This window comes from Priestia sp. KCTC 13724 (assembly GCF_056820425.1).
Genome location: NZ_JBXDLD010000167.1, coordinates 1 through 56,214 on the forward strand (window position 1 = coordinate 1; position 56,214 = coordinate 56,214).

A 56,214-nucleotide genomic window follows, 5' to 3' on the forward strand; every position below is an offset into this window, starting at 1 on the left:
CAGGATCAAACTCTCCGAAGAAATGTTTGACTTGCTCATAAAAGTTTAAAAAAATTAACGTTGACGTTTTTCGCTTTGTTCAGTTTTCAAAGTTCAACCGTCGCTTAGAAGCGACTTTTTTATATTAACAAGTTAAAAGTAACTTGTCAATACTTTTTTACTTTTTATTATCGCTCACTTGCGACATTTAATAATTTAACAGATATAAATAAAAAGGTCAATACTTTTTCAAAACTTTTTTATCAACTTTGTTTATAGATAATGATTAGTTAACTTGTACGCATTAATAATCGTCTTAGTAATACCTGTCTTTCTTTAATAACACGAGCAATAAACGGGTTAGATTCATATGTATGAGTCTGTATAGATAAATCTTTTAATTCTTTTAATAAAATAGTTTGCAGCTCTACTATTTCTTGTTCATTCAAAGATAACCTTCTCACGTATAGCACCTTTTCTTGTTTATTCTAACCATCGCTGGCAACTTTATATCATCTTTTATAAGAACCGATGATTATTTGTTATTTATCTTTCACACTTTGCATAGAAATTAGACAAGTACTACTTAATTAAATGAGGTGAAAACGTGAATGGATTTTATACAATAAAAGCTAAGCGCTTAAAACAAACCATGATTATTGTTTTATCAGCTTTGTTTACAAGCTTCTTCCTTTATGCTCAACATATGTTTGACTATCCCGTTTTCTCAACGGACGATGGACCACGGGCTGTTTATAAGGTTGAAGAAAAAGATTTAGAGGTAGCCTTAACTTTTAATATCAGCTGGGGAGACGAACGTGCTGTTCCTATTTTGGATGAACTTAAAAAACAAAAGATCAATCAAGCCACGTTCTTTTTATCTGCTTCCTGGGCAGAACGTCATCCAGATGTTGTTGAAAGAATTAAAAAGGAAGGCCATGAAATTGGAACCATGGGATATGATTATAACTCCTATACTTCTATGGAGCCAAACGAAATTAGGCAAGATTTAGCGAAATCACAGAAAGTTTTTACCTCTTTAGGTATTAAGGAAGTAAAACTTTTGCGTCCACCTAACGGACATTTTAATAAAGATATTCTAAAACTTGCAAATAAGATGGGGTATACAATTATTCACTGGAGCATTGACTCAAAAGATTGGACAAATCCAGGTGTTAAAGAAATTGTATCAAATACAACTAAACCATTACATGGTGGAGACATTGTATTACTGCATGCGTCCGATTCAGCTCAGCAAACTGCAGAAGCACTCCCTTATATCCAGCACTCTTTACAGTCTAAAAAAATATCAAACGTGACAGTCTCTACTCTTATTTCTAATACAAAAAGTGATATTCAAGATGTTAAATAAAAAACAACCGGGGGCTATTTAGCCGCTGGTTGTTTTCACTACTTTTGTGTTTGCTGTTAATTTAGGTAAGATCAAAAGCTGATATGTATTACAAATTAACAAAGGAAATAGCATTAAATACAGCCAGCTTTCTTCATTGGTACGAAGTGCAGGAAACCATTCCACTGTCGTAATTACAACAATAAAGAATAGAGCCGGCACAAAAGCCTCTTTTTTCGTGCTTTTAGCCTTTAGGTATGCTACCACTAAGCCGTACACCAAAACAAAAATACTAATTAAAAGGTAACTCAGCATAGATTCTCCCTCTTCAGCAAAAAAGCGATAGCGAAAATAAACTAAATCAAATAGTACAAAAATAATTAACACCAATTGTACGCTTGACCATAAGGATAATGAACGAAAAATCCCAATCCCAAATCGATGAATCGTTAAATATGCAAAAAAACCCATCTGACTAATAAGGCTAAAGATAAAGCCTACACCGATTAGCCACGTTAAAATTGATAAGATCTCTGCTACTTCTCCACCAGCAAATAACTCTTTGTACTCATTCCATCTCACCGCAAAACCAACGATAGATGTACTAAGCCCACCTACTATTAAGGTTGATAAAAAAAGTCGAACCCAATTGCGACTATTCAAGCTCATCCCCCCATAAAACCGTTAAGTAATCCCTTTCATAAATTGTACCAATCGTTTTTTAAAAAATCTAGAGGTGAGCAATGAATAAAAAATGCTCATTATCTCATATTAAGCGTAAGCGTATGTTGAAAGGAGCCCATCATCCATGAAAAAGCTACTCTTGCTCCTCTCTTATGTAGGGATATGCATGTTTTCATTAACTGCCTGTGCCCCTCAAGACGAGGAAAGTAACGGGATGGATTACGATCAAACAAAGAAAATGGTTGTTGATATTTTAAAGACTGATGAAGGAAAGAAAGCCATTGAAGATATTATGGATGATCCTAAACTTCGAGAGAACCTCGTGATGGATCAAGCAATGGTTAAAGAAACAATTTCTGAAACGTTGACTTCAGATACTGGCATTGAATTTTGGAAAAAAGCCATGAAAGATCCAAAATTCGCTGAGAGCTTTGCTAAAAGTATGGAAGCAGAGCATGAACGAGTATTAAAGCAGCTTATGAAGGATCCTGATTACCAAGCCATGCTACAGGACATTTTAAAAGACCCAGCAATGGAAAAAGAACTGTTAACCGTACTTAAGAGTAAAGAATATCGCACTCATTTACAGAAAGTAATGAATGAAACATTCGAAAGTCCTCTTTACCAATCAAAAATTCAGGATATCTTATTAAAAGCTGCTGAAGAAAATTCTGAACAACAAGGTCAAAAAGGTGAAAATAGTGACGAAGGCTCTTCTGAAGAAGAATCCGTTGACGCTGAAGAACAAGAACAAGATTAAAAAAGAGTTTGAGACATAACAAAATGATTGCTTCTAAAAGACGAACACTCGCTGTTCTCATCTCTTTGGTTTGTCAGAACACGTTCGTTCCATTGCGCTGCGGGATCTCCGTTTTCCCTCTCTTTCCCGCAGGAGTCGAGTATCCTACGATCCATTCCACCCTGTTTCCAACATTGTTTGCACAATCAACAAAAAACCTGAACGATTGAAAGTGAGGAGCTCTCAACCGTTCAGGTTTAACATTGGCTGAATTACTGATGTCCCAGCCTCTTTTTAATTATAGACGTTTTGTTCGCAAATATCCGCGACTTTTTGAGCGATTTCTTTATACACTTTCCCTAAACGATGAGACTTGTCATACACAGATGGAGCAAAGTCTTCTTCATTCCAATCTGGTTGACTTAAAGGAAGCTGGCCTAATAGCTTGGTTTGAAGTTCTTCAGCTAATTTTTGACCGCCACCTTTTCCAAATACATATTCCTTCTCACCAGTCAACTTACTCTCAAAAAAGGACATGTTTTCAACCACTCCAATTACTTCATGATCCGTCTTCAATGCCATTGCGCCGGCTCTTGCTGCAACGAATGCTGCAGTTGGATGTGGAGTCGTAATAATAACCTCTTTACAAGATGGAAGCATTGAATGAATATCTAATGCAATGTCACCTGTCCCTGGAGGTAAATCTAATAATAAATAATCTAATTCTCCCCATTCAACTTCTGTAAAGAAGCTTGTCAACATTTTACCAAGCATGGGGCCACGCCAGATAACTGGTGAATTATCCTCAACAAAGAATCCCATTGAGATTACTTTAACCCCTAATCTTTCTACAGGAATAATACGTTCTCCTTGTACCGTAGGACGCTGTGTAATCCCCATCATATCCGGAACGCTAAATCCGTAAATATCAGCGTCAATTAAACCTACTTTTTTTCCTAAACGTGCTAGAGATATCGCTAAATTTACAGAAACCGTTGATTTCCCCACGCCACCCTTACCACTCGCAACTGCGATAAATTGCGGAGGGTTAAGACTCGTAAGTAAGTTACCACCGTTCTTTTGCTCAGCGCGAAATGGTGCTAATTCTTCAGGAGTAAATTCAATAAAGCGAATTCCTACTGTTGCAGCACCAATTTCTTTTAGTTTTTCAACGATAGTTGATTGTAATGAAAGTTGTTCGCTCGTACCTGTTTTAGCTACAGCAACTTTTACACTAATATGCTTTTTCTCTTCTTTGATTGAAATTTCTTTAATTGCATCTGTTTCGTTTAATGATCTGTTTAAAAATGGATCTACAATTTCCCCTACTGCATCTTTTACCTGTTGTTCCGTAAGCATATTCCCACCACCATGTTAAAAGTCATTTTCCACTTTTAGTATACCATACTCTAATACATACAAGGTTACATGTTACCCTATTTTGCTTTTTCACCTGCAAAATAGCGACTTACTCCTTCATAGATAGATTCTGATACCTTTTGCTGATACTTTTTAGTTTCTAACAGCTCACGTTCAGAAGGATTGGATAAAAACCCGACTTCAACTAAGGCACCCGGTGGATCTGCATGCTTTAATAAGTAGAGAGTTTGCATGACTTTAGCTTCTCTTGTTGTGTTCTCTAGGTTTGCTTTTAGTTCATTTTGAATTAACTTCGCTACTTGTTCATTCTCTTTTAAAGAACCATGGTAAAACGTTTGAGCACCTTTCCAAGCTGGAGATGGAATAGCATTAAGATGTATGGTTAAATACAAATCTGCATTTGATTCATTAATGATATCAAGTCGCTTTTTTAAATCTTCAACCTTACGCCTGCTATATCCTTTTGTTTCTTTTTTAGCTAAATCCTTGTCTGTTTCTCGCGTCAATATCACTAAAGCACCTTGTTCTTGAAGGTAATCTCTGAGTTCAAGTGACATTTTTAACGTAATATCTTTTTCCAACGTTTCTTTTCCACCAACAGCTCCACCGTCAGGACCTCCATGACCAGGGTCAATTACAATGATTTTCCCGCTTAGAGGCAAAGAGAAAGAGCCTGACGATACCTTGGTACCAAATTGATATTGAATGATAAATGCAATAACAACAAACGCTAATAGCCCGCTTATAATTTTTACTTTAGACAAAAAATCCCCTCCCATTCCCACATACCTATTTACTTCTATATGGGACAAGGGGGCAATTTATGATTATTTTTCAACTAAGGCGAAGACGATGTCTACGAATACCCGTTTCGTATCCTTCATTCCACCACTCTTCTACATAAGACTGGCACAGATAATAAAGGCTGTCCTTAGAAACTTCATTTGAAGCGGAACATAGTACTTCAAATAGCGTGTCTGCTAACAGCTTCTCTTCATTTACACTGCGCAGCTTTGATTGTTCTGCTGTTTCTCCCCAAGTGAAAAACTTACTTGTTCTTGCTCCTAGCAAAAACGATTCGATAGCAATATCCATACAGTACTCTTCAACGTGGTATTCGCTCATCACATGCCACTGAAAAATAGGTCGGAATGTTTTATCAGCTTTTCTGTGTAGTTCCTCAATGGACAAATCTCGTAAGATTTTGCGCTCATACTTCATTTCTTTTTCGTATCGCTTCTCTTTAAACGTGTTCGCTTCATACATAAATATGCAAGACTCCTTTTTCTCATATTGTCTACACAACCTGTAATCTCATTCATTAAAAGCTAAGACAATATAAAAAAACCCTCGGTCTTTGAGACCAAGGGTTGAAACGATAATAGAAATTAACGTTTTGAGAACTGAGGTGCACGACGAGCGCCTTTAAGACCGTATTTTTTACGTTCTTTCATACGAGCGTCACGAGTTAATAGGCCAGCGCGTTTTAATGTTACGCGGTATTCTGGATCAGCTTCTAATAAAGCACGAGAAATACCGTGACGGATAGCACCAGCTTGACCTGCGTAACCTCCACCATCAACGTTTACAAATACGTCATAGTTACCTACAGTTTCAGTTAAAGCAAGTGGTTGCTTTACTACTTCACGTAGTGCAGCGAATGGGATGTACTCTTCGATTTCACGACCGTTAATTACAACGCGACCGTTACCTGGTACTAAACGTACACGAGCAACAGAGCTTTTACGACGACCAGTTCCATAATATTGTACCTGTGCCAAGATAATAACCTCCTTATTAATTATCCGCGAAGTTCGTAAACTTCTGGTTTTTGAGCTTCATGTGGATGTGTGTTACCAGCATATACATGAAGTTTTTTGAACATTTGACGACCTAAGCTACCTTTTGGAAGCATGCCTTTGATTGCTAATTCAAGCATTTTTTCAGAGTAGTTAGTACGCATTTCTAATGCTGTACGTTGCTTTAAACCACCTGGGTGCATGCTGTGACGGTAGTAAATCTTGTCAGTTAATTTCTTACCTGTTAATTCGATTTTCTCAGCATTGATAAGGATAACGTTATCACCAGTATCAACGTGTGGTGTAAAAGTTGGTTTATGTTTACCGCGTAAGATAGATGCTACTTCACTAGCAAGACGACCTAAAGTTTTACCTTCAGCATCAACAACATACCATTTACGCTCTACTTCGTTTGCTTTCGCCATGAAAGTTGTACGCATGAGTTTCCCTCCTAATTTTCATCAATAATAAAATTATTTCAACCTTATATTTCAACACGATTAATTTCCGGGGCTAACCGTGGGGTTAAAATACATACCATATGATATATTATATGTTTACACTACTAATGTCAAGAAAATGTTACACCAGGTTTAGTTGTCATAGAAAACTTGCCACAAATAGAGCCCTTCCGCCGGAGCTGTTTTCCCCGCTAAAGGCCGTGATTTGCTCTCTAATACTGCTTTTATATCAACAGGATCTATTTTACCTTGTCCTACATCTAACAATGTACCAACAAGAATACGTACCATATTGTATAAGAAGCCATTTCCCTTAAACGTAAGTACAAGTTGGTTACCCTCTTCGACCAAATCTATATTATAGATTGTCCGCACCTTATCTTCCACTTCTGTTTTTGCAGAACAAAAACTCGTAAAATCATGAGTGCCGATGAGATAATGACTTGCTTCTTTCATCTTCATGTAATCAAGCTTATAAGGATAGTGGTATGCATAATAACGAGTGAAAGGATTGCGATTTTCCTGCCTATCAATATAATAACGATACTCTTTCGCCTTCACATTGAAACGAGCGTGAAACTCAGAATCGACTTCACTTACATACTTAATTACAATATCATCTGGGAGCATTGAATTCAATGCTTTTTTCCACTTATTGAGTGGAATATTTAGGTCTGTATCAAAGTGAATAACTTGACCTTCAGCATGAACCTGTGCATCCGTTCGACCAGATGCATAAATGGTTATTTTCCTTTTATGCATCTGTGTTAAAACCTTCTCTATTTCACTTTGAACTGTTCGTTTCTCCGGCTGTACCTGATACCCAGCAAAAAGAGAACCATCATACGCCACGATACATTTTAAGCGTTTCATTTTTTTCACCAAACCAGTTTAATTTCGAATAAATAATAGACCCACGGCTAAACAAACGAGCGTAATCAGCATAATGGTATCAGCTGCTCCCCAGGTTAGCTGTCGATACTTTGTACGCCCTTCTCCCCCTCTATATCCTCTAGCCTCCATTGCAATCGCTAGCTCTTCAGCTCGCTTAAACGAGCCAATAAAAAGTGGGACAAGCAACGGAACTACTGCTTTTAGTCGATCCATAATAGGTCCGCTACTAAAGTCGACACCACGAGCTGTTTGAGCCTTAATAATTTTATCTGTTTCATCCATTAAAGTAGGAATAAAGCGTAATGATATAGACATCATTAATGCTAGTTCATGAACAGGGAATTTTAGCTTCTTTAAAGGGCCTAGTAAACTCTCAATACCATCTGTTACTTGAATTGGCGTTGTTGTTAACGTCAGCAAAGTGGTAATTAAGATTAAAAATAAAAAGCGCAGAGATATTAATAAACCTTGAATAACTCCACCTTGATGGACAGATAAGAAGCCTAATTCAAGCAAGACAGGTCCTTCTTTAGTCATAATGATATGCAAGATAAACGTAATAATAATAATCCATATAACCGGCTTTAAGCCTCGTAGGATAAATGAAAATGGAACCTTGCTCATAAAGACCAACAGGGCTGTATAGGCTCCTAGTAACACATAACCACCTGCATTATTAGCGAGGAAAACGATTAGGATATAAGCAAATACGAGTAAAAGCTTAGCTCGAGGGTCCATTCTATGAACAATTGAATCCCCCGGGACATACTTCCCTATAATCATGGAATTCATCATGGCTTCTCACCCTTTAACATTAATCCTTGTACCTGCTGAATAACCTCTTGAAAAGTGAGGGGAACCTGATTATCTCTACGCTTGAATTTTTCTTGTAGCTTTAAGGAGAAACGAAGCGTCTCGGGAACCTGTAGTCCGTATTCATTTAATTTCTCATATTGACTGAATACTTCTTTAGGCGTACCTTTAATAGCAATAGTTCCTTTATTCATAACCAAGACTTCATCTGCATACATTGCAGCATCTTCCATGCTATGAGTAACCAGAATTGTTGTAAGGCCCTTTTCTTTATGAAGCGTATACAGCATATCCATAATCTCTTTTCGACCTCTTGGATCTAAACCTGCTGTTGGTTCATCTAAAACAAGAACTTCAGGTTCCATTGCTAAAATTCCAGCAATAGCTACCCTTCTCATTTGCCCTCCACTCAAATCAAATGGAGAACGCTGCAACATATCTTGTGATAAGCCTACTAATTCAATTAGCTCTCTTGCTTTTTTCTGTGAATCTTCCAAGCTTGCTCCATAATTCATTGGCCCAAAGCATATATCCTTCTCAATTGTTTCTTCAAACAGCTGATGCTCTGGAAACTGAAAAACGACTCCTACCTTTTGACGAATCGGCTTTAATTGCTTTTCCTTACGGTTAGATTCTATGGTACGAGCTCCGATTGTAATGGAGCCAGACGTAGGCTTTAAGAGAGCGTTTAGATGCTGAATAACCGTTGATTTACCAGAACCCGTATGCCCGATTACTGCTAGAAACGTCCCAGATTTAATAGTGAGGTTTAAATCATGGAGCGCCATGCGTTCAAAAGGAGTATTTAGTTGATAACGATGCTCTACGTTTTTGAATATAATGTCCATAGTTCGTTCACCAAGTCCTCATCCGTTAAATGAATTTTTGATAGCGGAATGCCTAAAGATGCAATCTTTTCACTTAGCTTCACTGAAAATGGTAAGTCCAAGCCAATTCTCGTTAACTCAGAGCCTAAAGCAAAAATTTCCCTAGGTTCTCCACTCGCAAAAACTTTTCCTTTGTTTAAAACAATTACACGATCAGCCATAGCTACCTCATCTAAATCATGAGTAATGGAAATAACCGTGAGTTTTTTTTCTTCTTTTAATTTTCGAACAGTTTCAAGTACTTCGGTTCTACCTATCGGATCTAACATTGAAGTAGCTTCATCTAAAACAATAATATCTGGCTGGACTGCTATAATACCTGCAATTGCCACACGCTGCTTTTGGCCTCCAGATAAGGAATGTGGCTCTTGATTAACATAATCGCTCATATTGACGAGCTGAAGAGCTTCAGGAATACGCTGAGCCATTACCTCGTATGGAATACCGTTATTCTCTAAGCCAAATGCAATATCGTCTTGTACAGTAGAGCCTACAAATTGGTTATCAGGGTTTTGAAACACCATTCCAATCTGTTTACGAATTTCCCAGATAGTATCAGCATCAAGAAACGTATCCATCACTTTAACACATCCAGATTCCGGAAGAATCAAACCATTTAAAATTTTTGCCAGCGTTGATTTACCCGAGCCATTATGCCCCGCAATTGCCAACCATTCACCTTTATAAGCAGAGAAACTAATTTGATCGAGTGTTAGATCATCATTTGACTCATAGCGAAAACATAAATTCTTTACTTCAAGTGATGTCTCTTTCAACGTAACGATCCCTCTAATCTTTACTCTTCATATAAAAAGGTTGAAGAGTTAATGGTATAAAAAAAGGGCAACGACTAGTTTCAAACTGTCTCGCCCTTTTCCACATGTATAAATTATTAAACTAATTCAATGATAACGACTGGAGCACCGTCACCACGGCGTGGTCCAACTTTTAAGATACGAGTGTAACCGCCTTGGCGATCTTCATATCGAGTAGCGATATCGCTGAATAGTTTTTGTAATGCGCTTTGGTTAGCTTCTTCGTTAGCTACTTCATTACGGATGTAAGCTGCAGCTTGACGACGAGCATGTAAATCTCCACGTTTACCTAAAGTAATCATTTTTTCAACAGTTGAACGTAACTCTTTAGCGCGAGCTTCAGTAGTTTGGATACGCTCGTTGATGATTAAATCAGTTGTTAAATCACGAAGAAGCGCCTTACGTTGTGCGCTTGTACGACCTAATTTACGGTAAGACATGTGAGGTCCCCTCCTTTGTTAAGTAGTTAAACAGATTAATAAGATATCAATCGTCTTTACGTAAGCCTAAGCCCAGCTCTTCAAGTTTAGCTTTCACTTCTTCTAAAGATTTGCGGCCTAAGTTACGAACTTTCATCATATCTTCTTCTGTTTTGTTAGCAAGCTCTTGTACAGTGTTAATGCCTGCACGTTTTAAGCAGTTATAAGATCGAACAGATAAATCTAGTTCCTCGATAGTCATCTCAAGAACTTTTTCTTTCTGATCTTCTTCTTTTTCTACCATAATCTCTGCTTTTTGGGCTTCATCAGTTAAGTTAACAAAGATGTTTAAGTGCTCAGTTAAGATCTTTGCACCTAAAGCTACTGCTTTTTCTGGCTCGATGCTTCCATCTGTCCATACATCAAGTGTTAACTTATCATAATTCGTCATTTGCCCCACACGAGTATTTTCTACATAATACGAAACACGCGTAACAGGAGTATAAATAGAATCAATTGGAAGAACTCCAATTGGTTGGTCTTCACGCTTGTTTGCATCGGCAGGATTATAACCTCGACCAGTGCGAGCAGTTAGTCTCATACGGAAATGAGCATCTGATTCAAGTGTAGCAATATGAAGATCTGGATTTAGAACTTCAATATCACTATCTGCTTGAATATCAGCAGCCGTGACAGTACCAGGACCTTTAACATCAATCTCAAGAGTTTTCTCTTCATCAGAGTAAATCTTTAACGCCAATTTCTTAACGTTTAAAATGATGTTTGTTACATCTTCAACAACCCCAGGGACTGTTGAGAATTCATGTAATACACCTTCAATTTGAATAGATGTTACAGCTGCACCAGGGAGTGAGGATAATAGGATACGACGTAAGGAGTTACCCAAAGTAGTACCATATCCACGCTCAAGTGGTTCGACGACGAATTTACCGTACTTTCTATCATCGCTGATTTCTACCGTTTCGATTTTTGGCTTTTCAATCTCTATCATAATAAACCCTCCTTCAAAACGTCGAAACCTCGGCTAGACTGAGTCTTCTCAAGGCCTAACCGAAATTCCCTATTAGACAGTTCCCGAATGTGCACAACAAATGAAAAAACATTTCGTTGCATGAATAAATTCTATACCATCATCATTATCGACAATTGTACAGAATCTATACATATTAATTATACACGACGACGTTTTGGCGGACGGCATCCGTTATGAGGAACAGGAGTAACATCTTTAATAGCTGTTACTTCTAAACCTGCAGCTTGAAGAGCACGGATAGCAGCTTCACGACCTGCACCAGGTCCTTTTACTGTTACTTCTAAAGTTTTCATACCATTGTCCATTGATACTTTAGCAGCTGTTTCAGCAGCCATTTGAGCAGCAAATGGAGTAGATTTACGAGAACCTCTGAAGCCAAGTGCACCTGCACTAGACCAAGCGATCGCATTACCGTGAACATCTGTAATAGTTACGATAGTGTTGTTGAACGTAGAACGAATGTGAGCAACACCAGATTCAATATTCTTTTTCACGCGACGTTTACGTGTATTAGTTTTACGTGCCATCTGTTAATGACCTCCCTTACTAATTATTTCTTCTTGTTCGCTACAGTACGGCGTGGGCCTTTACGTGTACGAGCATTGTTTTTACTGTTTTGACCACGAACTGGTAAACTACGACGGTGGCGGATACCACGGTATGAACCAATCTCAATTAAACGTTTGATGTTTAAAGAAACTTCACGACGAAGATCGCCTTCTACTTTATAGCTATCTAAAATATCACGAATTTTACCTAATTCTTCTTCTGTTAAGTCACGAACGCGAGTATCTTCAGAAACTCCAGCTTCAGCTAGAACTTTTTCAGCAGTTGGACGACCAATACCGAAAATGTATGTTAAAGAAACGACTACGCGTTTGTCACGAGGAATATCAACACCAGCAATACGTGCCATGTGAACAGTGCACCTCCTTATGATTAACCTTGTTTTTGTTTATGCTTAGGGTTTTCACAAATTACCATTACTTTCCCTTTTCTGCGGATTACTTTACATTTTTCGCAGATCGGCTTTACCGATGGTCTGACTTTCATGTTTCATACCTCCTTGATAGTACGGAGTGCATAGGTTTTATTTGAAACGGTACGTAATTCTACCGCGAGTTAAATCGTATGGTGATAATTCTACAGTTACTTTGTCACCAGGTAAAATGCGAATGAAGTGCATACGAATCTTACCAGATACATGAGCAAGTACTGTATGACCATTTTCTAATTCTACCTTGAACATTGCATTAGGTAAAGTCTCTAGGACTGTACCTTCTACTTCAATTACATCGTCTTTTGCCATTAAAGTGCTCTCCTTTCTTTGCAACAGTAACAAGCTATCATTAATTGACTTAAAAAGAACCTGTTCTGAACATCCGGAGATCGTAATCATTAAATTCAAGATGGATCACGTTTGTAATATACATCTTTACCATTTTAACAGCAATTCAGACGAAAAACGAGCATCGTGAATTTAGATAATTACTGTTTAACTGTCCAGTGCATCTAGCGAGGAATGGATAGAGATAACCTTAACTACCAACTACAGCGTTGTTAGAATTTCATATCCCGTCTCAGTGATTGCAATTGTATGTTCGAAATGCGCACACATCTTTCCGTCGACTGTTACAACAGTCCAGTTATCAGATAATGTTTTGACATATCGAGTTCCAGCGTTCACCATTGGCTCTACTGCCAACACCATGCCTGGACGTAGACGCGGTCCTTTATTTGGTGGACCATAATGTGGAATCTGCGGATCCTCATGTAAATCTTGGCCAACACCATGACCAACATATTCTCTTACAATTGAAAAGTTTTGAGATTCTGCATACGTTTGAATAGCATGTGAAATATTCGATAATCGATCGCCGGGCTTAGCTTGCTCTAAGCCTTTATAAAGAGATTGCTCTGTGACATCTAGAAGCCGTTGATTTTCTTCTGAAATCTTTCCAACTCCGTACGTCCAAGCAGAATCACCGTGATAGCCATTGTATTTAGCACCAATATCAATGCTTATGATATCTCCTTCTTGCAGCTTTCTGTTTCCTGGAATACCATGAACTAATTCTTCGTTTACAGAAGCACAAATACTACCGCGAAAACCATTATACCCTTTAAAAGACGGAATTGCATCATGTTGACGAATAAATTTTTCAGCAATTGCATCCAATTCTTCCGTCGTAATACCAGGTTGAATATGTTTTTTTAACTCTTGATGAGTTAAAGCTACAATTTTCCCTGCTTCACGCATGATTGCAATTTCACGCGGCGTCTTGCAAATGATCATTGCTTGACTCCCCCGAGTAAATTACGGATGTCGTCAAATACAACGTTAATGTCTTGATTACCATTAATATTGCGTAAATAACCTTTTTCTTCATAGAAATGAAGTAATGGTTTTGATTGTTCAACGTTAACTGAGAGTCTAGTTGAAACAGTTTCCTCATTATCATCTGCACGCTGGTACAGCTCTCCCTCACACTTGTCACAAACGCCTTCTTTAGCAGGAGGGTTGAATACAAGGTGGTAAGTAGCTCCACAGTCTTTACAAATGCGACGCCCTGTAAGGCGTTCCATAAGGATACTTTCATCTACATCAATATTAATAACATAATCAATCTTTTTGTTTAATTCTTCTAAGATTGTTTCAAGAGCGTCTGCCTGTGCTACTGTTCTTGGGAATCCATCAAGTAAAAAGCCATTTTCACAATCTTGTTTGTTTAAACGTTCACGAACAATACCGATTGTTACTTCATCTGGTACAAGATTACCTTGATCCATAAATGATTTAGCTTTTAAGCCTAGAGGCGTTCCTTCTTTAATTGCAGCTCGGAACATATCTCCTGTTGAGATATGAGGGATATCGTAATGCTCAACGATCTGTTCTGCTTGAGTACCTTTCCCAGCACCAGGAAGGCCCATTAACACTAAATTCATTTTTTGCTTCCCCCTCAGTATCTATCTGTTTAATGGGAAAGCAAGCTGCTTCCCACTAAACCCTTTATTTAATAAACCCTTTATAATGTCGTTTCACTAATTGACTCTCAAGCTGTTTCATTGTCTCAAGAGCTACACCGACAACGATTAACAAACTAGTACCACCAATCTGTGCAGACTGAGGTAAATTTGCAACCTGGATAAAAATCACTGGTAGTACAGCAATTAACGCAAGGAAAATTGAACCGATTAATGTTAAGCGGTACAACACTTTTGTTAAATATTCTTGTGTGCTTTTACCAGGGCGAATACCTGGAATGTATCCACCTTGCTTCTTCAAGTTTTCTGCTACTTGCTCTGGGTTAACCTGAACAAATGTGTAGAAATATGAGAAAGCAATGATTAACGCAACATATACTATCATACCAATTGGCTGAGTATAGTCAAACGTCTTTTGAATCCAATCTGTCACATCATTCGGACCGAAGAATGATGCAATCGTTGGTGGAGTAATAATGAATGAAACTGCAAAGATAACAGGAATAACCCCAGCAGCATTTACTTTTAACGGTAAATGTGTGGACTGACCACCCGTAGGATTACGACCGGCTGAACCCTTTGCATATTGAATAGGTATTTTTCGTAAAGCTTGTTGGAAATAAATAACACCAACTACAATAGCTAATACAGCAAGTGCAATTAAAACAACTGTCACAATACGAATAAATAACTGATCCCCAACATCTTCGAATTGCTGAGCGTAGATCTGGTTGAGTGTTGTAGGGATCCCAGCAGCGATACCAGCAAAGATAATGATGGAAATACCATTACCGACGCCTTTCGCTGTAATCTGTTCGCCTAACCACATTAAGAACGCTGTTCCTGCCGTTAGTACGACAGCAATTAAAAGATAAGTAGCGACTCCGGGATTAGCAATTAATTGCCCACCCGACATATTGTTAAATCCTATAGACATACCTAATGCCTGGATAAATCCAAGCACAATTGTTCCGTAACGAGTTACTTGGGCAAGTTTACGACGCCCAACCTCTCCTTGCTTTGACCATTCTGTAAACTTAGGTACAACATCCATCTGCAATAATTGAACGATGATGGATGCTGTAATATAAGGCATAATGCCCATTGCAAGTATAGAGAAGTTTTGAAGAGCCCCACCACCAAATGTATTTAGAACTCCAAATACATTTAACTCGTCTTGCAACTTCAGTACATCCGTATTAACACTAGGTACAGGAATAAAAGTACCAATTCGGAAAATAACTAACATTAACAATGTGAAAAAGATTTTTTGTCTAATTTCACGTACGCGCATTAAATTGGAGATTGTTTGAAACATTATTAGATCACCTCTGCAGTTCCGCCAGCAGCTTCAATAGCTTCTTTAGCAGATGAGGAGAACTTAGCAGCTTTAACAGTTAGCTTAGTAGATAATGTACCGTTACCAAGCACTTTAATACCAGCCTTCTCTTTGCTTACTAAACCAGTTTCAATTAATAGTTCTGGTGTTACTTCAGTTCCATCTTCAAAACGATTTAAAGCTTCAAGGTTAACGATCGCATACTCTTTGCGATTGATGTTAGTGAAGCCACGTTTTGGAAGACGACGAAATAAAGGTGTTTGACCACCTTCGAATCCAGGTCTTACGCCACCGCCAGAACGAGCGTTTTGCCCTTTGTGACCTTTACCTGAAGTCTTTCCGTTACCTGAACCAGTACCACGACCTACACGGTTACGCACTTTACGTGAACCTGCAGCTGGTTGTAATTCATGAAGTTTCATTCCGGAGCACCTCCTTAGAGTGACAATTTATAATTATTGCTCTTTTACTGTAACAAGGTGAGCTACTTTGTTAATCATACCGCGAATTGCAGGATTATCGTCTTGAACGACAGTTTGGTTTACTTTACGTAAGCCAAGTGTACGAACAGTTACACGTTGATCTTCTGGACGACCAATTACGCTACGAGTGAGGGTAATTGCTAATTTGTTTGCCATTCTGTGTCCCTCCTTATCCTAACAGTTCTTCTACAGACTTACCACGTAGTTTTGCAACTTCTTCTGCACGTTTTAGGTTAGCTAAACCGTTAAGAGTTGCACGTACCATGTTAATTGGAGTATTTGAACCTAAAGATTTAGATAGAATATCACTTACGCCAGCTAATTCTAATACCGCACGAACTGGACCACCAGCGATAACTCCCGTACCTTCAGAAGCAGGTTTCAAGAAAATTTGACCTGCACCAAATTGTCCAAGGATTTCGTGTGGAATTGTAGTACCAACCATAGGTACAGTGATTAAGTTTTTCTTCGCATCTTCAATTGCTTTACGGATTGCATCTGGTACCTCTTGTGCTTTACCAGTACCAAATCCAACATGACCGTTTTTGTCACCAACTACTACTAAAGCAGCAAAGCGGAAACGACGTCCACCTTTAACAACTTTAGCTACGCGGTTAACGGTAACAACACGTTCTTCAAGCTCTAATTTATTTGGATCAATACGACGCATGATTTTCCCTCCTTTTACAATTAGAATTGTAATCCAGCTTCACGAGCAGCGTCAGCTAAAGCTTTTACGCGACCATGATATAAATAACCGCCACGATCGAATACTACTTCTTTCACGCCATTTTCTACTGCGCGTTTAGCAACTAATTCGCCAACTTTTGTAGCAGCTTCAACGTTACTAGTACTTTCTAAAGAAAGATCTTTATCTAAAGTAGACGCACTAGCAATTGTTACTGAATTTAAATCGTCAATGACTTGTGCATAAATATGTTGGTTAGAACGGTACACGTTTAAACGTGGACGAGTTGCAGTACCAGACAATTTAGCACGAACACGAGCATGTCTTTTCTTACGAACTTTGTTCTTATCTTGCTTCGTGATCATTTCGGTCACTCCTTTCTTTTACCTAACTGGCATTACTTCTTAGCAGTTTTACCTTCTTTACGACGAACATATTCACCTTCATAACGAATACCTTTACCTTTGTAAGGCTCTGGTGGGCGAACGTCACGGATATTTGCAGCTAATGCACCTACACGCTCTTTATCGATACCTTTAATAACAATTTTAGTTTGAGAAGGAACCTCAACTTCGATACCTTGCTCTGGAGTGATTTCAACTGGATGAGAGTATCCAACACTCAATACTAATTTGCTACCAGATTTTTGCGCACGGTAACCAACACCGATTAATTCTAAACTACGTTCGAAACCATTTGTAACACCTTCAACCATGTTACCTAATAGGCTACGAGTAGTTCCGTGAAGAGCACGGTGCTCCTTGTTGTCGCTAGGACGAGTTACAACTAATACGTTATCTTCAACTTTGATTTCAATCTCAGGGTGGAATGTACGAGTCAATTCACCCTTTGGCCCTTTTACAGTTACAGTGTTGTTTTCATTTGTAACTGTAACACTTGCAGGAAGTTCTAAAGGCTTTTTACCAACACGTGACATAACTTACACCTCCATTCACTTTAAAAACTTATTACCAAACGTATGCTAATACTTCTCCACCTGTTTGTTTTTGACGAGCTTCTTTGTCAGTTAAAACACCTTGAGAAGTAGAAACGATTGCAATTCCTAAACCGTTAAGTACACGAGGTACTTCGTTTGTTTTTGCATAAACACGTAGACCAGGTTTACTGATACGTTTTAAGCCTGTAATTACACGTTCATTGTTTGCACCGTATTTTAAGAAGATACGGATGATACCTTGTTTGTTATCTTCGATGTATTCTACATCACGCACAAAACCCTCACGCTTAAGGATTTCTGCAATTTGCTTCTTAATGTTTGAAGCAGGAACTTCGATTTTTTCATGACGAACCATGTTCGCATTGCGGATACGAGTTAGTAAATCTGCAATAGGATCAGTCATTACCATATTAATTTACCTCCTTCCCAAACTTGGGTTTTACCAACTAGCTTTTTTAACACCAGGAATTTGACCTTTATAAGCAAGCTCACGGAAACAAATACGGCAAAGCTTGAATTTACGTAGTACTGAGTGTGGACGTCCACAACGTTCGCAACGTGTGTACTCTTGTACTTTGAACTTCTGCTGGCGTTTTTGCTTCGCAATCATTGATTTTTTAGCCACATTTTCGCCTCCTCTGCTTAACGTTGGCAGTTATTACTTCTGGAATGGCATACCGAACTGAGTTAAAAGCTCACGAGCTTCTTCATCAGTGTTTGCTGTTGTAACAATAACGATATCCATACCACGAACTTTGCTCACTTTATCATAATCGATCTCTGGGAAGATCAATTGCTCTTTAACACCTAATGTGTAGTTTCCACGACCATCAAATGCTTTTTTAGATACTCCACGGAAATCACGTACACGTGGAAGTGAAACTGAAACTAATTTATCGAAGAACTCATACATGCGCTCGCCGCGTAAAGTTACTTTAGCACCGATTGGCATACCTTCACGTAGACGGAAACCTGCAATAGATTTCTTAGCACGAGTTACGATAGGTTTTTGACCAGTGATTTCTGCTAATTCTTCAACAGCGTTATCTAAAGCTTTTGAGTTAGAAACAGCCTCACCGATACCCATGTTAATAACGATCTTTTCGATCTTTGGCACTTGCATTACAGATTCATAATTAAACTTGCTCACTAGAGCAGGTGTAATTTCTTTTATAAATTTCTCTTTAAGACGGTTCATGTGAACTATACCTCCCTTCACATTTCAATAATTATTTATCTAAAGTTTCACCAGATTTTTTTGCTACACGTACCTTTTTGCCGTCGATTACTTTGTAACCAACACGTGTTGGCTCACCAGATTTCGGATCTAATGGCATTACGTTAGATACGTGGATAGGTGCCTCTTGGCTAACGATTCCACCTTGTGGATTTACTTGAGAAGGTTTAGAGTGTTTTTTCACTACGTTTACGCCTTCTACAAGTACACGGTTTTTCTTTGGAAAAGCAGCAAGTACTTCGCCTTGTTTGCCTTTATCTTTACCAGAGATAACCACTACTTTGTCGCCCTTTTTTACATGCATCCTATTCGCACCTCCTTAAAAGGCATTTTGTTTTTATTCATTAATATATAATTAGATAACTTCTGGAGCTAAAGATACGATCTTCATGAAGTTGTTGTCACGTAATTCACGAGCAACTGGTCCAAAGATACGAGTACCACGTGGACTCTTATCGTCACGGATGATTACGCAAGCATTTTCGTCAAAACGGATATATGAACCGTCGTTACGACGAACACCGCGTTTTGTACGTACTACTACTGCTCTAACAACGTCACCTTTTTTAACAACGCCTCCTGGTGTTGCTTGTTTCACCGTACAAACGATAACATCACCAATATTAGCTGTCTTACGACCAGAACCACCTAATACTTTGATAGTAAGTACTTCACGCGCACCAGAGTTGTCTGCAACTTTTAAACGAGATTCTTGTTGAATCATGTACGAAACCTCCCTTCGGATGAATCATTCTTATCCGATCTGTCTTTCACTATTAGATAATAACAGCTTCTTCTACAACTTCTACTAGACGGAAACGTTTAGTAGCTGATAACGGACGAGTTTCCATGATTTTCACGATATCGCCCACTTTAGCTGTGTTATTCTCATCGTGAGCTTTGAACTTTTTCGAGTACTTTACACGTTTACCGTAAAGCGAATGCTTTTTATATGTTTCTACAAGAACAGTAACAGTCTTATCCATTTTGTCAGAAACTACGCGGCCAGTGTAAACTTTACGTTGATTGCGTTCACTCATTCTGAAAGCCTCCTCTCAGACTTATTATTTATTAGCAGCGATCTCTCTTTCACGAACTACAGTCTTCATGCGAGCAATCGCTTTGCGTACTTCGCGAATACGAGTAGTATTCTCTAATTGTCCAGTCGCTAATTGGAAACGAAGGTTGAATAACTCTTCTTTTAAAGCTTTAACTTTTTGTTCAATTTCGGCAGTGGTAAGGTCACGAATTTCATTAGCTTTCATTAGATTCACCACCAATTTCTTCACGTTTTACAAACTTACACTTTACTGGTAGCTTGTGAGCTGCTAAACGTAATGCTTCACGAGCAACTTCTTCAGATACACCTGAGATTTCAAACATTACTTTACCAGGCTTAACAACAGCTACCCAACCTTCCGGTGCACCTTTACCAGAACCCATGCGCACTTCTAGTGGTTTAGCAGTATAAGGTTTAGAAGGGAAAATTTTAATCCATACTTTACCGCCACGTTTCATGTAACGAGTCATAGCGATACGAGCAGATTCGATTTGACGGTTTGTAATCCAAGAAGCTTCTAAAGCTTGTAAACCGAACTCACCGAAGTGTACTTCAGTACCACCTTTTGCACGTCCTCGCATTTTTCCGCGGTGTTCGCGACGATATTTAACGCGTTTTGGCAATAACATTATTATTTTCCTCCTTCCTCAGATTTCTTTTTAGTAGGAAGGACTTCTCCACGATAGATCCATACTTTCACGCCAAGCTTACCGTAAGTTGTATCTGCTTCAGCATGAGCATAATCGATATCAGCGCGAAGTGTATGAAGTGGAACTGTACCTTCACTATAGTATTCAGAGCGAGCAATGTCAGCTCCGCCTAGACGACCAGATACCATTGTTTTGATACCTTGTGCACCAGCACGCATTGTGCGTTGAATTGATTGCTTTTGCGCACGACGGAATGATACACGATTTTCAAGTTGACGAGCGATGTTTTCAGCAACAAGCTTAGCATCTAAGTCAGCTCTTTTAATTTCTAAAATGTTGATGTGTACACGCTTGCCTGTTAATTGGTTAAGAGCTTTACGAAGTGCTTCAACTTCAGTACCACCTTTACCAATTACCATACCAGGTTTTGCAGTGTGGATCGTTACGTTTAAACGGTTAGCAGCACGTTCGATTTCTACTTTAGAAACAGCTGCATCGTTAAGACGTTTAGCGATATATTCACGTACTTTTAAGTCTTCATGTAATAAGTCAGCATAGTCTTTACCAGCGAACCATCTTGATTCCCAATCACGGATGATGCCGACGCGTAGACCAACTGGATTTACCTTTTGACCCATGAATTATCCCTCCTTCTTTTCTGATACCACGATTGTAATGTGGCTTGTGCGTTTGTTAATTTGGCTTGCACGACCTTGAGCACGTGGACGGAAACGTTTTAAAGTTGGACCTTCGTCAACAAAAACTTCAGAAACAACTAAGTTGTTAGCGTCCATTTCATAATTGTGTTCTGCATTGGCAATAGCAGATTTTAATAGTTTCTCAACAACCGGAGAAGCAGCCTTAGGCGTGTGAAGTAGCACTGCTAATGCTTCACCCACTTGCTTACCTCGAATTAAATCTACAACTAAACGAACTTTACGAGGAGCAATACGTACTGTTCTCGCAACAGCTTTAGCTTGCATTTAAAAGCCTCCTCTCATATTAGCGTCTTGTTTTCTTATCGTCACTTGCGTGACCTTTATAAGTACGAGTTGGTGCGAATTCACCAAGTTTATGACCTACCATATCTTCAGTTACATAAACAGGTACATGTTTACGACCGTCATATACAGCAATAGTGTGACCGATGAATTGAGGGAAAATAGTTGAACGACGAGACCAAGTCTTAACAACTTGTTTGCTGTCTGTTTCATTTAACTTCTCAATTTTATTAATTAAGTGTCCATCAACAAAAGGTCCTTTTTTTAAGCTGCGACCCATAAGTGAACCTCCCTTCGTGATTGTTCTACGGTTCGCTTGAACCGTAGCTCAATCCCGTTATTTTTTACGACGACGAACGATAAATTTATCGGATTTATTTTTCTTCTTACGAGTTTTAAATCCAAGTGTTGGTTTGCCCCACGGACTCATTGGAGACTTACGTCCGATAGGTGAACGTCCTTCACCACCACCGTGTGGGTGATCATTAGGGTTCATTACAGAACCACGAACAGTTGGACGGATACCTAACCAACGAGAACGACCAGCTTTACCAATGTTGATTAGTTCGTGTTGTTCATTACCTACTTGACCTACAGTAGCGCGGCAAGTAGCTAGGATCATGCGAACTTCACCAGAAGTTAAACGTACTAATACGTATTTACCTTCTTTACCAAGTACTTGTGCAGAAGCACCCGCTGAACGTACTAATTGTCCACCTTTACCTGGTTTTAATTCGATGTTGTGTACTACTGTACCAACAGGAATGTTTGCTAGTGGAAGAGCGTTACCTACTTTAATGTCAGCTTCAGTACCTGACATAACTTCCATACCTACTTTAAGGTTTTTAGGAGCAAGAATATAACGTTTTTCACCATCAGCATAATTGATTAATGCGATGTTTGCTGAACGGTTTGGATCATACTCGACTGTAGCAACGCGTCCAGGTATTCCATCTTTATCACGTTTAAAGTCGATGATACGGTATTGACGTTTGTGCCCACCACCTTGGTGACGAACAGTGATTTTACCTTGGTTGTTACGACCACCTTTGCGTGTAACAGGTGCAAGTAACGATTTTTCTGGTTTGTCAGTAGTGATTTCAGCGAAATCTGAAACCGACATACCACGACGACCATTTGAGGTTGGTTTGTACTTTTTAATCGCCATCTCAATTTCCCTCCTTCTCTATTAATCTTAAGCTTCGAAGAATTCGATTTCGTTGCTTTCTTGAGTTAGCGTTACTACCGCTTTACGACGACGGTTTGTAAGACCGCTATAACGACCTACACGTTTGAATTTACCTTTGTAGTTCATGACATTTACTTTTTCAACTTTTACGTCAAAGATTCTTTCGATCGCATCTTTAACTTCAGTTTTATTAGCTTTTACATCAACTTCAAAAGTGTATTTCTTCTCAGTCATTAAGTCTGTTGAACGTTCTGTAATTACGGGGCGCTTAATAATATCACGAGGATCTTTCATTATGCAAGCACCTCCTCTACTTTTTCAACTGCGTCTTTAGTGATTACAAGCTTATCGTGATTAACAACGTCTAATACGCTTAATCCGTTAGCTGTAACAACTGTTACACCAGGAATGTTACGTGCTGAAAGTGCAACATTTTCGTTAAGATCAGCAGTTACTACTAATGCTTTGCGCTCTACTGTTAGGTTTTTAAGAACTGCTACCATCTCTTTTGTTTTTGGAGCATCAAAAGATAAAGCTTCAAGTACAACAATGCTGTTATCTTGAACTTTTGTAGATAAAGCAGACTTAATAGCTAAACGACGAACTTTTTTAGGTAATTTGTAGCTATAGCTTCTTGGAACTGGACCAAATACTACGCCACCACCACGCCATTGTGGAGAACGGATAGATCCTTGACGTGCACGACCAGTACCTTTTTGACGCCATGGCTTACGACCACCACCACGTACTTCAGAACGATTTTTTACTTTAGAAGTACCTTGACGCATCGCTGCACGTTGCATGATGATTGCATCAAAAAGTACTTTGTTATTAGGTTCGATACCGAATACGGCATCTTGTAATTCGATTTCACCAACGTTTTTACCGTCTTGGTTAAACAATGCTACTTTTGGCATTGGTTATTCCTCCTTTCTCGAAGAATTATTATTTAGATTTAACCGCAGATTTCACAGTTACTAGAGATTTTCTAGCTCCTGGCACGTTACCTTTTACTAATAAAAGGTTGCGTTCTACATCAACTTTTACGATTGATAAGTTTTGAACTGTAATGCGCTCTCCACCCATGCGTCCTGGTAATAATTTACCTTTGAATACGCGGTTTGGAGCAACAGGACCCATTGAACCTGGGCGACGGTGGTAACGAGAACCGTGAGACATTGGTCCACGAGATTGTCCGTGGCGTTTAATAGCACCTTGGAAACCTTTACCTTTTGAAACTCCTGTTACATCGATTACATCGCCTTCTGCGAAAATATCAACCTTGACTTCTTGACCAACTTCATATTCTGAAGCGTTCACTCCGCGTAACTCACGGATGAAGCGCTTAGGAGCAGTATTAGCTTTAGAAGCGTGTCCTTTAGCAGGTTTGTTAGATACTTTCTCACGAATATCTTCAAAACCTAATTGGATTGCTTCGTAACTGTCTGTCTCAGCGTTTTTAACTTGAAGAACTACGTTTGGAGTAGCTTCAATTACTGTTACAGGGATTAAATCACCGTTTTCAGCGAATACTTGAGTCATACCGATCTTTCTTCCTAAGATTCCTTTGGCCATTAGTCACACCTCCTAAGTATGTCTTCATTCTTTATTTTAAATTAAAGTTTAATTTCGATATCTACACCAGATGGTAAATCTAAACGCATTAATGAATCAACAGTTTGTGGTGTTGGATTCACGATATCAATTAAGCGTTTATGCGTGCGCATTTCGAATTGCTCACGAGAATCTTTATATTTGTGCACAGCACGTAGAATTGTATAAACTGATTTCTCAGTTGGTAACGGAATCGGACCAGATACTGTAGCGCCAGAGCGTTTAGCAGTTTCTACGATTTTCTCAGCTGATTGATCAAGAATTCTGTGATCGTATGCTTTTAAACGAATGCGAATTTTTTCTTTTGCCATTATTTTCCCTCCTTTTTCGCCTATCTTTCTAAATAGACATTCTCCGCGGAAATTTCCCCACACTCGCCATGGCAAAGCGGCCGGGTGTGTCGGCAACCTTCCGCATCATCGCAGTCAAAGACCAACATTCTTATTGTACTAAAAATGGGTCGGTATTGCAACAGTCTTTTATATAAAATATAAAACTTTTTTCTGTTGCGCACTTTTTTCATTATATATAAAACAAATACACAATGCAAGTGTAATCATAAATTCTCTATTTACCTTTTATGACCAAAAAAAGAAGCAGGAAATCCTGCTTCTTTTTTAAAGAGTAAAAGATTACTCAGTGATTGTAGCTACAACGCCAGCGCCTACTGTACGTCCACCTTCACGGATTGAGAATTTAGTACCTTCTTCAATCGCGATTGGAGCAATAAGTTCAACAGTCATTTCGATGTTGTCGCCAGGCATTACCATTTCTACGCCTTCTGGTAAGTTACAAATACCAGTTACATCAGTTGTACGGAAGTAGAACTGAGGACGGTAGTTGCTGAAGAATGGAGTGTGACGTCCACCTTCTTCTTTAGAAAGAACGTATACTTCAGCTTTGAATTTAGTGTGTGGAGTGATTGTACCTGGTTTAGCTAGTACTTGTCCACGTTGGATATCTTCACGAGAAACACCGCGAAGTAAAGCACCGATGTTGTCACCAGCTTCAGCATAATCAAGAAGCTTACGGAACATTTCTACACCAGTTACAGTAGTAGATTTTGATTCTTCAGCTAAACCGATGATGTCTACAACGTCACCAACTTTAACTTGTCCACGCTCAACACGACCAGTAGCAACTGTACCACGACCAGTGATTGAGAATACGTCCTCAACTGGCATCATGAATGGTTTTTCAGTGTCACGCTCTGGAGTTGGGATGTACTCATCAACAGCGTCCATAAGCTCGATGATTTTAGCTTCCCAATCAGCATCTCCTTCAAGAGCTTTAAGAGCAGAACCTTTGATTACAGGTACATCGTCACCTGGGAAGTCGTATTCAGAAAGAAGGTCACGTACTTCCATTTCTACTAATTCAAGTAACTCTTCGTCGTCTACCATGTCACATTTGTTTAAGAATACAACTAGGTATGGAACACCTACTTGACGAGAAAGAAGGATGTGCTCACGAGTTTGTGGCATTGGGCCATCAGCAGCAGATACTACTAAGATACCGCCATCCATTTGTGCAGCACCAGTGATCATGTTTTTAACGTAGTCAGCATGTCCTGGGCAGTCAACGTGTGCATAGTGACGAGTGTCAGTTTCATACTCAACGTGTGCAGTTGAGATTGTGATTCCACGCTCGCGCTCTTCTGGAGCAGCGTCGATCATGTCATAAGCCATAGCTGCACCTTTACCGCTTTTCTTAGCAAGTACAGTAGTGATAGCAGCTGTTAAAGTTGTTTTACCATGGTCAACGTGACCAATTGTACCAATATTGGCATGTGTTTTTGAACGGTCGAATTTTTCTTTACCCATTCGTAACGCCTCCTTAATTTCTTATAATGTAAATTTATGAGGCCGTGAAAAGGAATCAACTCCACTTTCACAGCGTACATAAGTAGTTATACTTTAATAAAGAGTGAAAATCAATTATTCACCTTTATTTTTTTTAATAATTTCTTCTGAAATAGACTTTGGTACTTCTTCATAATGATCAAAGTGCATAGAGTAGTTTCCACGACCTTGAGTATTAGAACGTAATGCAGTTGCATAACCAAACATTTCAGAAAGTGGTACGAATGCGCGTACTACTTGAGCGTTTCCGCGAGCTTCCATACCTTCTACACGTCCACGACGAGAAGTGATGTCACCCATGATGTCACCTAAGTACTCATCAGGAATTACAACTTCAACTTTCATCATTGGCTCAAGAATAACTGGGTTACATTTTGAAACTGCGTTTTTAAGTGCCATAGAAGCAGCAATTTTAAACGCCATCTCACTTGAGTCAACGTCATGGTAAGAACCGTCTACTAAAGCAGCTTTAACATCGATTACTGGGTAACCTGCTAATACACCGTTTTGAAGTGCATCTTCAAGACCAGCTTGAACTGCAGGGATGTATTCACGTGGAACTACACCACCAACAATTTTGTTTTCGAATTCGAAGCCTTTACCTTCTTCGTTCGGTTCAAACTCAATCCAAACGTGACCGAATTGTCCACGACCACCAGATTGACGTGCAAATTTACCTTCAACTTTCGCAGAACCGCGGAAAGTTTCACGGTATGCTACTTGAGGAGCACCAACGTTAGCTTCTACTTTGAACTCGCGACGCATACGGTCAACGATGATATCTAAGTGAAGTTCACCCATACCAGAGATGATGATTTGACCAGTCTCTGTGTTAGTTTCCGCACGGAAAGTTGGATCTTCTTCTTGTAGTTTTTGAAGAGCAGTTGTCATCTTATCTTGGTCAGCTTTTGACTTAGGCTCAACAGATAATGAAATAACTGGCTCTGGGAACTCCATAGACTCAAGAATAACAAGATTCTTTTCATCACATAAAGTGTCACCAGTAGTAGTATCTTTCAAACCTACAGCAGCAGCGATATCTCCAGCATATACAGCTGAAATCTCTTCACGAGAGTTAGCATGCATTTGTAGGATACGTCCTACACGCTCACGCTTACCTTTTGTAGAGTTCTGTACATAAGAACCAGAGTTAAGAATTCCAGAATATACGCGGAAGAATGTTAATTTCCCTACGTATGGATCTGTCATTACTTTAAACGCTAAAGCTGAGAATGGAGCGTCGTCGCTAGATGGACGTACAACTTCTTCATCAGTATCAGGAGTGATACCTTTGATTGCTGGTACATCTGTTGGAGCTGGTAAGTAATCTATTACCGAGTTCAACATTAATTGTACACCTTTGTTTTTGAACGCTGATCCACAAAGAACTGGGAAGAATTCAACGTCACAAGTACCTTTACGGATAGCAGCTTTTAGTTCTTCAACGCTAAGCTCGCCTTCTTCAAGATACTTCATCATTAATTCTTCATCAAGTTCTGCAGCAGCTTCTACAAGTTTAGCATTATATTCTTCAGCTAATTCTTTGTATTCTTCTGGGATCTCAATTTCTTGAATATCAGTTCCTAGGTCATCACCGTAGTGGTAAGCTTTCATTTCCACTAAGTCAATGATTCCCGTGAATTGATCTTCAGCACCGATTGGCAATTGGATTGGGTGAGCATTTGCACCTAAACGATCATGAATCGTTTTAACAGAGTACAAGAAGTCAGCACCGATTTTATCCATTTTGTTTACGAATACTACACGCGGTACACCGTATGTAGTAGCCTGACGCCATACAGTTTCTGTTTGAGGCTCAACACCAGATTGAGCATCAAGAACTGCCACCGCACCATCAAGTACACGAAGTGAACGTTCAACTTCTACAGTGAAGTCTACGTGTCCAGGAGTATCGATGATGTTAACACGGTGACCTTTCCAAGAAGCAGTTGTTGCAGCAGACGTGATTGTAATACCACGCTCTTGCTCCTGCTCCATCCAGTCCATTTGGGAAGCTCCTTCATGAGTTTCACCAATTTTATGGATACGACCAGTATAATAAAGAACACGCTCAGTTGTTGTTGTTTTACCAGCATCAATATGAGCCATGATACCAATATTACGAGTGTTTTCTAAGGAGAACTCTCTTGCCATGTTAGGTATTTCTCCTTCCATATTATAATTAGTTTTTTTAATTGATTCGTTAAAAGATTACCAACGGTAGTGAGCAAACGCTTTGTTCGCTTCTGCCATTTTATGAGTATCTTCACGTTTCTTAACTGCAGCACCAGTGTTGTTAGCTGCGTCAAGGATTTCGTTAGCTAAACGCTCTTCCATCGTTTTTTCTCCACGAAGACGAGCATAGTTTACTAACCAACGAAGACCTAGAGTTGTACGACGTTCTGGACGTACTTCTACAGGAACTTGGTAGTTAGAACCCCCTACACGGCGTGCTCTAACTTCTAATACAGGCATGATGTTTTTAAGAGCTTGGTCGAATACTTCCATAGCTTCTTTACCACTGCGCTCTTGTACTAGATCGAATGCTCTATAAAGAATAGCTTGTGATTTACCGCGCTTTCCATCAAGCATCATTTTGTTGATTAAGCGTGATACAAGCTTTGAATTGTAAATTGGATCTGGTAATACGTCTCTCTTTGCAACAGGACCCTTACGTGGCATTCTAATTTCCTCCTTTCACTTATGAGAATAATTCTATTTGTTGTTTATATTATTTTTTAGCTGCTTTTGGTCGCTTAGTACCATATTTAGAACGACCTTGCATACGGCCATCCACACCAGCAGTATCTAACGCACCACGTACGATATGGTAACGTACCCCTGGTAAATCTTTTACACGTCCACCGCGGATAAGTACCACGCTGTGTTCTTGTAAGTTGTGACCAATACCTGGGATATAAGCAGTAACCTCGATACCGTTAGTTAAACGTACACGAGCATATTTACGAAGAGCCGAGTTCGGTTTCTTCGGTGTCATAGTACCCACACGTGTACATACACCACGTTTTTGTGGAGAAGATTGGTTAGTTTGAGCTTTTTTAAAGCTGTTGTAACCTTTGTTTAAAGCAGGTGAGTCAGATTTTTGAACCTTGCTCACACGACCTTTACGGATTAGTTGATTAATAGTAGGCATTTAAATTTCCTCCTTTCAGCTTTTGTAAGACCACACATCCAGGTGGTTCATTTTTTAGCAAAAAACAAAGTTTTTGAACACTAGTTCAAAAACGTGTTAACTAATAATTGCAACAGCTGCCGCATTTACTTCTATTCCACAAGCTTTTCCAAGCTCTTTCATAGAGTTAACAAAACTGTAAGGGGTGTTTTCTTGCACAGCAACTTTCACTACCAAGTCGGTAATGTAGGTGTCTGCATTATCCGCAAGTATAACTTCCTTTACAATTCCTTTTTTTAAAGCTTTCACTGTCTGCTTAGTTCCTACAATAATATGATCAGCCTGTGATACTTTTTCATAAGACATTATCATATCCTCCAAAGCAACAGGTAGTTTATAGGAGCACCTTTGATATAGTATCATTCCCTAGAATGGATGTCAACTGCACGATGCAGTTTTTTTAAAAAAACATCCATTCTAGAAAAATGACTACTTATTAATCGATTGTTACTGGCTCTTCAACCTGATTTTTAACTGGTTCAGCATTACGATATCTATTCATACCAGTACCAGCAGGAACAAGTTTACCAATAATAACGTTCTCTTTAAGACCTAATAGTTCATCACGTTTTCCTTTAATAGCTGCATCTGTAAGAACACGAGTAGTTTCTTGGAATGATGCTGCTGATAAGAAGGAATCTGTTTCAAGAGATGCTTTTGTGATACCAAGTAGTACAGGTCGACCAGTAGCTGGACGATTGCCCTCTAGTAACACTTTTTCGTTAGCATCAGTGAATTGGTGAATATCTAATAGTGAACCTGGTAATACATCTGTATCTCCAGAATCCATTACTCTCACTTTACGAAGCATTTGGCGTACCATTACTTCAACGTGCTTATCACCAATTTCTACCCCTTGCATACGGTATACTTTTTGTACTTCACGTAGCAGGTATTCTTGAACAGCAGTGATATCTTTTACTTTTAATAACTCTTTCGGATCAATTGAACCTTCTGTTAACTCTTGACCACGAGCAATCTCTTGGCCTTCAGCTACCTTCAAGCGTGCACTGTAAGGAGCTGTGTAAGAGCGTGTTTCAATGTCACCTTGAACTGTAATTTCATGCTGACGGTCACGTCCTTCAGTAATTGAAGTAACGGTACCTTCGATTTCTGAAATAACAGCTTGGCCTTTAGGGTTACGAGCTTCAAAGATCTCTTGGATACGAGGTAAACCTTGAGTGATGTCATCTCCGGCAACCCCACCAGTATGGAATGTACGCATCGTTAACTGTGTACCTGGCTCACCGATTGATTGAGCAGCGATAATACCAACTGCTTCACCAACTTCAACTTCTGAACCAGTTGCCAAGTTACGTCCGTAACATTTTTTACATACTCCATGACGAGTGTTACAAGTAAACGCAGAACGAATCCATACTTCTTCAACACCAGCACTTACAATTTCTTCAGCTAGATCTTCTGTAATTAATTCATTTTCTGCTACAAGTACTTCGTTTGTTTCTGGATGAACAACAGTTTTACGTGCATAACGTCCAATTAGACGCTCATCCAGCTTTTCGATTTCCTCCGTGCCTTCTTTGATTGCAACAGCCAAGATTCCTCGGTCTGTACCGCAATCATCATCACGAACGATAACATCTTGAGCCACATCAACAAGACGGCGAGTAAGATAACCTGAGTCAGCTGTTTTAAGAGCTGTATCAGCAAGACCTTTACGCGCACCATGAGTAGAAATAAAGTATTCTAATACTGTTAAACCTTCACGGAAACTTGATTTGATTGGTAACTCGATGATACGTCCAGACGGGTTAGCCATCAGACCACGCATACCAGCAAGCTGCGTGAAGTTAGATGCGTTACCACGGGCACCAGAGTCACTCATCATAAAGATTGGATTTCGTTTATCTAAGGATTCCATCAGCTTACCTTGGATAACGTCTTTCGCACTACTCCAAATTGAGATTACGCGATCATAACGCTCATCTTCAGTAATTAAACCACGACGGAATTGTTTTAGAACATTATCTACTTTAGCTTGCGCTTCTTGTAAGATAACTTCTTTTTCACCTAATACAACGATATCTGCTACACCAACTGTAATACCAGCTTTAGTAGAATATTTGAAACCTAAGTCTTTCATGCGATCAAGCATTTTAGACGTTTCAGTAATCTTAAAGCGTTTGAATACTTCAGCAATGATATTACCTAAGATTTTTTTCTTAAATGGTGCAATTGCAGGTTGATTTTTAATGAATTCTTTTACGTCAGCACCTTTTTCAACAAAGTATTTATCCGGTGTCTTAACTTCAAGGTTTTCTCTTGTTGGTTCGTTAATATACGGGAATGATTCCGGTAAGATTTCGTTAAATACAAGCTTACCTACAGTCGTCACTAACAATTGTTGATTTTGTGCTTCAGTAAATGTTTGGTTATTTAAAGAACCAGCGTATACACCAACACGAGTATGTAAATGTACATATCCGTTTTGGTATGCCAGCAACGCCTCATTTGTATCTTTAAATACCATACCTTCACCCACTGCGTCTTCACGCTCAAGTGTTAAGTAGTAGTTACCTAATACCATATCTTGAGATGGTGTAACAACTGGTTTACCATCTTTTGGATTCAGGATGTTTTGCGCTGCTAACATTAAGATGCGCGCTTCTGCTTGTGCTTCTGCAGATAACGGTACGTGAACGGCCATTTGGTCACCATCAAAGTCCGCATTGTATGCTGTACATACAAGTGGATGTAGACGGATTGCACGACCTTCTACTAATGTAGGTTCAAACGCTTGGATACCAAGTCTGTGAAGTGTAGGTGCACGGTTTAACAGAACTGGATGCTCTTTAATAACCGATTCTAATACGTCCCATACTTCAGGTTGAACGCGCTCGATTTTACGTTTCGCACTCTTGATGTTATGAGCTAAACCACGCTCAACTAACTCTTTCATAACAAACGGCTTAAATAGTTCTAACGCCATTTCTTTTGGTAAACCACATTGGTACATCTTTAAGTTCGGTCCTACAACGATTACAGAACGCCCAGAGTAGTCAACACGTTTACCAAGTAAGTTTTGACGGAAGCGTCCTTGCTTACCTTTTAACATATGTGAAAGAGATTTTAACGGACGGTTACCAGGACCTGTTACAGGGCGCCCACGACGACCGTTATCGATTAAAGCATCTACAGCTTCTTGAAGCATACGCTTTTCGTTTTGAACGATAATGCTAGGAGCTCCAAGATCTAGTAAACGTTTTAAGCGGTTGTTACGGTTAATTACACGACGATATAAATCATTTAGGTCAGAAGTTGCAAAACGCCCACCATCTAATTGAACCATTGGACGAAGTTCCGGTGGGATAACCGGTAAAACATCTAAGATCATCCAAGAAGGCTCATTACCAGAGTGACGGAAAGCTTCCAACACTTCTAAACGCTTAATTGCACGTGTACGACGTTGACCTTGAGCAGTTTTAAGCTCTTCTTTTAGAGCATCTACTTCTTTGTCAAGATCGATGTCTTGTAATAATTTCTTAACAGCTTCCGCACCCATCGCCGCATGGAAAGTTTTTCCATACTTTTCACGATATGCACGATATTCTTTTTCAGATAATAGCTGTTTCTTTTCAAGCGGTGTATCACCAGCATCTGTTACAACATATGAAGCAAAATAGATAATTTCCTCTAGCGCACGAGGGGACATGTCTAAGACAAGTCCCATGCGGCTAGGGATACCTTTGAAGTACCAAATATGTGAAACAGGTGCAGCTAGTTCAATATGTCCCATACGTTCACGACGTACTTTTGCTCTTGTTACTTCTACTCCACAGCGGTCACATACTACGCCTTTGTAACGAACGCGTTTGTATTTACCACAGTGGCACTCCCAGTCCTTTTGTGGACCAAAGATGCGCTCACAAAACAAACCATCTTTTTCAGGTTTTAATGTACGATAGTTGATCGTTTCCGGTTTTTTTACCTCACCGTATGACCAAGAGCGAATTTTATCTGGCGAAGCTAGACCAATTTTCATATACTCAAAGTTATTTACATCTAGCAAGGAGCCTACCTCCCTTTTAATCTACAGGTTTTTTCCCTTAACGTGCGTATACTTTTATATGAAAGTAATTCCTTACTCTTTGATAACAGGGTCTTTTTGACCTTCAGAAATTCCTTCTGGTTCTATATCAGACATAATAGATTCGGATTGTTGTTCTTGATCATCCTCTGAATCTACAATGTCAATCTCTTGCTCATCAGCTGAAAGCATTTTTACATCCATACCTAAACTTTGTAATTCTTTAATTAATACTTTGAATGATTCAGGTATACCTGGCTCTGGAATATTTTCGCCTTTTACGATGGCTTCATATGTTTTCACACGACCAACAACATCATCCGACTTCACAGTTAGAATCTCTTGTAGCGTATAAGCAGCACCGTATGCTTCCAGCGCCCATACTTCCATCTCTCCAAAACGTTGTCCACCAAATTGCGCTTTACCACCTAATGGCTGTTGGGTAACAAGTGAATATGGTCCAGTAGAACGTGCGTGAAGCTTATCGTCTACCATGTGAGCAAGTTTAATCATGTACATAATACCTACTGATACACGATTATCGAAAGGTTCACCTGTACGACCATCGTATAATACAGTTTTCGCATCACGTGACATGCCTGCCTCTTCAATCGTCGCCCAAACATCTTCTTCACGAGCACCATCAAATACTGGAGATGCAACATGAATTCCAAGTTTACGAGCCGCCATACCTAAATGAAGCTCTAATACTTGCCCAATGTTCATACGAGAAGGTACCCCTAGTGGGTTTAACATGATATCGATTGGGGTTCCATCTGGTAAGTAAGGCATATCTTCCTCTGGTAAAATACGCGAGATTACACCTTTGTTACCGTGACGACCGGCCATTTTGTCACCTTCAGAAATTTTACGCTTCTGAACGATATACACGCGAACAAGTTGGTTTACACCTGGTGGTAACTCATCGCCATCTTCACGATTGAAGACTTTAACATCAAGGATAATTCCGCCTCCACCATGTGGTACACGTAATGAAGTATCGCGAACCTCACGTGCTTTTTCACCAAAGATTGCATGTAATAAGCGCTCTTCAGCTGTTAGTTCCGTAACACCTTTAGGCGTTACTTTACCAACTAAAAGATCACCATCTTTAACTTCGGCACCAATGCGAATGATACCACGCTCATCTAGGTTACGAAGAGCATCTTCACCCACGTTTGGAATATCACGTGTAATTTCTTCTGGTCCTAGTTTCGTATCACGAGACTCAGACTCATATTCTTCAATATGAACAGAAGTATATACATCGTCTTTTACAAGACGTTCACTCATGATAATAGCATCCTCATAGTTATATCCGTCCCAAGTCATGAAACCTACTAAAACGTTACGTCCTAATGCAAGCTCTCCTTTTTCCATAGAAGGGCCGTCAGCTAGGATTTCACCTTTTACAACTTCATCACCAACTGAAACAATTGGACGCTGGTTGTAGCAAGTACCTTGGTTCGAACGAACAAACTTAAGAAGCTTGTATTTATCTAAGTTACCTTTAACTTTTTGCCCGTCTACCTCTTCATAACGACGAACAAAAACTTGTTTTGCTTCCACGCGCTCAACAACACCAGGGTGCTTACAGATAACTGCAGCTCCTGAGTCTTTACCAGATACATATTCCATACCTGTTCCAACAAGTGGCGCTTCTGGGTTTAACAACGGTACTGCTTGACGTTGCATGTTGGCACCCATTAATGCACGGTTTGAGTCATCATTCTCTAAGAATGGAATACAAGCTGTTGCCGCGGATACTACTTGCTTTGGTGATACGTCCATGTAATCTAAACGATCACGACGGATAACTGTATTTTCACCACGGAAACGGGCTACAACATTTTCATCTAAGAAAGAACCATCTTCACCTAAGCGCGCATTCGCTTGAGCAACTACATAGTTATCTTCTTCATCAGCAGTTAAGTAATCAATTCTCGACGTAACTTTACCTGTTTCAGGATCAATACGACGATATGGCGTTTCAATAAAGCCGAATTTATTTACTTTTGCATAAGAAGATAATGAGTTAATTAACCCAATGTTTGGTCCCTCAGGCGTTTCGATTGGACACATACGACCATAGTGAGAGTAGTGAACGTCACGAACTTCGAATCCAGCACGCTCACGAGTCAAACCACCTGGTCCTAATGCAGACAGACGGCGCTTATGTGTCAATTCAGCTAACGGGTTTGTTTGGTCCATGAACTGAGAAAGCTGAGAGCTACCAAAGAATTCTTTAATAGCAGCAATTACAGGGCGAATATTGATTAACTGTTGAGGAGTAATTGTGTTCGTGTCTTGAATAGACATTCTCTCACGCACAACACGCTCCATACGAGATAAACCAATACGGAATTGGTTTTGCAACAATTCCCCTACAGAACGAAGACGACGATTTCCTAAATGGTCGATATCATCTGTATCCCCTACTTGGTGAAGTAAATTAAAGAAGTAGCTAATTGATGCTAGAATATCAGCCGGTGTAATATTCTTTACTTCTTCTGTCACGTAAGCATTACCGGAAACTGTAATAACTTTCTCTCCATCCGGATCGTTTGGAGCATAAATCTTGATAGATTGTAACGTGACATTGTCTTCTAAAACTCCGCCAACTGGGCTATAAGTTTTGAAGTTTACTCCACTTTCAAGCATTGGAATTAAGCGATCTAATGTACGACGATCAATCATTGCACCTTTTTCAGCAATAATTTCACCCGTTTCATGATCAACTAATGTTTCTGCTAATTTTTGATTAAACAAACGATGTTTAATATGAAGCTTTTTATTAATCTTGTAACGACCAACGTTTGCTAAATCATAGCGCTTTGGATCAAAGAATCGAGATACAAGCAATGATTTTGCATTTTCTACAGTTGGTGGCTCACCTGGACGTAAGCGCTCATAGATTTCTAGTAGCGCTTTTTCTGTACTTTCCGTGTTATCTTTTTCAAGCGTGTTACGGATGTACTCATTATCTCCAATTAGATCAATAATCTCTTGGTCTGAACCAAAACCTAACGCACGTAACAGTACTGATACTGGAAGTTTACGAGTACGATCAATACGCACATAAACGACGTCTTTTGCATCAGTTTCATATTCTAACCATGCTCCACGGTTTGGAATAACAGTAGCTGTATATCCCTTTTTACCATTTTTATCTACTTTTCCACTGTAGTAGACGCTTGGTGAACGTACCAATTGTGATACGATAACGCGCTCAGCACCGTTAATAACAAACGTACCAGTTTCCGTCATCAATGGGAAATCACCCATAAACACATCTTGGTCTTTTACTTCACCTGTTTCTTTATTAATTAAACGCACCTTAACACGAAGAGGTGCTGCATAAGTTACATCACGTTCTTTAGACTCTTCTACTGAATACTTTGGCTCACCTAAGCTGTAGTCAATAAATTCTAGTGATAAATTACCAGTAAAATCATCGATTGGAGAAATATCCTGGAACATTTCTCGTAATCCTTCATCTAAAAACCATTGGTATGAAGCCGTTTGAATCTCGATTAAGTTTGGTAATTCTAGAACCTCACTGATACGAGCATAACTTCTGCGCTGGCGGTGGCGTCCATACTGAACTAGTTGACCTGTCAACTGATTCACCCCTCAAATCAAGCGTTATTATTCAAGACATATAATAAACTATTGTTTATTATTGAACAAAAGAAAAATGGTTTCTTTAAATAGAAAACCACAATTTCATAAAACGTACTATTGATTTTATTAGTTTTCCCATACATTCTCAAATTATACGTGCAATTTTATGTATAACAGAGGCCTATATGGAATATTTATATATTGGCATTTTATAATGCTAACATACTAAAAAATATTAGTCAACATTTTTTAGCACGTATGATATAATAGCCTTTTTTCTTTTCTACTACCTCTACTTCTTCAAATAGAGACTCTAGTTTCATTAAAGCGGAAGGAGCTCCCTGTTTCTTTTGAATCACGACCCATAATTCACCTTGTTCAACGAGATGGCTATATGCCCCTTCAAGAATTTCGTGTACAATTTTTTTACCAGCACGAATTGGTGGGTTCGTAAGAATAGTAGAGAAATGATCAATTTTCACATTACTATAGCAAAAGCTCTGATAAATTTGAACATTATCAATCCCATTAGCTTTTGCATTCTTTTCTGATAAAGCTAATGCGCGCTCGTTAACATCAACCATATGCACTTGCTCATCCGGATGAAGTTTAGCCATCGCTAAACCGATAGGACCATATCCACAGCCGACGTCTAGAATAGGACCTTTTACGTTATTAACCTCAAAGCTGTCAATTAGCACTCGAGAACCAAAATCAACTTCTTTTTTAGAGAAAACACCATGATCGCTAGTGAAACGAAAAGATTGTCCTCGAAGTTCAAACGAAAATGTCTCTTCATTACTGCTAGCCGATGGTGTGTTTGAAAAATAGTGTTCTGTCAACTGAACTCCTCCTTCTAAAAGGCATCCTCTAATACTATAAACGAATAGAGAAACAGAAGCAAAAAAGCTCGCTTGAATAAGCGAGCTTTTTCATATCAAATGTTAAGTAATAATTACTTAACTTCTACAGAAGCGCCAACTTCTTCAAGTTTAGCTTTTGCTTCTTCAGCTTCTTCTTTAGAAATACCTTCTTTAAGAGCTTTTGGAGCGTTATCAACGATTTCTTTAGCTTCTTTTAAGCCAAGACCAGTGATTTCACGTACTACTTTGATAACTTTGATTTTTTGGCCGCCAGCACTTTCAAGTACTAGGTCAAATTCAGTTTTCTCAGCAGCAGCTTCACCAGCAGCACCGCCAGCTACAGCTACAGGAGCAGCAGCAGTTACGCCAAATTCTTCTTCAATTGCTTTTACTAAATCGTTAAGTTCTAAAACAGTCATATTTTTAACTGCTTCAATGATTTGTTCTTGAGTCATTGTTAATTTCCTCCTTGTGATTGTGTTATATATAACAGACTAAATTATGCACCTTGTTCTTCTTTTTGATCTGCCACAGCTTTTGTAGCAAGAGCAAGGTTGCGGATTGGAGCTTGAAGAACGCTAAGTAACATAGAAAGTAAGCCTTCGCGAGATGGAAGTTCAGCAATAGCTTTAATTTCATCAACAGTTGCTACATTACCTTCGATAACACCAGCTTTAATTTCTAACGCTTCGTGTTCTTTAGCGAAGCTGTTAAGAATTTTAGCTGGAGCAACAACGTCTTCTCCACCAAATGCAATTGCGTTTGGACCAACTAGCGCTTCGTTAAGGCTGTTTAGTTCAACCTTTTCTACAGCACGGCGAGTTAAAGTGTTTTTGTATACTTTGAACTCAATTCCCGCGTCACGTAATTGCTTACGAAGTTCAGTTACTTCAGCAACATTTAACCCACGGTAGTCAACTACGATTGCTGATCCACTTGCTTTAAGCTTATCAGCAATTTCATCAACAACTTGTTTCTTTTGTTCAATTACGTTGCTCATTTTTACACCTCCTGTAGATTTCCTTCCGTACACTCATACAAGGTGCAAATAAAACACCTCCATGACAACTAAGACATGGAGGTGTTATAAGCGAATCAGAACGTTCACTAATTTATCACACACCTCGGTAGGAAATTAAGCCTTACAGGCACCTACTGTCTACGGTACAAATGTTATTTTTTTAACAACATTATCTATTGTAATCAGTTGGACTCAGAAAGTCAACACCAATTTATTTCCAATAATTAGTTAGCTGCGCTGAAAGTTGCGATATCAACTTTGATACCAGGGCCCATAGTTGAAGATACAGCTAAGTTCTTCATGTATGTTCCTTTTGCAGCTGCAGGCTTAGCTTTTTGCATAGTTTCGAAGATTGTAGTGAAGTTTTCAATCAACTTGCTATCTTCGAATGATACCTTACCGATTGGTACGTGGATGTTACCAGCTTTATCAACGCGGTATTCTACTTTACCAGCTTTGATTTCATTAACAGCTTTCTCAACATCGAATGTTACAGTACCAGTTTTAGGGTTTGGCATTAAACCTTTTGGTCCTAATACACGACCAAGTTTACCAACTTCACCCATCATGTCTGGTGTAGCAACGATTACGTCAAATTCAAACCAACCTTGTTGGATTTTGTTGATGTAATCAGAATCGCCAACGTAGTCAGCTCCAGCAGCTTCTGCTTCTTTCGCTTTCTCACCTTTAGCAAATACTAATACACGTTGAGTTTTACCAGTACCATTTGGAAGTACTACTGCACCACGAATTTGTTGGTCAGCTTTCTTAGGGTCAACGCCTAAACGGAATGCTACTTCAACAGTTGCATCAAATTTAGTTGTGTTTGTTTTCTTTACTAATTCAATTGCTTCTTGAACTGAGTAAGCTTGTGTACGATCTACAAGCTTCGCAGCTTCAACGTACTTTTTACCTTTTTTAGCCATTTTGTTTTCCTCCTTATGTGGTATTAACGGAATAACCTCCCACTAATAAAGGTTGCGAAACGGAAGCTATCCCTATCTCGCAACCTTCTAACACCTAATCATTTGGGATTAGTCTTCAACTACGATTCCCATGCTACGTGCTGTACCTTCTACCATACGCATTGCAGACTCAACGTTAGCAGCGTTTAGGTCAGGCATTTTTGTTTCAGCAATCTCACGTACTTTGTCACGCTTGACTGTTGCAACTTTATTACGGTTTGGTTCACCAGAACCTGACTCAATACCAGCCGCTTTCTTAAGTAATACAGCAGCAGGTGGAGTTTTCGTAATAAATGTAAATGAACGGTCTTCAAATACCGTAATTTCAACAGGAATGATTAAACCAGCTTGATCAGCTGTGCGAGCGTTAAATTCTTTACAGAATCCCATGATGTTAACACCGGCTTGACCTAATGCAGGACCAACTGGTGGTGCTGGGTTTGCTTTACCAGCAGGAATTTGTAATTTTACAAGTTTAATTACTTTTTTAGCCACGAGACACACCTCCTTAAGTCCGTGATGTGGTAATAGGGCGATGCCCTCCCACTCCAAGTTCTTTATATATAAAATAAAGAACTAGTTGTTTTAGTCTCAAGATTGAGACATACTGACTTATGAAATATTAACATTAAAACAGATGAAATGCAAGGTTTTAAAAGTTATATTTTTTCAATTTGTGTAAACTCTAACTCAACCGGTGTTTGACGTCCGAACATATCAACATGAACTTTAATTTTGCGCTTGTCCGTATCAATTTCTTCGATTGTGCCTTCAAAGTTCGCAAACGGACCTTCTTTAACTAGAACCGTTTCTTTTAACTCAAAGTCAAATTCAGCATGACTTTCATCCATACCCATTTGCTTTAAAATCATTTCTACTTCTTCTGGTAATAGAGGTGTCGGTTTAGAACCTGAACCGGCTGACCCAACGAAACCTGTTACACCAGGAGTGTTACGTACCACGTACCATGAATCATCTGTCATAATAATCTCTACTAACACATAACCTGGAAATACTTTCTTCTTTGTTATCTTTTCTTTATTGTTTTTAATTTCTCTTTCTTCTTCTTCAGGTACCACCACGCGGAAGATTTTATCTTGCATGCCCATTGTTTCTACACGCTTTTCTAAATTCGTCTTTACTTTATTCTCATACCCTGAATAAGTATGAACAACATACCAATTTTTCTCCATTTTTGAGGACGTAATGTCCTTCCCTCCCAGCTTCCTATAAAGTGTTCAAGTATCTATTGCACAGAAGATGAACTAGAACCTTCACCTGTTCTAGTTCATATCATTCTCAAAACAAATTAAAAAACCCGTACCCGGGCTTTTTAAGAAGAAATCATCATTTAGTTTCATTATACCATGATTATCATTAAATTATTCAAGGGATTAAACGAATCAATGATGAGATTCCATAATCGACAACTGCGAAAAAGACGGTCATGAAAATAACTGTAGAAACAACTGTAATTGTATAGCGAACTAGTTCATTTCGTTTAGGCCAGCTGACCTTCTTCATTTCACGACCAACGTCACGCAAAAATTTCCCTACACGGTTCATGTTTGTAACCTCCATTAAAATAAAAGGGGTATTAATCTGTGCAGCTTTTTAATCTATTTTGTTTCACGATGCTGGACATGTGAGTTGCAAGATTTGCAAAACTTCTTCATCTCTAAACGAATGTTGCTTTGCTCTGTACTTTTCATCGTTGTATAGTTGCGACTACCACATTCTACACATGCCATTACAACTTTTTTACGCATTTTGTTAGCCACCTATATAAGTGATAATGTCTATAAGAAAGTATCACACACTTTCTTCCTGTGTCAATACAGGCTACGTGGTAATTTCACGGATTTCTAAGTAGCGCTCTAGCTTACGTTTAACTCGCTGCAACGCATTATCGATTGATTTTACATGGCGGTTTAGATCTTCTGAGATTTCTTGGTAAGAGCGACCGTCTAAATACAATACGAGTACTTTTCTTTCTAAATCACTCAAAAGCTCTGCCATCTTTAATTCAATATCATCGAACTTTTCTCTATTAATCAAGAGTTCTTCTGGGTTCATGACCTTGGTTCCCGAAATAACATCTAGCAATGTTCGATCAGATTCCTCATCGTAAATAGGCTTGTCCAACGACACATAAGAATTTAGCGGAATATGCTTTTGTCTTGTAGCCGTTTTAATCGCTGTGATGATTTGCCTGGTAATACATAGTTCAGCAAACGCTTTAAATGAAGTAAGTTTATCTTCTCTAAAGTCACGAATAGCTTTATATAACCCTATCATGCCTTCTTGAATAATATCTTCTCTATCTGCCCCTATTAAAAAGTACGACCGTGCTTTAGCTCGAACAAAATTCTTGTACTTGTGAATCAAATACTCTAATGCATCAATGTCACCTTTATGCACAAGCTCGACAACTTCTTCATCTTCTTGTTGTTCGAAATGAGCACGAAGTTTTCTTCCATAGTTATCGCCCATATCGATCCCCCTGACCGCACAGTAGATAGAAATATTATACAGTAGCTAATTCTCCACCGTCAACAGCCTCACTTCTCGCCGCGTCTCCATTTTTCGAAAATTTCAGCAACTCCGTCAGGCAATTTAATCCTTGCCGCTGGCTTTTGCGTTTGAATGGACTTTACTTCAATTTTGATAAATCTTTCAATCTCTTGAATTTCATTATACAATTCCCGGGCGGATTTCCGTAATGCTCCTTGACCAAATATCGCCCATTGTTCAGTAAAATCTGATGTCGCAACATGGACCTGTGTCGCTACGTTATTTAAATCTTGAGCCAATTTTTCAATATACTCATCAGCTGTTTCATTTTCACGTGTAAAAACGACTTCAATTTTATAGTTATGAGCTTTCTTTTCAATTCCTTGAACCATATGTGCGTCAAATACCACAATGACGCGGTAGCCTGTATAAGCTTGGTACTCAGCAAGCTTTTCAATAAGCAAATCTCGGGCTCCCGCTAAATCATGGTCACGTAGATTTCGTAAGTTAGGCCATGCACCAATCATGTTATAACCATCTACTAATAAAATATCCATTTTATCTTCCTAATGGGTGACGTTTACGATACACTTCATACATCAATAAACTTGCTGCTACTGATGCATTTAAGGATGTTACGTGACCAACCATCGGAAGCCTTACTAAAAAGTCACACTTTTCTCGAACAAGGCGACTCATTCCTTTACCTTCACTTCCAATAACTAAAGCTAGTGGCATTGTACCATCTAAGTTTCGATAGTCATCGCTTTCTTTTGCATCTGTACCAGCTACCCATACTCCCCTTTCCTTTAATTCATCAATAGTGCGAGCTAAGTTCGTTACGCGAGCAACTGGAATATGTTCAATAGCTCCAGTTGATGATTTAGCTACAGTTGATGTCAACCCCACAGATCTGCGCTTTGGAATAATAATCCCGTGAGCACCAACTGCATCTGCTGTTCTCATAATTGAACCTAGGTTGTGCGGGTCTTCTAACTCATCTAGTACTAAAAAGAAAGGATTTTCATTTTTTTGTGCTGCTTTTTCAAACAGTTCATCAATTTCAGCATATGAATACGCCGCAACTAGAGCTAATACACCTTGATGCGTGCCTTGAACCATTTGTTCAATTTTCTTTTTAGGCACATACTGGACTAATACGCCGTTTCGTTTAGCAAATTTCACAATTTCTCCCATGGATCCCCCCTGAGAGCCCTCTGCAATCCATAACTTGTTAATTTCTCTTTCTGATTTTAATGCTTCTAATACGGCATTTCGTCCGATAATATAATCCTGCTGCTGCATATTAATTTCCTCCCTCTCCTTCAAAAATGAAAGAGATTGCTTTTGTAATAATTTCCTGAGCACGCTCATGGTTACCCAATAAGTAATGATAGCCAACTAACGCTTCAAACGCTGTGCTATAGCGGTACGTTTGTACATCCGTGTTTTTAGGAACTGTGCCTGATTTTGCATTACGTCCTCTTCTTAGCACCGCTAGCTCTTCATCATCTAAGAACTCAATTTCTTTAAAATGATAGACAATCTGAGCTTGAGCTTTAGCTGAAACATATTTTTTCGCTTTGTTATGAAGCTGGTTAGGGCGTACTGTCCCTAACCCAAGCAAATGTTTCCTTACATGCAAGTCGAACACTGCATCACCCATATAAGCTAATGCTAGGCTATTCAACTGCTTCACATCTAACTTTTTTTCAGTCATTAAACAATCATCCTCTTTTCCAACGCGTTCCTTGAGCCGTGTCCTCTAAAATAATATTTTTAGCTTTTAATTCATCGCGAATCTGATCAGCTAATTTAAAGTCACGGTTTTTACGAGCATCAATTCGCTGTTGAATGAGATTTTCAATTTCCTCATCTACTAATTCTTGAGCGTCAAATGTTAAGCCTAAAGCTCCACCTAATTGGTTAAATTCATTAATGAATGCTTCAATTACTTCTTTTGATGTTGTCTTTTCGAGTAGATATACATTTGCTTGCTTAGCCAGTTCGAATAGCACTGAAATAGCATTTGCTGTATTAAAGTCATCATCCATCTCTTTAATAAAACTGTTATGAAGCTCATCAATGTTAGTTAGCCATTCTGAATTACCGTCGTTTAAGTCTGTCGCTGCCTCTAAACGGTGCTTTAAGTTCACATAAGCTGTTTGTAAACGCTCATAGCCTTTTCGAGTATTTTCAAGGATTTCTTCGTTATAATTAATTGGGTGGCGGTAATGTACTGATAGAATAAAGAATCTTAATAGTGATGGGTCGTGCTTTTGAATGATGTCGTGTACAAGTACAAAGTTTCCTAATGACTTCGACATTTTTTCGTTATCAATATTAATATAACCATTATGCAACCAATATTTCGCAAATGTCTTACCCGTCAATGCTTCAGACTGTGCAATTTCGTTTTCATGATGAGGAAACGATAAGTCCTGACCGCCGGCATGAATGTCGATTGTATCTCCTAAGTATTTACGAGCCATCGCTGAGCACTCGATATGCCAACCTGGTCTTCCTTGCCCCCATGGACTATCCCATGCAATTTCACCATCTTTTGCCGCTTTCCATAACGTAAAGTCTAACGGATCTTCTTTCTTTTCTCCAACTTCAATACGAGCACCTGATTGCAGCTCATCAATTGATTGATGTGAAAGCTTTCCGTAACCTTCGAACTTTCTTGTGCGGTAATAAACGTCTCCATCTGACTCATATGCATAGCCTTTTTTAACTAGCTCATCAATAAAATCAATAATAATATCCATATTCTCTGTTACGCGAGGATGTATAGTCGCATGTTTGCAGCCAAGTGCTGTCGTATCCTCAAAATAAGCGTTAATAAATCGTTCTGCAATCGTTGGTACATCTTCACCCAGCTCTTTAGCTGCTCGAATTAGCTTGTCATCAACATCTGTGAAGTTTGACACATATTGTACTTCATACCCTCTAAACTCTAGATAGCGACGCACTGTATCGAATACAATGGCGGGTCTTGCATTTCCAATATGAATATAGTTATAAACAGTTGGACCACAGACATACATTTTAACCTTATTTTCCTCTAAAGGTGTAAACACTTCTTTTTGACGAGTTAATGTGTTATATAGCTTAATTGTCATGATAAATCTTCCCTTCTTTGAGCTGCTTGATTTCTTGTTGTAGTTCGCTTAATTGATGTTCAAGCTGCTTGAATCGCTCTGCATCTGGATCTGGTAAATCCTGATGATTTAAATCTTTAATACGAACTCCATTTTGAATGACGACTCGACCTGGTATTCCCACAACTGTTGAATTCTCAGGAACATCATTCAAGACAACCGACCCGGCACCAATTTTTGAGTTTTCGTTAATGGTAATGGACCCTAAAACTTTAGCACCCGTTGCAATAAGAACGTGGTCTTTAATCGTTGGATGACGTTTTCCTTTTTCTTTTCCCGTACCGCCTAAAGTTACTCCCTGATAAACCGTGACATTGTCTCCTATTTCGCAAGTCTCTCCAATTACGATTCCCATTCCGTGGTCAATAAAAAAGCGTCGTCCTATTTTTGCCCCCGGATGAATTTCAATTCCTGTAAAGAAGCGACTAACCTGTGAAATTACACGTGCTAAAAAGAACCATTTGCGTTTAAACAACGCGTGAGCTAAACGATGTGACCAAATAGCATGGAGCCCAGAATACGTTAAAATAACTTCGATGTAGCTCCTAGCAGCAGGATCTTGTTCAAATATCACCTCAATATCCTCTTTTAACATCTTTATCACCTTTTTCACCCCCCATTTTTTATAAAAAAAAACGTCTCTGTGTCAACTGACACAGAGACGTTTCTTATACGCGGTTCCACTCTGCTTGAGTGCAGATACGCACTCCAACTCATCTCGTGTAACGGCGATACCCGCTCCTGCTTACTAACCTCAGTTTTCAACAGAAGTCTCTAAGGTGCATTTCAATAGGTATACGCATAGATTACTTTCAGCCGATGGTAATCCTCTCTAAAAAAGCGATAGCCTATTTACTTCTCCTTATCAACGATTTCAATATATATTAACTATATGGGTTTTAAACCAATTTGTTAACCAGAAACTTTTGCTAGACGAGCTAAAACTGTTGCTTTACCAAGTAGCGAAATAGCTTTTGGTAATTCTGGTCCATGTGTTTCACCCGTTGTAGCTACACGAATTGGCATAAATAGCTTCTTACCTTTATGACCTGTTGCTTTTTGAACAGCTTTTGTTGCTGCTTTAATCTCTTCGGGACTAAAAGTCTCCATTGCTTCAATTTCCGTTGCAAAAGCTTGCAATACCTCTGGCACCTGCTCTTCTGCAAGTACAGCTTTCGCTTCTTCATTATACTCAATTTCTGTTTTGAAGAACATTTCTGTTAGCTCCACGATTTCTGCACCGTAGCTCATTTGTTCTTGATAAAGGGCAATTAGTTCTTTTACCCACTTCGTTTGTTCTTCCGTCATTTGTTCTTCTACACGCCCAGCTTTTACGAGATGAGGAAGAGATAGATCTACAACTTCATCTAAATCAAGCTGCTTCATGTATTGATTGTTCATCCAACGAAGTTTATTCGTGTCAAATAATGCTGGTGATTTAGATAAACGAGCAGGATCAAAGATTTCAATAAATTGCTCTTTTGAGAAGATTTCTTCTTCCCCTACAGGTGACCATCCAAGCATTGCAATAAAATTGAACAGAGCTTCAGGTAAATAACCTAATTCTTTATACTGCTCGATAAATTGGATAATGGACTCGTCACGCTTACTTAGTTTGCGACGACTTTCATTTACAATTAATGTCATATGTCCAAATACAGGCGGCTCCCAACCTAACGCATTATAAATCATAATTTGCTTTGGTGTATTTGAAATATGATCATCTCCACGTAAAACGTGCGTCATTTCCATTAGATGATCATCAATAGCTACAGCATAGTTATAAGTAGGCGTGCCATCTTTTTTCACGATAACATAGTCACCGATACCGTCGGATTCAAATGCTACTTCGCCTTTAACAATATCGTTGAACTTCACTACCGTACCCGTTGGAACTCGGAAGCGGATGCTTGGCTTGCGACCTTCTGCTGCTAATTCTTTTTGCTGCTCTTCTGTTAAGTTACGGCATTTGCCTGAGTAGCGTGGCATTTGACCATTTTCAGTCTGTTCTTCACGTTCTTTTTCTAATTCTTCTTCTGTACAGTAGCAATAGTAAGCTGCACCTTTTTCTAATAGTTCGTCCGTATATTTTTGGTAAATTTCTGTACGTTCGGATTGACGATACGGGCCGTATTCTCCACCGATATCAATACTTTCATCCCAATCAATGCCTAACCACTTTAGATAGCGAAGCTGGCTTTCTTCTCCACCTTCAATGTTACGCTTTTGATCTGTATCTTCAATACGAATAATGAACTTACCGTTTTGATTGCGAGCAAATAAATAATTAAATAAAGCTGTTCGTGCGTTTCCGATATGAAGGTGCCCAGTTGGACTCGGTGCATAGCGAACGCGTACTTCTTTTGACATAAGTAGGATAACCTCCAGTTTATTTTACGTAAGTATGTAATTTATTATTTTTCGACATTATTAATTTTATCACCAAATGTAATTCTGTTAAAGACTCTGGGTTATTTTTGATATACTAACACCGCGGCTTGTGAAGCAATTCCTTCTTCACGACCAGTAAAGCCTAATTTTTCTGTCGTCGTTGCTTTAACATTAATCTGTGACACTTCAGCTTCTAATAGTTCGGCAATACGCTCTCGAATTGGCTGGATGTACGGTGCCATCTTAGGTTTCTGTGCAATAATTGTACAATCTACATTGCTGAGCGCATAACCTTCTGCTTTCACTAGCTTCCACACATGTTGTAAAAGCTTAGCTGAATCTGCATCTTTAAACTCTGGATCCGTGTCTGGAAAATGCTTTCCAATATCCCCTTGAGCTATTGCTCCTAACAGTGCATCGGCAATCGTATGCAGAAGTACATCAGCATCAGAATGTCCCAGTAATCCTCTCTCATATGGGATTTCAATCCCTCCAATGATTAATGGACGTCCCGTTGCAAATTGATGAACGTCAAATCCTTGTCCAACACGTATATTCATTTCCTTCACCTCTTAGTTGTTTTGTTCCAACTTTGTTAAAATAGCTTCTGCATAAATTAAGTCTTCTGGTGTTGTTAATTTTATATTATCGTAGTCTCCTTGTACAATTGCTACTTCCTGACCTAGCTGTTCCACTAAGCTTGCATCATCTGTTCCTAGATAACCGTTTTCTTTTGCTACGTTATGAGCTCTTTGAATGGTAGACGAAAGAAAAGCTTGTGGGGTTTGAATAGACCACAAGCTAGAGCGTTCAATCGTTTCCACTACGATGTTGTTTTCTACTTTCTTAATCGTCTCTTTAACAGGAACGCCTAAAGTTGCCGCTTCTTTAACTGCCGCTTCTTCTACAAGTTTGTGGATATGGTGACGCTTCACAAATGGTCTAGCACCATCATGTATAAGAACCACATTAGACAGCTTAATGGCTTTCAACCCATTATACACGCTATGTTGGCGCTCTTGACCACCCGACACCACTGCCGTAACTTTACGCATCGGATATTGCTCTAAAAGTGATGTAATATCCTCTAGTTCTTGGTCATTAATAACTAAAATAATGCTATTACATGTATGATCAGTTTCAAATATATTTAGCGTATGAACAAGAAGAGGTACATTTCGAATTAATAGAAATTGCTTATTTCGCCCTGCTTTCATTCGCTTACCTTGTCCTGCTGCTAAAACAATTACATCGTATTGCATGTTCCTTCTCCCTTATAGCTGAAAATTAGAGGGCTTTTTCTAAGAGCTTAGGCTTAGCAAAAATCATTCGACCAGCTGATGTTTGAAGTACGCTTGTCACAAGTACATCGATTTGCTTACCGATATAGTTTCGGCCTTCTTCTACAACAATCATTGTACCATCGTCTAAGTAGGCAATACCTTGATTGTGTTCCTTACCGTCTTTAATGACAAGTACATTCATTTCTTCTCCTGGTAAAACAATTGGTTTGACTGCGTTTGCTAAGTCATTAATATTTAAAACCCCTACATTTTGCAGTTCGCATACTTTATTTAAATTAAAATCATTTGTCACGACGAGACCCGAAGTAACTTTTGCCAACTTTACAAGTTTACTATCTACTTCTTGAATATCTTCAAAATCACCTTCGTAAATCTCTACCTTCATAGACAATTCCTTTTGAATTCGATTTAAGATATCAAGACCTCGACGACCTCTATTGCGCTTTAAAACATCTGATGAGTCTGCGATATGCTGAAGCTCTTCTAACACAAATCGAGGAATGACAATGGTTCCATCTAAAAAACCAGTTTGACATATATCTGCAATACGTCCATCGATAATAACGCTTGTATCTAAAATTTTTAAAGACTGCAAGGATTGATTATTCTCTTGCTCTTCTTCCGAACCTTTTTTCTTACCAATACGAGTAGGTATCGAAAAAACATTGACCAACTCATCTCTCTTTTTAAACCCTACTTGAAAGCCTAAGTAACCTAATAAAACACTTAAAAAGATTGGTAAAACTGTACTAACTACCTGCAGCTGAATTTTCCCAAGGAACGTACCAACTAAATAGGCAACAATTAACCCTAATATTAAGCCTAAACTCCCAAATAAAACATCTGTTACCGGTGCCTTTACAAGAGACTCTTCGATGCGGCGAATAAAGCCTACAACATAATCTACTAACCAGAATGTTATGACAAAAAAGAGAATTGCACCTAAAGGGGCGTGAATGTATGACTTGTCTAATAATGCAATATCTTTTAGACTTAATAATTCAATAAGTTCTGGGATAAGAAAGATTCCTAATGTACCACCTGTTATGATAAAAAACAATTGAACAAAACGTTTTAACACGCCATCACCTCCTTTTATCATTATAAACAGTTTACAATGATTGAAACCTTTTATTTAATTGAAAACATAATTTGTAAACAAAATGTCCCTCTATTAGTATTTTCACAATATCCTAATCAAGATTAAAAAGTCAATTAATATCCTAGAGCTGACGGTTTAGCAAGTGTTGTTCCTTCAGTCGCTTTAGTCCTTGTTGAATTTTACGAGCACGTATTTCACCGATACCCTCTACTTCATCAAGCTCCTGAACAGTTGCATCTGTAATAGCCTTGAGGTCGCCTAATTCTTCAATTAAGTTCTCGATAATAATAGACGGTAGTCGCGGAATTTTATGAAGCATTCGATATCCTCTCGGAACAACTCCCTCTTCAAAGCTCGTATAAATTGGATAACCCATTAGCCGTAAGAGAGTTTGGTCATCTAGCAATACATTATTAGATGGCTGTTGCATCTTTTCAATTACTTTTGTTGGCTCTACGCTTGTATCATACATATAATCTTTCATTAACAAAATTGCTTCTTCTTCTAAGTGAGACAACAATTCATTCATCTGCAGACGAATTAATCTCCCTTCTGTTCCTAACTCACTAATATAACTTAAAATTTCGTTTTTAATTCGCAATACCATCTCAATGCGATGCAAAGATTGTAACACGTCTGTATGAGTTACTTGTTCTTCAAACTCTAAAGCACTTAGGCTATTGATGGAATCATCTAAAACTGCTTTATATTTCTCCAACGTGCCAAGCGCTTGGTTCGCTTTTGCTAAAATAACGCTAATGTCTTTTAATACATATTGAGAAGAGCCTTTATACAGCGTAATAACATTTCGACGCTGTGAAATAGCAATAACCAGTACTCCTGATTGCTTGGCAACCCGCTCTGCTGTACGATGTCGCATACCGGTTTGCGAAGAAGGAGTAGATGGATCCGGCATTAATTGAGCATTTGCAAATAAAATTTTACTACCACTGTCATTTAAGATAAGCGCTCCATCCATTTTAGCCAACTCATATAAGTGAGCTGGTGTAAATGCACAATTAATTGAAAACCCTCCATCTACCATCTTTTTCACTTGATCATTGTACCCGATTACAATTAACCCGCCGGTCTTAGCTCTTAATACATTTTCAATACCATCGCGAAAAGGGGTTCCAGGAGCCACAAATTCTAGAATATCAGAGATTTGCTTTTGCTCTGTTATCTTTTCATCATTCATTCTTTTTAACCTCCTAACGTGTACTGTAACGCTTCTGACACAGTGGACACCCCTACTACGTCAATGCCTTCTGGTATTTTCCAACCACCTAAGTTTTTTTCAGGAACAATGATTCGCTTAAATCCTAATTTCACAGCTTCTTGCACTCGTTGTTCAATGCGAGACACTCTTCGGACCTCACCTGTTAATCCAACTTCTCCTACTACTACGTCTGTAGGGTTTGAAGGTGCATCTTTAAAACTCGATGCAATGCTAACCGCAACCGCCAAATCAATAGCTGGCTCATCTAACTTTACCCCACCTGCTACTTTTAAGTACGCATCTTGATTTTGCAACAGTAATCCTACTCGCTTTTCTAACACTGCCATAATAAGCGAGACACGGTTATGATCAAGTCCTGTAGACATTCTTCTAGGATTTCCAAAGCTTGTTGGGCTAATAAGTGCTTGTAACTCTACCAATACGGGACGAGTACCCTCCATCGAAGCCACAACGACAGAACCAGCTGCACCTTGAGATCGTTCTTCTAAAAAGATTTCAGATGGGTTGAGCACTTCCTCTAGACCACTTTCCTTCATTTCAAAAATACCCATTTCGTTTGTTGAACCAAAGCGGTTTTTTACTGCTCTTAAAATCCGGTACGTATGGTGGCGTTCTCCTTCAAAATACAAAACACTGTCTACCATATGTTCAAGTAACCTTGGACCTGCAATAGACCCTTCTTTGGTAACATGACCTACAATAAAAATAGCTATGCCGTTTGTTTTTGCAATTCGCATTAACTCTGCTGTACACTCGCGTACTTGAGAAACACTTCCGGGCGCTGATGTAACGTCACCGTGATAAATTGTTTGAATTGAATCAATGATAACAAGTTCTGGATTCATACTTGAGATAGCTTCTGTGATTGACTCTAAGTTTGTTTCTGCATGCACATACAAATCTTCCGCTTTAATACCTAAGCGATCTGCTCTTAGCTTTGTTTGCTTTGTTGATTCCTCACCAGATATATAAAGCACCTTATGCTTGTTCATAGCTAACTGAGCTGAAGTTTGTAGCAACAAAGTTGATTTACCAATACCAGGATCTCCCCCAATTAAGACTAGTGATCCTCTAACAATCCCTCCACCTAAAACACGGTTTAGCTCGGGTGACTTTGTATATATCCTTGGTTCAGTCGTTGATTCAATATTCGTAATGGATTGAGGCTTTTGCACCTTTGTAGACGTTGCGCCAGAAAAAGCTCCTCCTCGCCTTGAAGACTTTGTCTCTTCAATTTCTTCCACCATTGAATTCCAACTGCCACAGCCAGGACACTTTCCCATCCATTTAGCCGATTCATACCCACAATGTTGACATGAAAACTTTGTTTTTCTTTTACTCATTATTTAGTATAATCTCCTCGTTCTTTATAAAAGTCCTTGATGCTATTGTACACTATCTTTACATTGTAAATAAAAAATGGAGGCATACGTATTTTGTCGTATGCCCCACATGTTCTTAATTCTTTAGCTAATACTGCTCGGTGAAGATGACTTGACTGTAAAGTTTTCACCTTCTACATCTAACGTTACCTTTTGACCTTTTTGAATGACGCCTCTTAATAACTCCTCAGATAAACGATCTTCAACATGCTTTTGGATTGCTCGACGTAGAGGACGCGCCCCATACTCTGGGTCAAACCCTTCTTCTGCAATCTTATCAATTGATGCCTTTGTTAATTCCAATTCAATTTCTTGTTCTTTTAAGCGTCTAGTTAATTGATCAGCCATTAGCTTTACAATTTCAGCTAGATGCGGTTTCTCTAACGAATGGAACACAATAATCTCATCAATACGGTTTAGGAACTCTGGACGGAAAGCACGCTTCATCTCACTCATAACTTTCCCTTTCATATCCTTATAATCCTGACCCTCTGCTTCAACCGTAAATCCAAGATGCTTGTTACGTTTTAACGTATCTGCACCAACATTTGAAGTCATGATTAGAATTGTGTTTCTGAAATCTACAGTGCGACCTTTTGAATCAGTTAAGCGTCCGTCTTCTAAAACTTGTAATAAAATGTTAAATACATCCGGATGCGCTTTTTCAATTTCATCTAGTAATACAACAGAGTATGGCTTTCTTCTAACTTTCTCCGTCAACTGACCACCCTCATCATATCCAACGTAGCCTGGAGGAGAACCTACTAAGCGAGAAGTCGAGTGTTTTTCCATATACTCTGACATATCAATACGAATCATCGCATCTTCGTCACCAAACATTGATTCAGCTAAAGCACGAGCAAGCTCTGTTTTACCTACACCAGTTGGTCCCAAGAAAATAAATGAGCCTATTGGACGTTTTGGATCTTTCAAGCCTGCTCTTGCGCGACGAACAGCTTTTGCCACTGCTTTTACAGCTTCTTCTTGGCCAATGACACGAGAGTGTAAAATCTCTTCCATGTTTAGTAAACGCTCTGATTCTTCCTGAGCCAATTTCGAAACCGGCACTCCAGTCCAGCTAGATACAACCATCGCGATGTCTTCTACTGTAACAGCTGAATTCTCTTTACCTTGCTCTTGTTTCCAAGCTTTTTTAGTTTCTTCTAATTCTTCTCTTAAGCGTTGTTCTGTATCACGTAATGATGCAGCCTTTTCAAACTCCTGACTTTGGACAGAAGCATCTTTTTCATTTCGGATTGACTCTAGCTTCTGCTCTAACTCTTTCAAATTAGGCGGCGTCGTAAATGAACGTAAGCGAACTTTTGAACCAGCTTCATCAATTAAATCAATTGCTTTATCTGGTAAAAAGCGATCTGAGATATAACGGTCAGATAATTTTACTGCTTGTTCAATAGCTTCATCAGAAATTGATACGCGGTGATGAGCTTCATAACGATCTCTTAAGCCTTTTAAAATTTGGATAGATTCGTCTAGGGTTGGCTCATCAACTTGAATTGGCTGGAAACGACGCTCTAAAGCTGCATCTTTTTCAATATATTTTCGGTATTCATCTAAAGTAGTAGCACCAATACATTGTAATTCACCGCGTGCTAAGGATGGTTTTAGAATGTTTGAAGCATCAATTGCCCCTTCTGCACCACCAGCACCGATTAATGTATGCAGCTCATCAATAAATAGAATGATATTACCGGCTTGACGAATTTCATCCATTACTTTTTTCAAACGATCTTCAAATTCACCACGATATTTTGTTCCAGCAACTACGGTTCCCATATCTAGGGTCATAACGCGCTTATCTCGAAGAATCTCCGGCACTTCGTTGTTAACAATTTGCTGTGCTAATCCCTCTGCGATTGCTGTTTTACCTACACCTGGTTCACCGATAAGAACTGGGTTATTCTTTGTACGACGACTCAACACTTCAATAACACGCTGAATTTCCTTGCTACGCCCAATAACTGGATCTAGACTTCCTTCACGTGCTACCACTGTTAAATCCCGAGCTAAACTATCAAGGGTTGGTGTATTTGCATTCGAAGTTCCACCACCTTGATGACTAGAAGCAGCTTCGTTACTACCTAACAGGTGCAATACTTGTTGACGAGCTTTATTTAAGCTCACTCCTAAATTATTAAGTACACGAGCAGCTACGCCTTCACCTTCACGAATTAATCCAAGTAAAATATGCTCAGTTCCCACATACGAATGACCTAATTTTCTTGCTTCATCCATTGAAAGTTCAATTACTTTTTTAGCGCGAGGTGTATAATGAATTGTTTGAGTTAACTCTTGACCTCTTCCAATAAGAGCTTCGACTTCTTTTTGAATTTTTTCTGTGCTTAACCCTAATGCAGATAATGCTTTTGCAGCAATACCGTCACCTTCACGTACAATACCTAATAAAATATGTTCAGTTCCAATATTGTTATGTCCAAGTCGTAAAGCTTCTTCTTGTGCTAACGCTAATACTTTTTGTGCACGCTCTGTAAATCTTCCAAACATCATACGGCTGTCACCCTCCACGTTAATCTATATTTTTAATATTACTAAGGCGATCTCTAATTAAGGTAGCTCTTTTAATATCTCGTTCATGGGCATCTAACGCAGAGCCTGAATACTGTTGTAAAAAGCCTGGCTGCGTCATAATAATGAGTTCATTCAAAATATTTTTGGATATGTTTGTAATATAACCTAAGTCAATCCCTAATCGAACATCTGACAAGCACTGAGACGCTTCTTTAGATTCAATTATGCGACTATGAGCTAATACTCCATATGAGCGATGAACGCGATCTTCTAACTCCAAATGAGACGTTTTAAGTAATGCATCTCTGGCAGATCTTTCTTGAGCAATTAATTGTGTTACAACACTATTCAAGTCTGATACAATATCAGCTTCAGATTTTCCTAACGTAATTTGGTTAGAAACTTGAAAGATATTACCTAATGCTTCGCTACCCTCTCCGTAAATTCCTCTTACAACTAAACCTAATTGATTAATTGCAGGAATAATTCGATGAATTTGACGAGTCATAACCAATG

The 56,214-nt window shown here is 38.9% G+C and carries 73 protein-coding genes and 2 other annotated features (1 of these 75 only partly in view); of the genes, 2 read left to right on the forward strand and 71 right to left on the reverse strand.

Features of this window, described 5'->3' with window-relative positions:
- Positions 1–269: 269 nt before the first annotated feature.
- Positions 270–443, reverse strand: a complete 174-nt coding sequence (locus AC1UFB_RS18365) for a hypothetical protein (RefSeq protein ID WP_153301109.1) — start codon at positions 441–443, stop codon at positions 270–272.
- Positions 444–586: 143 nt separating this feature from the next.
- Here AC1UFB_RS18365 and pdaB point away from each other — a divergent pair, with 143 nt between their 5' ends.
- Positions 587–1,351 (forward strand): polysaccharide deacetylase family sporulation protein PdaB, encoded by a 765-nt coding sequence (pdaB, locus tag AC1UFB_RS18370; RefSeq protein WP_100346478.1) that lies wholly within the window; start codon positions 587–589, stop codon positions 1,349–1,351.
- An 18-nt stretch (positions 1,352–1,369) separates the two neighbouring features.
- On the opposite strand, the gene AC1UFB_RS18375 is transcribed toward pdaB, so the two are convergent.
- Positions 1,370–1,993 (reverse strand): KinB-signaling pathway activation protein, encoded by a 624-nt coding sequence (locus AC1UFB_RS18375; protein ID WP_025909762.1) that lies wholly within the window; start codon positions 1,991–1,993, stop codon positions 1,370–1,372.
- A 145-nt stretch (positions 1,994–2,138) separates the two neighbouring features.
- Here AC1UFB_RS18375 and gerD point away from each other — a divergent pair, with 145 nt between their 5' ends.
- A complete protein-coding gene (gene gerD / locus AC1UFB_RS18380) occupies positions 2,139–2,774 on the forward strand; it encodes a spore germination lipoprotein GerD (protein WP_100346479.1) in 636 nt (211 codons plus the stop codon).
- Here gerD and AC1UFB_RS18385 read toward each other — a convergent pair.
- The 69 genes from AC1UFB_RS18385 to mcsB form a co-directional block, all read right to left on the reverse strand.
- A complete protein-coding gene (locus AC1UFB_RS18385) occupies positions 2,771–2,929 on the reverse strand; it encodes a hypothetical protein (RefSeq protein ID WP_482589684.1) in 159 nt (52 codons plus the stop codon). The genes gerD and AC1UFB_RS18385 overlap by 4 nt on opposite strands.
- 118 nt (positions 2,930–3,047) lie before the next feature.
- Positions 3,048–4,112, reverse strand: a complete 1,065-nt coding sequence (locus AC1UFB_RS18390) for an Mrp/NBP35 family ATP-binding protein (RefSeq protein ID WP_100346480.1) — start codon at positions 4,110–4,112, stop codon at positions 3,048–3,050.
- A 77-nt stretch (positions 4,113–4,189) separates the two neighbouring features.
- Positions 4,190–4,897, reverse strand: coding sequence for an N-acetylmuramoyl-L-alanine amidase CwlD (gene cwlD / locus AC1UFB_RS18395; protein WP_482589686.1), 708 nt, complete (start codon positions 4,895–4,897; stop codon positions 4,190–4,192).
- Between the two features lie 70 nt (positions 4,898–4,967).
- Positions 4,968–5,399 carry a DUF2521 family protein gene (locus AC1UFB_RS18400; protein WP_025909758.1) on the reverse strand — a complete coding sequence of 144 codons (432 nt, stop codon included), beginning with the start codon at positions 5,397–5,399 and terminating at the stop codon, positions 4,968–4,970.
- A 122-nt stretch (positions 5,400–5,521) separates the two neighbouring features.
- Positions 5,522–5,914, reverse strand: coding sequence for a 30S ribosomal protein S9 (gene rpsI / locus AC1UFB_RS18405; RefSeq protein WP_025909757.1), 393 nt, complete (start codon positions 5,912–5,914; stop codon positions 5,522–5,524).
- Between the two features lie 20 nt (positions 5,915–5,934).
- The gene (gene rplM / locus AC1UFB_RS18410; protein ID WP_025909756.1) at positions 5,935–6,372 is read right to left on the reverse strand and encodes a 50S ribosomal protein L13; all 438 of its coding nucleotides are present in this window, start codon (positions 6,370–6,372) and stop codon (positions 5,935–5,937) included.
- A gap of 153 nt (positions 6,373–6,525) precedes the next feature.
- Entirely contained in the window at positions 6,526–7,266 is a 741-nt protein-coding gene (gene truA / locus AC1UFB_RS18415) for a tRNA pseudouridine(38-40) synthase TruA (protein ID WP_025909755.1), read from the reverse strand.
- Positions 7,267–7,284: 18 nt separating this feature from the next.
- Positions 7,285–8,082, reverse strand: a complete 798-nt coding sequence (locus AC1UFB_RS18420) for an energy-coupling factor transporter transmembrane component T family protein (RefSeq protein ID WP_100346483.1) — start codon at positions 8,080–8,082, stop codon at positions 7,285–7,287.
- Entirely contained in the window at positions 8,079–8,948 is an 870-nt protein-coding gene (locus AC1UFB_RS18425; RefSeq protein ID WP_062687372.1) for an energy-coupling factor ABC transporter ATP-binding protein, read from the reverse strand. Before AC1UFB_RS18425 ends, AC1UFB_RS18420 begins: the two co-directional genes overlap by 4 nt.
- Positions 8,924–9,763, reverse strand: a complete 840-nt coding sequence (locus tag AC1UFB_RS18430; RefSeq protein ID WP_025909752.1) for an energy-coupling factor ABC transporter ATP-binding protein — start codon at positions 9,761–9,763, stop codon at positions 8,924–8,926. Before AC1UFB_RS18430 ends, AC1UFB_RS18425 begins: the two co-directional genes overlap by 25 nt.
- A 116-nt stretch (positions 9,764–9,879) precedes the next feature.
- Positions 9,880–10,242, reverse strand: a complete 363-nt coding sequence (gene rplQ / locus AC1UFB_RS18435; RefSeq protein WP_025909751.1) for a 50S ribosomal protein L17 — start codon at positions 10,240–10,242, stop codon at positions 9,880–9,882.
- Positions 10,243–10,288: 46 nt separating this feature from the next.
- The gene (locus AC1UFB_RS18440) at positions 10,289–11,233 is read right to left on the reverse strand and encodes a DNA-directed RNA polymerase subunit alpha (RefSeq protein WP_013054952.1); all 945 of its coding nucleotides are present in this window, start codon (positions 11,231–11,233) and stop codon (positions 10,289–10,291) included.
- A 179-nt stretch (positions 11,234–11,412) separates the two neighbouring features.
- Positions 11,413–11,802, reverse strand: a complete 390-nt coding sequence (gene rpsK, locus AC1UFB_RS18445) for a 30S ribosomal protein S11 (protein WP_025909750.1) — start codon at positions 11,800–11,802, stop codon at positions 11,413–11,415.
- Between the two features lie 23 nt (positions 11,803–11,825).
- Positions 11,826–12,191: a 30S ribosomal protein S13 gene (gene rpsM, locus AC1UFB_RS18450; RefSeq protein WP_025909749.1), complete on the reverse strand. Its 366-nt coding sequence runs from the start codon at positions 12,189–12,191 to the stop codon at positions 11,826–11,828.
- Positions 12,192–12,214: 23 nt separating this feature from the next.
- On the reverse strand, positions 12,215–12,328 hold the full coding sequence (gene rpmJ / locus AC1UFB_RS18455; RefSeq protein WP_003156543.1) for a 50S ribosomal protein L36: 114 nt from the start codon (positions 12,326–12,328) through the stop codon (positions 12,215–12,217).
- A 37-nt stretch (positions 12,329–12,365) separates the two neighbouring features.
- Complete coding sequence (infA, locus tag AC1UFB_RS18460; protein WP_025909748.1) at positions 12,366–12,584, reverse strand: translation initiation factor IF-1; 219 nt, start codon at positions 12,582–12,584, stop codon at positions 12,366–12,368.
- 240 nt (positions 12,585–12,824) lie between these two features.
- Positions 12,825–13,571, reverse strand: a complete 747-nt coding sequence (gene map / locus AC1UFB_RS18465) for a type I methionyl aminopeptidase (protein ID WP_025909747.1) — start codon at positions 13,569–13,571, stop codon at positions 12,825–12,827.
- Positions 13,568–14,221, reverse strand: coding sequence for an adenylate kinase (locus tag AC1UFB_RS18470; RefSeq protein ID WP_025909746.1), 654 nt, complete (start codon positions 14,219–14,221; stop codon positions 13,568–13,570). Before AC1UFB_RS18470 ends, map begins: the two co-directional genes overlap by 4 nt.
- A gap of 64 nt (positions 14,222–14,285) precedes the next feature.
- Positions 14,286–15,578 carry a preprotein translocase subunit SecY gene (gene secY, locus AC1UFB_RS18475; protein WP_025909745.1) on the reverse strand — a complete coding sequence of 431 codons (1,293 nt, stop codon included), beginning with the start codon at positions 15,576–15,578 and terminating at the stop codon, positions 14,286–14,288.
- Positions 15,579–15,580: 2 nt separating this feature from the next.
- On the reverse strand, positions 15,581–16,021 hold the full coding sequence (rplO, locus tag AC1UFB_RS18480) for a 50S ribosomal protein L15 (RefSeq protein WP_025909744.1): 441 nt from the start codon (positions 16,019–16,021) through the stop codon (positions 15,581–15,583).
- Between the two features lie 33 nt (positions 16,022–16,054).
- Positions 16,055–16,237, reverse strand: a complete 183-nt coding sequence (gene rpmD, locus AC1UFB_RS18485; protein WP_025909743.1) for a 50S ribosomal protein L30 — start codon at positions 16,235–16,237, stop codon at positions 16,055–16,057.
- Positions 16,238–16,250: 13 nt separating this feature from the next.
- Positions 16,251–16,751 carry a 30S ribosomal protein S5 gene (gene rpsE, locus AC1UFB_RS18490; protein ID WP_025909742.1) on the reverse strand — a complete coding sequence of 167 codons (501 nt, stop codon included), beginning with the start codon at positions 16,749–16,751 and terminating at the stop codon, positions 16,251–16,253.
- Positions 16,752–16,771: 20 nt separating this feature from the next.
- Positions 16,772–17,134 (reverse strand): 50S ribosomal protein L18, encoded by a 363-nt coding sequence (gene rplR, locus AC1UFB_RS18495; protein ID WP_025909741.1) that lies wholly within the window; start codon positions 17,132–17,134, stop codon positions 16,772–16,774.
- A 32-nt stretch (positions 17,135–17,166) separates the two neighbouring features.
- Positions 17,167–17,706: a 50S ribosomal protein L6 gene (rplF, locus tag AC1UFB_RS18500; RefSeq protein ID WP_482589697.1), complete on the reverse strand. Its 540-nt coding sequence runs from the start codon at positions 17,704–17,706 to the stop codon at positions 17,167–17,169.
- A 31-nt stretch (positions 17,707–17,737) separates the two neighbouring features.
- Complete coding sequence (gene rpsH, locus AC1UFB_RS18505; protein ID WP_025909739.1) at positions 17,738–18,136, reverse strand: 30S ribosomal protein S8; 399 nt, start codon at positions 18,134–18,136, stop codon at positions 17,738–17,740.
- A 30-nt stretch (positions 18,137–18,166) separates the two neighbouring features.
- Positions 18,167–18,352: a type Z 30S ribosomal protein S14 gene (locus AC1UFB_RS18510; RefSeq protein WP_025909738.1), complete on the reverse strand. Its 186-nt coding sequence runs from the start codon at positions 18,350–18,352 to the stop codon at positions 18,167–18,169.
- Between the two features lie 33 nt (positions 18,353–18,385).
- Positions 18,386–18,925, reverse strand: a complete 540-nt coding sequence (gene rplE, locus AC1UFB_RS18515; protein WP_062686841.1) for a 50S ribosomal protein L5 — start codon at positions 18,923–18,925, stop codon at positions 18,386–18,388.
- Between the two features lie 31 nt (positions 18,926–18,956).
- On the reverse strand, positions 18,957–19,268 hold the full coding sequence (rplX, locus tag AC1UFB_RS18520) for a 50S ribosomal protein L24 (protein WP_025909736.1): 312 nt from the start codon (positions 19,266–19,268) through the stop codon (positions 18,957–18,959).
- Positions 19,269–19,319: 51 nt separating this feature from the next.
- Entirely contained in the window at positions 19,320–19,688 is a 369-nt protein-coding gene (rplN, locus tag AC1UFB_RS18525) for a 50S ribosomal protein L14 (RefSeq protein WP_025909735.1), read from the reverse strand.
- A gap of 52 nt (positions 19,689–19,740) precedes the next feature.
- Entirely contained in the window at positions 19,741–20,004 is a 264-nt protein-coding gene (gene rpsQ / locus AC1UFB_RS18530; RefSeq protein ID WP_025909734.1) for a 30S ribosomal protein S17, read from the reverse strand.
- 24 nt (positions 20,005–20,028) lie between these two features.
- Positions 20,029–20,229 carry a 50S ribosomal protein L29 gene (rpmC, locus tag AC1UFB_RS18535; RefSeq protein ID WP_025909733.1) on the reverse strand — a complete coding sequence of 67 codons (201 nt, stop codon included), beginning with the start codon at positions 20,227–20,229 and terminating at the stop codon, positions 20,029–20,031.
- Positions 20,219–20,653: a 50S ribosomal protein L16 gene (gene rplP / locus AC1UFB_RS18540; RefSeq protein WP_025909732.1), complete on the reverse strand. Its 435-nt coding sequence runs from the start codon at positions 20,651–20,653 to the stop codon at positions 20,219–20,221. The genes rpmC and rplP overlap by 11 nt, the downstream gene beginning before the upstream one ends.
- Before the next feature lie 2 nt (positions 20,654–20,655).
- On the reverse strand, positions 20,656–21,312 hold the full coding sequence (gene rpsC / locus AC1UFB_RS18545; protein ID WP_025909731.1) for a 30S ribosomal protein S3: 657 nt from the start codon (positions 21,310–21,312) through the stop codon (positions 20,656–20,658).
- 3 nt (positions 21,313–21,315) lie between these two features.
- Positions 21,316–21,657 carry a 50S ribosomal protein L22 gene (gene rplV / locus AC1UFB_RS18550; RefSeq protein WP_025909730.1) on the reverse strand — a complete coding sequence of 114 codons (342 nt, stop codon included), beginning with the start codon at positions 21,655–21,657 and terminating at the stop codon, positions 21,316–21,318.
- A gap of 19 nt (positions 21,658–21,676) precedes the next feature.
- Positions 21,677–21,955, reverse strand: coding sequence for a 30S ribosomal protein S19 (gene rpsS, locus AC1UFB_RS18555; protein ID WP_025909729.1), 279 nt, complete (start codon positions 21,953–21,955; stop codon positions 21,677–21,679).
- 57 nt (positions 21,956–22,012) lie between these two features.
- The gene (gene rplB, locus AC1UFB_RS18560) at positions 22,013–22,843 is read right to left on the reverse strand and encodes a 50S ribosomal protein L2 (protein WP_025909728.1); all 831 of its coding nucleotides are present in this window, start codon (positions 22,841–22,843) and stop codon (positions 22,013–22,015) included.
- A 27-nt stretch (positions 22,844–22,870) separates the two neighbouring features.
- Positions 22,871–23,158: a 50S ribosomal protein L23 gene (gene rplW, locus AC1UFB_RS18565; RefSeq protein WP_025909727.1), complete on the reverse strand. Its 288-nt coding sequence runs from the start codon at positions 23,156–23,158 to the stop codon at positions 22,871–22,873.
- The gene (gene rplD / locus AC1UFB_RS18570) at positions 23,158–23,781 is read right to left on the reverse strand and encodes a 50S ribosomal protein L4 (RefSeq protein WP_025909726.1); all 624 of its coding nucleotides are present in this window, start codon (positions 23,779–23,781) and stop codon (positions 23,158–23,160) included. Before rplD ends, rplW begins: the two co-directional genes overlap by 1 nt.
- Before the next feature lie 28 nt (positions 23,782–23,809).
- Positions 23,810–24,439, reverse strand: coding sequence for a 50S ribosomal protein L3 (gene rplC, locus AC1UFB_RS18575; RefSeq protein WP_100346484.1), 630 nt, complete (start codon positions 24,437–24,439; stop codon positions 23,810–23,812).
- A gap of 41 nt (positions 24,440–24,480) precedes the next feature.
- Entirely contained in the window at positions 24,481–24,789 is a 309-nt protein-coding gene (rpsJ, locus tag AC1UFB_RS18580; RefSeq protein WP_061784777.1) for a 30S ribosomal protein S10, read from the reverse strand.
- A gap of 321 nt (positions 24,790–25,110) precedes the next feature.
- Positions 25,111–26,301, reverse strand: a complete 1,191-nt coding sequence (gene tuf / locus AC1UFB_RS18585) for an elongation factor Tu (RefSeq protein WP_025909723.1) — start codon at positions 26,299–26,301, stop codon at positions 25,111–25,113.
- A 114-nt stretch (positions 26,302–26,415) separates the two neighbouring features.
- Positions 26,416–28,494, reverse strand: coding sequence for an elongation factor G (gene fusA, locus AC1UFB_RS18590; RefSeq protein ID WP_100346485.1), 2,079 nt, complete (start codon positions 28,492–28,494; stop codon positions 26,416–26,418).
- Between the two features lie 57 nt (positions 28,495–28,551).
- The gene (gene rpsG / locus AC1UFB_RS18595; protein ID WP_013054923.1) at positions 28,552–29,022 is read right to left on the reverse strand and encodes a 30S ribosomal protein S7; all 471 of its coding nucleotides are present in this window, start codon (positions 29,020–29,022) and stop codon (positions 28,552–28,554) included.
- A 49-nt stretch (positions 29,023–29,071) separates the two neighbouring features.
- Positions 29,072–29,494, reverse strand: a complete 423-nt coding sequence (gene rpsL / locus AC1UFB_RS18600) for a 30S ribosomal protein S12 (protein WP_025909721.1) — start codon at positions 29,492–29,494, stop codon at positions 29,072–29,074.
- A 96-nt stretch (positions 29,495–29,590) separates the two neighbouring features.
- Positions 29,591–29,839 carry a 50S ribosomal protein L7ae-like protein gene (locus tag AC1UFB_RS18605; protein WP_482589704.1) on the reverse strand — a complete coding sequence of 83 codons (249 nt, stop codon included), beginning with the start codon at positions 29,837–29,839 and terminating at the stop codon, positions 29,591–29,593.
- Between the two features lie 130 nt (positions 29,840–29,969).
- Entirely contained in the window at positions 29,970–33,563 is a 3,594-nt protein-coding gene (gene rpoC / locus AC1UFB_RS18610; RefSeq protein WP_100346486.1) for a DNA-directed RNA polymerase subunit beta', read from the reverse strand.
- Between the two features lie 72 nt (positions 33,564–33,635).
- The gene (gene rpoB, locus AC1UFB_RS18615) at positions 33,636–37,202 is read right to left on the reverse strand and encodes a DNA-directed RNA polymerase subunit beta (protein WP_025909718.1); all 3,567 of its coding nucleotides are present in this window, start codon (positions 37,200–37,202) and stop codon (positions 33,636–33,638) included.
- A 242-nt stretch (positions 37,203–37,444) separates the two neighbouring features.
- Positions 37,445–38,047 carry a class I SAM-dependent methyltransferase gene (locus tag AC1UFB_RS18620; RefSeq protein WP_076513613.1) on the reverse strand — a complete coding sequence of 201 codons (603 nt, stop codon included), beginning with the start codon at positions 38,045–38,047 and terminating at the stop codon, positions 37,445–37,447.
- A 113-nt stretch (positions 38,048–38,160) separates the two neighbouring features.
- On the reverse strand, positions 38,161–38,523 hold the full coding sequence (gene rplL / locus AC1UFB_RS18625; protein ID WP_013054917.1) for a 50S ribosomal protein L7/L12: 363 nt from the start codon (positions 38,521–38,523) through the stop codon (positions 38,161–38,163).
- Between the two features lie 44 nt (positions 38,524–38,567).
- Positions 38,568–39,068 (reverse strand): 50S ribosomal protein L10, encoded by a 501-nt coding sequence (gene rplJ / locus AC1UFB_RS18630; protein ID WP_100346487.1) that lies wholly within the window; start codon positions 39,066–39,068, stop codon positions 38,568–38,570.
- 41 nt (positions 39,069–39,109) lie between these two features.
- Positions 39,110–39,251 (reverse strand) — a sequence feature (ribosomal protein L10 leader region).
- A gap of 62 nt (positions 39,252–39,313) precedes the next feature.
- On the reverse strand, positions 39,314–40,015 hold the full coding sequence (gene rplA, locus AC1UFB_RS18635; RefSeq protein ID WP_025909715.1) for a 50S ribosomal protein L1: 702 nt from the start codon (positions 40,013–40,015) through the stop codon (positions 39,314–39,316).
- A 108-nt stretch (positions 40,016–40,123) separates the two neighbouring features.
- Positions 40,124–40,549 carry a 50S ribosomal protein L11 gene (gene rplK / locus AC1UFB_RS18640; protein WP_025909714.1) on the reverse strand — a complete coding sequence of 142 codons (426 nt, stop codon included), beginning with the start codon at positions 40,547–40,549 and terminating at the stop codon, positions 40,124–40,126.
- A gap of 164 nt (positions 40,550–40,713) precedes the next feature.
- Positions 40,714–41,247 carry a transcription termination/antitermination protein NusG gene (gene nusG / locus AC1UFB_RS18645; RefSeq protein ID WP_025909713.1) on the reverse strand — a complete coding sequence of 178 codons (534 nt, stop codon included), beginning with the start codon at positions 41,245–41,247 and terminating at the stop codon, positions 40,714–40,716.
- Between the two features lie 193 nt (positions 41,248–41,440).
- Positions 41,441–41,620, reverse strand: a complete 180-nt coding sequence (gene secE / locus AC1UFB_RS18650) for a preprotein translocase subunit SecE (RefSeq protein WP_025909712.1) — start codon at positions 41,618–41,620, stop codon at positions 41,441–41,443.
- Positions 41,621–41,673: 53 nt separating this feature from the next.
- Positions 41,674–41,823: a 50S ribosomal protein L33 gene (gene rpmG / locus AC1UFB_RS18655; RefSeq protein ID WP_025909711.1), complete on the reverse strand. Its 150-nt coding sequence runs from the start codon at positions 41,821–41,823 to the stop codon at positions 41,674–41,676.
- Positions 41,824–41,896: 73 nt separating this feature from the next.
- Positions 41,897–42,547, reverse strand: coding sequence for an RNA polymerase sporulation sigma factor SigH (sigH, locus tag AC1UFB_RS18660; RefSeq protein WP_100346489.1), 651 nt, complete (start codon positions 42,545–42,547; stop codon positions 41,897–41,899).
- Between the two features lie 68 nt (positions 42,548–42,615).
- Entirely contained in the window at positions 42,616–43,125 is a 510-nt protein-coding gene (locus AC1UFB_RS18665) for an NYN domain-containing protein (protein WP_025909709.1), read from the reverse strand.
- Between the two features lies 1 nt (position 43,126).
- The gene (gene rlmB, locus AC1UFB_RS18670; RefSeq protein ID WP_100346490.1) at positions 43,127–43,873 is read right to left on the reverse strand and encodes a 23S rRNA (guanosine(2251)-2'-O)-methyltransferase RlmB; all 747 of its coding nucleotides are present in this window, start codon (positions 43,871–43,873) and stop codon (positions 43,127–43,129) included.
- Position 43,874: 1 nt separating this feature from the next.
- Entirely contained in the window at positions 43,875–44,288 is a 414-nt protein-coding gene (locus AC1UFB_RS18675; protein WP_061784779.1) for a Mini-ribonuclease 3, read from the reverse strand.
- Positions 44,289–44,295: 7 nt separating this feature from the next.
- Positions 44,296–45,693 carry a cysteine--tRNA ligase gene (cysS, locus tag AC1UFB_RS18680; protein ID WP_025909706.1) on the reverse strand — a complete coding sequence of 466 codons (1,398 nt, stop codon included), beginning with the start codon at positions 45,691–45,693 and terminating at the stop codon, positions 44,296–44,298.
- On the reverse strand, positions 45,683–46,336 hold the full coding sequence (gene cysE, locus AC1UFB_RS18685; protein ID WP_025909705.1) for a serine O-acetyltransferase: 654 nt from the start codon (positions 46,334–46,336) through the stop codon (positions 45,683–45,685). Before cysE ends, cysS begins: the two co-directional genes overlap by 11 nt.
- Before the next feature lie 50 nt (positions 46,337–46,386).
- Positions 46,387–46,610, reverse strand: a binding site (T-box leader).
- A gap of 34 nt (positions 46,611–46,644) precedes the next feature.
- A complete protein-coding gene (gene gltX / locus AC1UFB_RS18690) occupies positions 46,645–48,102 on the reverse strand; it encodes a glutamate--tRNA ligase (RefSeq protein ID WP_025909704.1) in 1,458 nt (485 codons plus the stop codon).
- A 101-nt stretch (positions 48,103–48,203) separates the two neighbouring features.
- A complete protein-coding gene (ispF, locus tag AC1UFB_RS18695; RefSeq protein WP_025909703.1) occupies positions 48,204–48,683 on the reverse strand; it encodes a 2-C-methyl-D-erythritol 2,4-cyclodiphosphate synthase in 480 nt (159 codons plus the stop codon).
- Between the two features lie 12 nt (positions 48,684–48,695).
- Positions 48,696–49,385 (reverse strand): 2-C-methyl-D-erythritol 4-phosphate cytidylyltransferase, encoded by a 690-nt coding sequence (ispD, locus tag AC1UFB_RS18700; protein WP_076513616.1) that lies wholly within the window; start codon positions 49,383–49,385, stop codon positions 48,696–48,698.
- Between the two features lie 25 nt (positions 49,386–49,410).
- Positions 49,411–50,508: a PIN/TRAM domain-containing protein gene (locus AC1UFB_RS18705; RefSeq protein WP_482589710.1), complete on the reverse strand. Its 1,098-nt coding sequence runs from the start codon at positions 50,506–50,508 to the stop codon at positions 49,411–49,413.
- 142 nt (positions 50,509–50,650) lie between these two features.
- Positions 50,651–51,727: a DNA integrity scanning diadenylate cyclase DisA gene (disA, locus tag AC1UFB_RS18710; RefSeq protein ID WP_078988977.1), complete on the reverse strand. Its 1,077-nt coding sequence runs from the start codon at positions 51,725–51,727 to the stop codon at positions 50,651–50,653.
- 5 nt (positions 51,728–51,732) lie between these two features.
- Positions 51,733–53,112 (reverse strand): DNA repair protein RadA, encoded by a 1,380-nt coding sequence (gene radA, locus AC1UFB_RS18715; RefSeq protein WP_025909699.1) that lies wholly within the window; start codon positions 53,110–53,112, stop codon positions 51,733–51,735.
- Between the two features lie 123 nt (positions 53,113–53,235).
- A complete protein-coding gene (gene clpC, locus AC1UFB_RS18720) occupies positions 53,236–55,677 on the reverse strand; it encodes an ATP-dependent protease ATP-binding subunit ClpC (RefSeq protein WP_482589712.1) in 2,442 nt (813 codons plus the stop codon).
- 19 nt (positions 55,678–55,696) lie between these two features.
- Positions 55,697–56,214 carry the 3' portion of a protein-arginine kinase McsB gene (mcsB, locus tag AC1UFB_RS18725; protein ID WP_025909697.1) on the reverse strand. Its footprint extends 550 nt past the window's final position, so 518 of the gene's 1,068 nt are visible here — the last part of the coding sequence; its start codon lies beyond the right edge, outside the window — the gene reads right to left on this strand; it ends in the stop codon at positions 55,697–55,699.

Excerpts from the sequence above, each read along its gene's own strand:
- gerD (WP_100346479.1), top strand. The coding sequence starts at position 2,139 with ATGAAAAAGCTACTCTTGCTCCTCTCTTATGTAGGGATATGCATGTTT.
- AC1UFB_RS18385 (WP_482589684.1), bottom strand. The coding sequence starts at position 2,929 with ATGGATCGTAGGATACTCGACTCCTGCGGGAAAGAGAGGGAAAACGGA.
- AC1UFB_RS18390 (WP_100346480.1), bottom strand. The coding sequence starts at position 4,112 with ATGCTTACGGAACAACAGGTAAAAGATGCAGTAGGGGAAATTGTAGAT.
- AC1UFB_RS18400 (WP_025909758.1), bottom strand. The coding sequence starts at position 5,399 with ATGTATGAAGCGAACACGTTTAAAGAGAAGCGATACGAAAAAGAAATG.
- rplM (WP_025909756.1), bottom strand. The coding sequence starts at position 6,372 with ATGCGTACAACTTTCATGGCGAAAGCAAACGAAGTAGAGCGTAAATGG.
- truA (WP_025909755.1), bottom strand. The coding sequence starts at position 7,266 with ATGAAACGCTTAAAATGTATCGTGGCGTATGATGGTTCTCTTTTTGCT.
- AC1UFB_RS18420 (WP_100346483.1), bottom strand. The coding sequence starts at position 8,082 with ATGATGAATTCCATGATTATAGGGAAGTATGTCCCGGGGGATTCAATT.
- AC1UFB_RS18425 (WP_062687372.1), bottom strand. The coding sequence starts at position 8,948 with ATGGACATTATATTCAAAAACGTAGAGCATCGTTATCAACTAAATACT.
- rplQ (WP_025909751.1), bottom strand. The coding sequence starts at position 10,242 with ATGTCTTACCGTAAATTAGGTCGTACAAGCGCACAACGTAAGGCGCTT.
- AC1UFB_RS18440 (WP_013054952.1), bottom strand. The coding sequence starts at position 11,233 with ATGATAGAGATTGAAAAGCCAAAAATCGAAACGGTAGAAATCAGCGAT.
- rpsK (WP_025909750.1), bottom strand. The coding sequence starts at position 11,802 with ATGGCACGTAAAACTAATACACGTAAACGTCGCGTGAAAAAGAATATT.
- rpsM (WP_025909749.1), bottom strand. The coding sequence starts at position 12,191 with ATGGCACGTATTGCTGGTGTTGATATTCCTCGTGACAAACGCGTAGTC.
- rpmJ (WP_003156543.1), bottom strand. The coding sequence starts at position 12,328 with ATGAAAGTCAGACCATCGGTAAAGCCGATCTGCGAAAAATGTAAAGTA.
- infA (WP_025909748.1), bottom strand. The coding sequence starts at position 12,584 with ATGGCAAAAGACGATGTAATTGAAGTAGAAGGTACAGTCCTAGAGACT.
- map (WP_025909747.1), bottom strand. The coding sequence starts at position 13,571 with ATGATCATTTGCAAGACGCCGCGTGAAATTGCAATCATGCGTGAAGCA.
- AC1UFB_RS18470 (WP_025909746.1), bottom strand. The coding sequence starts at position 14,221 with ATGAATTTAGTGTTAATGGGCCTTCCTGGTGCTGGGAAAGGTACTCAA.
- secY (WP_025909745.1), bottom strand. The coding sequence starts at position 15,578 with ATGTTTCAAACAATCTCCAATTTAATGCGCGTACGTGAAATTAGACAA.
- rplO (WP_025909744.1), bottom strand. The coding sequence starts at position 16,021 with ATGAAACTTCATGAATTACAACCAGCTGCAGGTTCACGTAAAGTGCGT.
- rpmD (WP_025909743.1), bottom strand. The coding sequence starts at position 16,237 with ATGGCAAACAAATTAGCAATTACCCTCACTCGTAGCGTAATTGGTCGT.
- rpsE (WP_025909742.1), bottom strand. The coding sequence starts at position 16,751 with ATGCGTCGTATTGATCCAAATAAATTAGAGCTTGAAGAACGTGTTGTT.
- rplR (WP_025909741.1), bottom strand. The coding sequence starts at position 17,134 with ATGATCACGAAGCAAGATAAGAACAAAGTTCGTAAGAAAAGACATGCT.
- rplF (WP_482589697.1), bottom strand. The coding sequence starts at position 17,706 with ATGTCACGTGTTGGTAAAAAGCCTTTAGAACTTCCTGCAAGTGTTACA.
- rpsH (WP_025909739.1), bottom strand. The coding sequence starts at position 18,136 with ATGGTAATGACTGATCCTATTGCAGATTTACTAACTCGTATCCGCAAT.
- rplE (WP_062686841.1), bottom strand. The coding sequence starts at position 18,925 with ATGAACCGTCTTAAAGAGAAATTTATAAAAGAAATTACACCTGCTCTA.
- rplX (WP_025909736.1), bottom strand. The coding sequence starts at position 19,268 with ATGCATGTAAAAAAGGGCGACAAAGTAGTGGTTATCTCTGGTAAAGAT.
- rplN (WP_025909735.1), bottom strand. The coding sequence starts at position 19,688 with ATGATTCAACAAGAATCTCGTTTAAAAGTTGCAGACAACTCTGGTGCG.
- rpsQ (WP_025909734.1), bottom strand. The coding sequence starts at position 20,004 with ATGAGTGAACGCAATCAACGTAAAGTTTACACTGGCCGCGTAGTTTCT.
- rpmC (WP_025909733.1), bottom strand. The coding sequence starts at position 20,229 with ATGAAAGCTAATGAAATTCGTGACCTTACCACTGCCGAAATTGAACAA.
- rplP (WP_025909732.1), bottom strand. The coding sequence starts at position 20,653 with ATGTTATTGCCAAAACGCGTTAAATATCGTCGCGAACACCGCGGAAAA.
- rpsC (WP_025909731.1), bottom strand. The coding sequence starts at position 21,312 with ATGGGTCAAAAGGTAAATCCAGTTGGTCTACGCGTCGGCATCATCCGT.
- rplV (WP_025909730.1), bottom strand. The coding sequence starts at position 21,657 with ATGCAAGCTAAAGCTGTTGCGAGAACAGTACGTATTGCTCCTCGTAAA.
- rpsS (WP_025909729.1), bottom strand. The coding sequence starts at position 21,955 with ATGGGTCGCAGCTTAAAAAAAGGACCTTTTGTTGATGGACACTTAATT.
- rplB (WP_025909728.1), bottom strand. The coding sequence starts at position 22,843 with ATGGCGATTAAAAAGTACAAACCAACCTCAAATGGTCGTCGTGGTATG.
- rplW (WP_025909727.1), bottom strand. The coding sequence starts at position 23,158 with ATGAAAGATCCTCGTGATATTATTAAGCGCCCCGTAATTACAGAACGT.
- rplD (WP_025909726.1), bottom strand. The coding sequence starts at position 23,781 with ATGCCAAAAGTAGCATTGTTTAACCAAGACGGTAAAAACGTTGGTGAA.
- rplC (WP_100346484.1), bottom strand. The coding sequence starts at position 24,439 with ATGGCCAAAGGAATCTTAGGAAGAAAGATCGGTATGACTCAAGTATTC.
- rpsJ (WP_061784777.1), bottom strand. The coding sequence starts at position 24,789 with ATGGCAAAAGAAAAAATTCGCATTCGTTTAAAAGCATACGATCACAGA.
- tuf (WP_025909723.1), bottom strand. The coding sequence starts at position 26,301 with ATGGGTAAAGAAAAATTCGACCGTTCAAAAACACATGCCAATATTGGT.
- fusA (WP_100346485.1), bottom strand. The coding sequence starts at position 28,494 with ATGGCAAGAGAGTTCTCCTTAGAAAACACTCGTAATATTGGTATCATG.
- rpsG (WP_013054923.1), bottom strand. The coding sequence starts at position 29,022 with ATGCCACGTAAGGGTCCTGTTGCAAAGAGAGACGTATTACCAGATCCA.
- rpsL (WP_025909721.1), bottom strand. The coding sequence starts at position 29,494 with ATGCCTACTATTAATCAACTAATCCGTAAAGGTCGTGTGAGCAAGGTT.
- AC1UFB_RS18605 (WP_482589704.1), bottom strand. The coding sequence starts at position 29,839 with ATGTCTTATGAAAAAGTATCACAGGCTGATCATATTATTGTAGGAACT.
- rplL (WP_013054917.1), bottom strand. The coding sequence starts at position 38,523 with ATGACTCAAGAACAAATCATTGAAGCAGTTAAAAATATGACTGTTTTA.
- rplJ (WP_100346487.1), bottom strand. The coding sequence starts at position 39,068 with ATGAGCAACGTAATTGAACAAAAGAAACAAGTTGTTGATGAAATTGCT.
- rplA (WP_025909715.1), bottom strand. The coding sequence starts at position 40,015 with ATGGCTAAAAAAGGTAAAAAGTACGTTGAAGCTGCGAAGCTTGTAGAT.
- nusG (WP_025909713.1), bottom strand. The coding sequence starts at position 41,247 with ATGGAGAAAAATTGGTATGTTGTTCATACTTATTCAGGGTATGAGAAT.
- secE (WP_025909712.1), bottom strand. The coding sequence starts at position 41,620 with ATGAACCGTGTAGGGAAATTTTTGCGTGACGTTGGTCGTGAAATGAAG.
- rpmG (WP_025909711.1), bottom strand. The coding sequence starts at position 41,823 with ATGCGTAAAAAAGTTGTAATGGCATGTGTAGAATGTGGTAGTCGCAAC.
- sigH (WP_100346489.1), bottom strand. The coding sequence starts at position 42,547 with ATGGGCGATAACTATGGAAGAAAACTTCGTGCTCATTTCGAACAACAA.
- AC1UFB_RS18665 (WP_025909709.1), bottom strand. The coding sequence starts at position 43,125 with ATGGATATTTTATTAGTAGATGGTTATAACATGATTGGTGCATGGCCT.
- rlmB (WP_100346490.1), bottom strand. The coding sequence starts at position 43,873 with ATGCAGCAGCAGGATTATATTATCGGACGAAATGCCGTATTAGAAGCA.
- AC1UFB_RS18675 (WP_061784779.1), bottom strand. The coding sequence starts at position 44,288 with ATGACTGAAAAAAAGTTAGATGTGAAGCAGTTGAATAGCCTAGCATTA.
- cysS (WP_025909706.1), bottom strand. The coding sequence starts at position 45,693 with ATGACAATTAAGCTATATAACACATTAACTCGTCAAAAAGAAGTGTTT.
- gltX (WP_025909704.1), bottom strand. The coding sequence starts at position 48,102 with ATGTCAAAAGAAGTACGCGTTCGCTATGCACCGAGTCCAACTGGGCAC.
- ispF (WP_025909703.1), bottom strand. The coding sequence starts at position 48,683 with ATGAATATACGTGTTGGACAAGGATTTGACGTTCATCAATTTGCAACG.
- ispD (WP_076513616.1), bottom strand. The coding sequence starts at position 49,385 with ATGCAATACGATGTAATTGTTTTAGCAGCAGGACAAGGTAAGCGAATG.
- disA (WP_078988977.1), bottom strand. The coding sequence starts at position 51,727 with ATGAATGATGAAAAGATAACAGAGCAAAAGCAAATCTCTGATATTCTA.
- radA (WP_025909699.1), bottom strand. The coding sequence starts at position 53,112 with ATGAGTAAAAGAAAAACAAAGTTTTCATGTCAACATTGTGGGTATGAA.
- clpC (WP_482589712.1), bottom strand. The coding sequence starts at position 55,677 with ATGATGTTTGGAAGATTTACAGAGCGTGCACAAAAAGTATTAGCGTTA.